This is a genomic window from Corynebacterium glaucum (genome assembly GCF_002287505.1).
Taxonomy (GTDB): Bacteria; Actinomycetota; Actinomycetes; order Mycobacteriales; family Mycobacteriaceae; genus Corynebacterium; species Corynebacterium glaucum.
Genome location: NZ_CP019688.1, coordinates 2263795 through 2319853 on the forward strand (window position 1 = coordinate 2263795; position 56059 = coordinate 2319853).

A 56059-nucleotide genomic window follows, 5' to 3' on the forward strand; every position below is an offset into this window, starting at 1 on the left:
TGGCGCGAAGAACGGCCGTGGGTGGCCGAAGAGATCCTTGGAAATCCAGTACGCGAGGCCCGAGGCGAGGCTGGTTTGCAGGATGGGCAGCAACCGCTGGCGGACGCGCTTGAGACGCGCTTGCAGCGAGACGTCGACAGCTTTGAGGCGTTCGCGCGTGCTCATCCGCTGCGGGCGGCGCCGGCGATTCTTCTGGGCCTTGGGCGGGGTGTCCAGGGGATCAGGCGGGTTCAGCGGGCCGAGCGGGTTCTCCGGACTCGGCATTTGCGGTTTCGGGTGCTCAGGCATGAGAAAAGCGCCGGCCTTGTCGGCGCCGGCGCTTTACAACTCTAGTCGGTTTTACTTCGAAACCGACTTACCCACGGAGTGCAGGTCCTGGCACGCCTCGATGACGCGCTCGGACATGGCCTGCTCTGCCTTCTTCATGTAGGAGCGCGGGTCGTAGACCTTCTTGTTGCCCACCTCGCCGTCGATCTTCAGCACGCCGTCGTAATTCTGGAACATGTGGGTGACAATCGGGCGGGTGAACGCGTACTGGGTGTCGGTGTCCACGTTCATCTTCACCACGCCGTAGCCCAGCGCCTCCTCGATCTTCTCCTTCTCGGAGCCGGAGCCGCCGTGGAAGACGAAGTCGAACGGGTTCGCGCCGGCCTCGAGACCGAGCTTGCGCTCCGCGACCTTCTGACCCATGTCCAGCACCTCCGGGCGCAGCTTCACGTTGCCCGGCTTGTACACGCCGTGGACGTTGCCGAAGGTAGCGGCCAGCAGGTAGCGGCCGTTCTCGCCGGTACCCAGGGCGTCGATAGTCTTCTCAAAGTCCGCTTCGGAGGTGTAGAGGTTCGCGCCGGCCTTCGCCTCGACACCGTCCTCCTCGCCGCCAACGACGCCGATCTCCACCTCGAGGATGATGTTCGCGTTGTGCGCCTTCTGCAACAGTTCCTGCGCGATCTCCAGGTTCTCATCGATCGGCACAGCGGAACCGTCCCACATGTGGGACTGGAACAGCGGCAGCTCGCCGCGGTCAACGCGCTCCTGCGAGATGGCGATCAACGGACGCACGTACTCGTCGAGCACTTCCTTCTGGCAGTGGTCGGTGTGCAGCGCGATGTTGACGTCGTAGTTCTTCGCCACCTCGTGTGCGAACGCAGCGAGCGCCTGTGCGCCGACAACCTTGTTCTTAACGCCCGAGCCGGAACCGAACTCCGCGCCGCCGGTAGAGAACTGGATGATGCCGTCCGACTCCGCCTCGGCGAAGCCCTTGATGGCGGCGTTGATGGTCACGGAGCTGGTGCAGTTGATGGCCGGGAACGCGTAGCCGCCCTGCTTCGCAGCGTCGAACATCTGCGCGTAGACCTCAGGAGTTGCAATTGGCATGTGGTTTCCTCCTCGTGGGAAAACTGCTTGAGAACCGTCTTACGCGTTCCAGTATGCCCCTTTGCGCGCGGCCGTGCAGGAGCCCCAGCGGCTGCTAATCTGCAGCTTCAATCGCCGCGGCAGCCTCGAGCAGCATCCAGCCGGCAAGTTGCACGGAGAGGTCGCGCTCATCGATCCGGAGGAGCCCAATCGTTTCGCTTATCGACGACGGCCCCAAACCGTAGTTGTGTGGCAGCCGGGCATCTTTCGTCCAATCCGCAGGGAAAATCGGCAGGCCATCCACCTCGAGTCGGTGCGACCACAACGATTCGGCCGAGGAGAGGACGAGGCGGGCCGCGATCTTCTTGGTGGCGATGTTTTCGCGCGAATCCTCCGGCAGACGCAGCGCGATGTCGGCGAGATAGCGCGCAAGAATGCCTTTGAACATGCCACCGTCTCCTTCGCCGGACTCCTCCTGCGGGCTGAGGATCACGCCCTGCGGATTGGCGAGGTGGAGCGCGATCGCTTGGATGATCGCGCGGATGTGGGTGATGTAGTACACCGACGCGTCGGCGCGCTCGGAGTACTCGAAGGAGTCAATGGCTTCGTCGTGGTCGAGGCCGACATCCTCGCGCAGCGCAAGCGCGATCTCCAGGGACGCGCCCAGCACTGTGCCCTGGTTGTATGTATAGAGCTTTTCGATGAGCTCTGGGCCGTTCATGCGCATCCGCAGCCCGTCGTAAAGCAAGCCCGTCTCTGTAATGAGGTTGTCGAAGATCCAATCCACGATCTGACGGGATTTGTCCAGGCGGCCGGTGCGCGAGAAGACGATCGCGGACGGCGCGTTAGACGGGACGTTGTAGAAGGTTTCGCCGGTTTTCCACGGCAGGACGCCGGTGATGGGGTCGATGCCGGCGAGGAGGTCGAACTCGAGGCCGTCGAGCGCGCTGGTGCGCTTGAGGCCGTCAAGCTGCAGCGCGCGGTTCCATGCGAGCGCGAGCCACGCCTTGTCGTCGTAGTAGTTGTTGGAGGTGAGCTTGCCTCTGTTGCGCCGCTGGATGCCGCGCAGGGTGTCGGCGATGCGGCGGCGGCGCGTTTTGGTGGGGCGGCGCAGGGCCGCGTCGACCTGGCAGTCGAGGTACTGTGCTTGCCACCAGTAGTGCCAGTGCACGAACGCTTTGTCCTTGGCGCCCGCCGGCCAGGTGACCATCGCGAGGTTGGTCTTGGGAACGCCCCACACGCGCGCGGCATGGCGCTCTTGAATCGCGGATTCAGCCAGGTCAGCTCGGTGCGACCAGGTCTCAGGCACGGACGGCTCCCTCTTTTGTTATCGGTCTGTGACCATCATGCCAGACGCAGACGTTGGGAATGCTTCACCATGCCTGAGAAATGTCTGCATGCTGGCGTACCCACGCGTGCATGGCGATGCCAGCGGCAACCCCGGCGTTGATCGAGCGGGTCGAGCCGAACTGCGCAATCGAGCAGGTCATGGTCGCGGCCCGCTGCGCGTCGTCGGTCACGCCGGGGCCCTCTTGACCGAACAGCAACAGCGCGCGTTTCGGCAGCTTTGCGGTTTCCAGCGGCACGGACCCGGGTGTGTTGTCGATAGCCACAATGGTCAGCCCCGCCCCATGCGCGAACTCCGCGAGATCCGCCACCGTTTTGTGGTGACGGATGTGCTGGTAGCGGTCGGTCACCATCGCCCCGCGCCGGTTCCACCGCTTCTTGCCCACGATGTGCACCTCTTTGGCCAGGAACGCATTCGCGGTGCGCACGACTGTGCCGATGTTCATGTCGTGCTCGAAGTTCTCGATCGCCACGTGGAAATCGTGGCGGCGTTTGTCCAGGTCGGCGACGATCGCGTCCAACGACCAGTAGCGGTACGCGTCGACCACGTTGCGGGTGTCACCCTCGCGCAGCAATGTCTCGTCGAAACGCGGGTTCGAGGGCCACTCCCCCTCCCACGGCCCGGCACCGTGGCGGGCTTCGGTCCACTCGGTCGGCCCGGGAACGGCGTTGGGGTCGGCGTTGGGGTTACTCGAGTCCAAGGTCGGAGAGTCCGAGGAGGTAGCGGTAGTCCAGGCCGGCGTCGGCAAGCACTTGATTAGCCCCGGTCGCACGGTCGACGACGGTGGCGACCGCAACCACCTCGGCCCCTTCCTCGCGGCACGCCTCCACCGCGGTCAGCGGCGAGTTGCCGGTGGTCGTTGTGTCCTCCACCACCAGCACCCGCTTGCCCACAATCGACGGCCCCTCGATCCGGCGCTGCATCCCGTGCTTCTTCGCTTCCTTACGCACCACGAAGGCATCGATCGGGCGACCGTCCGCGTGCATCACGGCGGTAGCGACCGGGTCCGCACCCAGGGTCAGCCCGCCAACGGCATCGAACTCGAGGTCCTCAGTGAGCTCGCGGATCAGCGCACCGATCAGCGGACTCGCCTCGTGGTGCAAGGTGGCACGACGCAGGTCAACGTAGTAATCGGCTTCACGTCCGGACGACAGCGTGACCTTGCCGTGCACCACTGCCAGCTCTTTGACCAGCTCAGCGAGGCGGGCTTTTTTGGCATCATTCATCGGTGGGCTCCTTCGGGCTCGGCATCTCCGTTGCATTCTCCGTGCTTCCGAAGATAGACGGCGGCGCCATCGTGCGGCGCGCCCGGGTCAGATCGCTCGGATTGTGCGCGGTCTCTGCGATGCCATCGGCAATCGCGCTCACCTGGTCACCACCAAGCGCGTGCTCCTGCGCCGGCCCGCGCACCGCGCCGGTCGTGCGCGTCGGCAGCGCAAGCGGTTCCTCGGGACGCTGAACCTTCGGCGTGTTCAGCGGCTCCTCGACCTCGGCCTCAACCGGAGCCACTACCAGCTTCGGCTCGGGCTCCGGCGCGTCCGGAATGTCGCGGGTGGGAAACGGCACCGCCAGCGGCTGTGGGTTCGCGGGCGGGAGGGTCCGCGCGGCGTCGGCGAGCCTGGCCAGCGGCTCAAACGCGGCCTCCCACTCGCCCAGCTGCACGCCCTCGCCCACCTCCGCCAGCACCCACTCGCTCTCAAACCACACCGCAACCACAGTTGCGGGCAGGAGGTCGAGCGCATCGCGCACTCGCTTATCGACGAAGCGTTGCGCCACCCCAGCGTCCGTCCCGAACACAGCGAAATCCCCGGCCTTCGCCACCTCAACGAGGTCTTCCGACGACGCCGCGTCGAAACCGTCGCGGCGCATGTCCACGACCACGTCGCTCACCGCGCCGGTGCTCATGGCGACCACCGTGGTCGGGCCAACATCGGCAACAACCGTCTCGTGTCCACCCCAGTTGCCAGTGGCCACGTTGGTTATGGCCGACCCGGTGGCCGCGGCGCCGCGTTGCCATTCGTCGACAAGCGATGTGTCCTGCTTGACGTAGCTGAAACCATTCGCCTCGGCCCAGGATTTGCGCCCGCGGTTAGGTGCCGACGAGTCGGACACCCACAGCCACACGCCGGCGATGAGCAGGACAATCGCCAGACAGATAATTAAGTATGCCATCAAGACGTGATGTTACTGCTCGGCGCGGCGTTTCCGCCGGTGGCACGGCCGAAAAGCGGCGTGGCTACATGTTGGTTGCGAGCGGGTTCTTCGGGTCTGCCGACCACTGCGACCAGCCGCCCACGAAGTGCGTGAGCACCGGCAGGCCCGCATGCGCCATCGCGGCGAGCATCAGGGAGGAGTGGTTACCGGAACCGGAGTAGACAATCGCGTCCTGCGGGTCGGTCTCAGGGGTGATGCCGAGGCCGGCGAAGATCTCGCGGATCGTGCCCGGGTCCTTCACCTTCACCTGATCGTGCTCGCCGTGCTTGATAAACAGCTCATCCACGGGCAGGTTCTGCGCGCTCGGGATGTGCCCGGCGCGCAGGTCGAAGACTTCGCGGCGGCCGTCGAAACGGTTCTTGGAGCGGGCGTCGATAAGCGTGCCCTCGAAAGCCTTGACTTCCTCGATGCTGGCGACGGGCATGTGCCCCTCTGACACCTCGACCTCGCGCGGCACGACGACATTGCCGGGGCCGGCGACCGTGTCGAAGCCGTCGCCGTCCCAATCGGCGAAGCCGCCGTCCAGGATGAACACGTCTTCAATGCCAGCCCAGCGCAGAATGAACCATGCGCGAGAGGCGAACAAGCCGTTGCCGCGGTCGTAGATGTAGGTCGGGCGGCCCGGCTCGATGCCCCACTCCTTGGTTGCCTTCGCCACAACGTCAATGCTGGGCATTGGGTTGCGGCCTTCGTAGCGGCCCGGCATGCCAGCGAGCTGCGACGCGGGATCGCAAAACACCGCCGTCGGGATGTGCTCGGATTGGAACTTCGACCAAGCTTTGCCATCGGTGCGCTCCCACAGGGCGGCGATGATGGTGTGCTTCTGGCCAGTCTTGATGCGTTCGTTCAGGGCTTCAGCGGAGACAAAGACGCTCATGCGAGCCAGTCTAGCCGTGGTTAGGCCATGTAGCCGGGGGCTTGCTGGATTGCACCGTCGGACTCGAGGCCATCGAGCCACTCCATGATCCCCTCACGCGGGCAGTCCGCCCCAATTGACGCCGCGAGCATCCCGCCGGGGCCCAGTTCTACGCGGCACCCGAACGCGAGCAGCGTCTCCGCGATCTGATTCGGCTCCTCCGTCTCCGGCAGGATCCGAATTGTCGACGCCCCTCCGCGCACCACCACACGGTCCACATGGAACTGCCCGCCGACCAGCACGCATTCGACGATGTCGCCGAGCGCCAGCGCCGTGTCCACAAATGGCACGCTCGCCACCACGAAGTGGTTGCTGGTCAGTTGCTGCGCCGCAAGCTGCTCGTTCTCCACACCCGGAAGCGCGACGCGGGTGGTGATCGTCGTGGTCGGCTCCATGCGTGCAGTCTAGAGCAGTTTGCTTATCGACGGCCCCTTGTACGCGCTCCCGTCGCGTACCGGCTAGTACTTAATCGCCATGCGGCCGCTGATCTTGCCCTTGCGCATGTTCTCGAACACGTCGTTGACGTCGTCGAGTTCGCACGCAGTCACGTGCGGCTTGACCAAACCGCGGGCGTAGAAGTCCAGGGCCTCCGCCATGTCCTGGCGGGTGCCCACGAGGGAGCCGCGGATGGTGATGCCGCGCAGGACGATATCGAAGATCGGTGCCGGGAAGTCTCCCGGCGGCAGGCCGTTGAACACGATTGTGCCGTTGCTACGGGTCATGGCGATGGCCTGGCCGAACGCGTCCGGGTGGACTGCCGTGACCAGCACGCCGTGGGAGCCGCCGTCCGTGAACTCCTGGACTGCCTCGCCCGGGTCGCGGTCTTTTGCGTTGACGGCGAATTCGGCACCGAGCTCACGGGCCAACTCGAGCTTGTCGTCCGCGACGTCGACGGCGATGACGCGCATCCCCATCGCCACGCCGTACTGCACCGCGAGGTGGCCCAAGCCGCCGATGCCGGAGATGGTCATGAACTGGCCAGGCTTGGTCTGAGCTTCCTTGAGGCCCTTGTACACCGTCACGCCTGCGCAGAGGATCGGTGCAACCTCAACCGGGTCAACGCCGTCCGGAATACGTGGCGCGTAGCGGGTATCCACCAGCATGTACTCGCCGAATGATCCGTCGACGGTGTAGCCGCCGTACTGGGCATTGTGGCAGTAGGTTTCGCGGCCGGTGCGACAAAACTCGCACTCGCCGCACGCGGACCAGAGCCAAGCATTGCCCACCATGTCGCCGACGGCTACCGAGCGCTCACCCGGGCCGAGCTCGACGATCTCGCCCACGCCTTCGTGGCCAGGCACAAACGGCGGTTTAGGCTTGACGGGCCAGTCACCTTCGACGGCGTGCAGGTCGGTATGGCAGATACCCGAGGCATGGAGTTTTACCAGCGCTTGGAACGGGCCCGGCTTGGGCAGATCCAAGTCACGAACAGTGACATCGGGGCCGAATTGCTCAGCCACGGCAGCTCGCATGGTGTTTGGGGTGGACATCGCAACGGTACCTTTCCAGTCGGAGAATGAATGTGCCATGAGTCACACTAGGAGTTCCCAAGAGGAAAGTAAATAGAAAGACGACCCGTGTTACCGGGTCGCTTTCTGATCAGTTACCTCGCGTTGACGTCGAGCATCTCGCCGCCGTCGGCTACGTCGACGTGGACCGCGTCGCCGTCGCGGATGTCACCTGCGAGCAGCTTCTTTGCCAGCCGGTCGCCGATCGCTTGCTGGATCAAGCGGCGCAGCGGGCGTGCACCGTACGCCGGGTCATACCCGCGGTCGGCCAGCCAGGACTTGGCGGCATCCGAGACGTCGAGAGTGAGCCGTCGTGCAGCGAGCCGCTCTGCCAGACCCTCGAGCTGGATCTCCACGATGCCCACCAGCTGATCCTGGGTGAGCGGCTCGAAGACCACCACGTCGTCAAGACGGTTGATGAACTCCGGCTTGAAGTGGTGCTTCACCGCCTCCATGATCTGCTCGCGGTTGCCGCCCGCGCCCAGGTTGGACGTCAGGATGATCACCGTGTTGCGGAAATCGACGGTGCGCCCCTGGCCGTCGGTAAGCCGGCCCTCGTCGAGCACCTGAAGCAGCACGTCGAAGACGTCCGGGTGAGCCTTCTCCACTTCGTCGAAGAGCACGAGCGAGTACGGGCGACGGCGCACCGCCTCGGTGAGCTGGCCGCCAGCGTCGTAGCCGACATATCCCGGAGGGGCACCGACCAGGCGGGCGACGGAGTGCTTCTCGCCGTACTCGCTCATGTCGATGCGGACCATGGCGGACTCATCGTCGAAGAGGAATTCCGCGAGCGCCTTCGCCAGCTCCGTCTTACCCACGCCGGTCGGGCCGAGGAAGAGGAACGAACCGATCGGACGGTTGGGGTCCGCCACGCCGGCGCGCGAACGGCGCACCGCATCGGAGACTGCAACGACTGCCTCTTTCTGGCCGACGACGCGGCCCGCCAGCACCGACTCCATGTTGAGCAGCTTCTCGGTCTCGCCCTGCATCATCTTGCCCGCCGGGATGCCGGTCCACGAGGACACAACCTCCGCGATGACATCGGGCGTGACTTCCTCCTCCAGCATGGTCTTGGTGCTGGCCTGGCTTTCGGCAGCTGCGACCTCCGCCTCGAGCTCCGGGATGCGCCCGTAGCGCAGCTCGGAGACCTTGGCGTAGTCGCCTTCGCGCTCCGCGATCTCGGACTCGTTGCGCAGGCGTTCGAGTTCCTCCTTCGCGGACTGGACCTTGTTCACCTCGCCCTTCTCGTTCTCCCAGCGCGCCTTCATCTCGCCGAGCTTTTCACGCTGATCGGCGAGTTCCTGGCGCAGGTCGGACAGGCGCTGCTGCGAAGCCGCGTCGTTCTCCTTCGCCAAAGCGATCTCTTCGATCTCAAGGCGACGGACCACGCGCTCAAGCTCGTCGATCTCCTGCGGGGAGGAGTCGATCTGCATGCGCAGGCGCGAGCCGGCCTCGTCGACCAAGTCGATCGCCTTGTCCGGCAGGAAGCGGTTAGTGATGTAGCGGTTGGACAGCTCGGCGGCAGCGACCAGGGCAGAGTCCTGGATGCGCACACCGTGGTGCACCTCGTAGCGCTCCTTCAAACCACGCAGGATGCCGATCGTGTCCTCAACGGTCGGCTCACCCACGTAGACCTGCTGGAAGCGGCGCTCCAGCGCGGCGTCCTTCTCGATGTACTGGCGGTATTCATCCAGCGTCGTCGCACCGACGAGGCGCAGCTCGCCGCGGGCCAGCATCGGCTTGATCATGTTGCCCGCGTCCATCGCTCCCTCGCCAGACGCGCCAGCGCCGACGATGGTGTGCAGCTCATCGATAAAGGTGATGATTTCGCCGTCCGAGGACTTGATCTCATCCAGCACCGCCTTGAGGCGCTCCTCGAACTCGCCGCGGAACTTCGCGCCTGCGACCATCGAGCCGAGGTCGAGCGAGATCAGCGTCTTGCCCTTCAAGCTCTCCGGCACGTCGCCGGCGACGATGCGGCGGGCGAGGCCCTCGACTACTGCGGTCTTACCGACGCCAGGCTCACCGATCAGCACCGGGTTGTTCTTCGTGCGGCGGGAAAGCACCTGCACAACGCGGCGGATCTCGGCATCACGGCCAATCACCGGGTCGATCTTGCCCTCACGCGCGCGTGCAGTCAGGTCAGTGGAGTACTTCTCCAGTGCCTGGAACTGCTGCTCCGGGTCCTCAGAAGTGACCTTCTTCGAGCCGCGCACGGACGGGAAGGCACCCTTCAGCACCTCGTAAGTCGCACCGCGCTTCTTCAGCAGCTCGGCCGCTTCATCGCCACCCTTCGCGATGGCAGCGAGCAGCACCTCGGTGGACACGAACTCGTCACCGAGCTCACCGGCCAGCTCCTGCGCGGCGTTGATCGCGTTGAGCGCATCACGGTTGAAATTCGGGTTCGCTAAATTCTGGCCCTCAGCCTTGGGGTATCCGTCCGTGATCTGCGCCGCCTCGCGGGCGACGGTGTCCGGATCGACGCCCGTGGCCTTCAACACGGGAGCGGCAATGCCCTCGTCCTGCGTCAAAATCGCCTCAAGCAGGTGCGCTGGGCGGATGTCCGGGTTGCCAGCTGCCGACGCTTTTTGCAGCGCCTGCCGAATCGCCTCCTGCGTCTTCGTGGTGGGGTTAAACGTTCCCATCAGTCGCGTTACTCCTTCGTCTAATTACTTGGTTCTCGCTAGACGTAACGCACACGGAGTTGAGTCTGTTCCTATCAATCCCAAAATTTCTGGAAAAAGTTGCGCGGGGGCCGCTAAGGTTCGCCCTGGGCTTGCGCGACCAAACCACGACAAGATGCGCGACCACGGCGACCCACAGCCACAAACCCGGATAGTTACGCACGCTTACGTATGGAACTGCACACGTAAGGGGCTGCAACTATCCGGGTTTGGGTGTGTTGTCCGGGTTTGGCGGTGCTGCGGGTGGGTGCGGCAGGCGGGAGCGAGAAAGGCGTCAAACAGGCCGTCGAGAAGCGTCCGGCTCCCGCGACTGGCGCGAAACCGGAACCCAACGCAGCACATACGCGACGACGACCACCCCGACCGCGATCGTGAAGGCGGCCCACCCGAAACCGGTAGTGAAACCGGCGATGACCGCGATCGGCGCGAGGATGGTCATGCCGATCTCAAACGGCGCGAAACCGACGTAGGCCACGCCGCACTCATTCAGCGTGCCGGATTTCAGCTTCGGATCGACCATCTTCAGCAGCGCGATACCGGTGGCCACGGCGGCGGTCGCCCAGCCCCAGCCGAAGATGCCGCGCTCGAGCCACTTCTCGCCGAAGAACGTCGGCGCCGCCCACAGCATCCATACGACACAGAACAAGGTGCCCAGCACGAAGATGAGTACGAGCGCCTGCCAGTAGCCGGCAAGCGCGGCGGGGACGATGGAGGCGATGCCGAACGCGATCATGTAGTCGGTCGCCGCGCCCGCGATCGAGCCGACGGTGTCGCGGTCGAGGTAGTTCGGGCGGCGCAGCATGCGTCCAATCAGCCCGATCACAAAGGCCATTTCTGCAGGATGAGCAGCCGGTTTCGCAACACGTTGCCGACAATCAGCAGGATAGACAGCCAGCCAATGTCGGTGAGCAGGGTATATGGCGTGAATTCCACCGGTTCCCACCTTTCGATTCTTCGGTTTTAGCAGCCACCTTAACTGACGCGCGGAGGCCTGCATAAAACCGGATCTGCCGGGTGAGCAGCTAATCTTATGGTCTATGAGTATCCCTGCCGCACTCATACAGAGACCGGGCCTGGTGCGGGCCGCGATGTATAGCCGTTTCATCGACGCATACGGGCAGCAGGGAGCCGCAATCTTGCCGGAAGGCACGCGGGAAGTGCCACAAACACTTGTCGACGCCGCCTTTTGGATCTTGTCCCATTCCCCCAACGCCAAACTACGCCCCGGTGTGATCAAACGTGTGCGGGCATGGGCGCTGGATCTGCGCCGCGTGGGCTTTCCGTCCGCGGAATTCCCGGCGGTCGCGAACATGCTTGCCGACGCCTCCGCCGCCGATTCCCAGTCCCGCGAGATCCTCGTCGCCGTCGCCGAAACGATGCGCACCGCGGTCGAAGAAGCTGACTTAGCCGGGATCCCAGCGGCATCCGCCGCGCAGATCACTGAGGTCGCTCCGGCAGGTGGGACGGACAGCGGGGTGACCATCGTCCAATTGGAAGCCGGCATCCAGGTGGATTACGCGCCCGGCCAGGTCTTGCCAGTCATGCAGGTGGGTCGGCAGGGGGTGTGGCGTGGTTTGGCGCCGGCGCTGCCGTCGAATAGCTTTGGCCAACTCGAGTTCCATGTGGACGGTGAGATTGAACCCGAGGCCGGGACGTACCTGACGCTGGGTGCCGCGCGCGGCCCGAGCCCGGTGCTGGATTGTGAACAGGCGATGATCGCCGCGGTGGGCACCGGCTGGGCGGCGGCCAAAGCCATGCTTTTCGGCATATTGGAGCGTGAGACCCGCCCCGATGTCCACCTGCTGATCGGTGCGGACACGACTGATGAGCTCTACGATCTGCGCACCATCGGCGCGCTGAACCAGGCACATGACTGGCTGACCGTCACCTGCGCCGTGACAGACGGCGAGGACGCCGGCCCCGCAAAGGAGGCGGGGCTGAACCACGTGTGGGCACCGCTGTCTGCCTTCCTCGCCGGTGCGGGCACGTGGTGGGGCCGCGAGGTGGTGCTGTGCGGGACGAAGGCGCGTACCGATGAGCTGGTGCGTTCGCTGCACGCGGCGGGTGCCGAGAGGGCGCAGAACGGGATTACCGTCGTTGCGCACGACGCGCAGTTCGACTGGGCTACCCCGCCCGACGAGGGCTAGCCACGCTGCCGCATTGTTACCGCTTCCTTACCGCATCCCTACCGCATCACCGTGTTTTCGGTGATCGCGACCACCGGCAGCGCCTTGCGGGCCGCGGCGACCTCACTCAGATCGATGTCCACGATGAGCGTCTCTGGCGCGTAGCCCGCTTCAGCGATGCGCTCGCCCTGCGGGTTGACCACGGCTGAGTGGCCAATGCCGGTCGGGCCGGACTCCTCCCCCGCTTTCTCCTCCCAATCGGGCCGGGCTTGTCCGGTCGCTGCGATGAACACGCCCGCATCCAATGCACGCGCCGCGTTTAGCGCCCGCCACTGCTCGAGCTTGCCCGGCCCATCAGCCCAGCTCGTGGGCACCACGATGACCTCAGCGCCGCGTCGCGCAAGCTCCTTGAACTGCTCCGGGAAGCGGATGTCAAAGCAGATCGCCATGCCGACCACCACACTCTCGCCGTCCGCTTCGTGCACGAACGTGACCAGCTCCTCACCGGTTCTCACCGTGTCAGATTCGCGGTAATCAAACGCGTCGTACGCGTGAATCTTGTCGTAGCCCGTGTGCGTCCCGCCGCCGGTCACCAGCGCGGTGTTGCGCACCCGGTTCACCGTCTTTCGCTCACCGTTGCTCTCGAGCACGTTGGTGTCGGCGGGGCGGAACATGCCCGCGACCACGGTTACCCCGAGCTCGTCGGCAAGCGTGCGCACCGCCGTCGAGAACTCCCCGTCGAGTTCTTCCGCCTGCGTGTCTAGTCTGCCCTGGTCAAAGGCCTGACTTGTGGCCTCTGGCAGCACGATCAGGCTGGCACCCGCGGCTGCTGCGTCGCGGATCAGCGGCTCGATGCGCGCAAAATTCTCGCTCTTATCGGCGCCGGTGATCACTTGCAATAAGGCAATCCTCATGTGGATAACTCTAATGCGCGTGGCAGCGGGTTATCCACAGATCGTTCACTCGCTCTTGATTTTGTTTATTTCGCTTTGGCATGGTTGTCGGCATGAACTTTCTCGCCCTTTCCGACACCACTGCCCCCACCGCCCGCGCACACCTCCCCGACACCTCCACCCTCCCTACAGCACAGCTTTCCCCATCGCTCGCAGCCACAGCCCTCGCCGCAGTGCAGCACAAGGAGCATTTGCTTATCGACGGCACACTGCGCCGCCTAAGCAACCACCTCGACTCCATCGCCACTTTTGCCCAGACAGCCGCCGACATCGACGCTGCTCTTGACACTGCACTCGACACTGCCCTCGCGAGGTCGCTGCGCAATGGCTAGCCCCGCGACCCTTCCTGCATATGCGCCCCGCCTCGACCCCAATGAGTTGCGCGCGGCTGCGTCCCTCGTGTCAAGCGCAGGGGCGACCGTATCGGCCCGCGCACGCGCCACGCGTGAGGCGGCTACTGCTATCAGTGCGACCGGGTTCGCAGGCCCCGCTCCCGATCTTGCGCTTGTTCGGCTGGCCGATTTCTCAACTGAGCTGGATGGCCACGCGCAGAGTTTGCGCCGCATCGCTGAGCTGCTCATCTGGGCCGCCCGTGCACAATCGGCGCTGGATGCCGCCGCCCACGCCGCCCAGGCGGCTGGCCATTACCGGATCATCGTCTGGCTCAACGCACTGTCGATGCAGCTTGATACGGAGCTTGCCCGCGAGATCAACCGCACCCGCGGCGCAGGGTTCGACGCGTTGGTGAACCACCCGGACACCGCGGTCCACGAGCTCCACGCGCACCACATGTCCACCCTGCCTGCGAGCACACAAGCGGTGATCGACGCTGCAGGCGGCATAGTGCTTGAGGCTGGTCCCAGCGGGAGCACAGTCCTTGTCGGTGACTCCATCGACCCGGCGCGCGTGATCACCATGGTCGCTGGCGCAACGACAGGCCACCCCGACTCCCTCGGCCACGAACTGCAGAAGGCACAGTTGATCGCCCAACGCACCAGGGCGACGGTGGTTGTGTGGCAGGGTTACCAGCCGCCGAAGACACTGCCGCGGGCGCTATCGCCGGCGTCGGCAAGCGAAGGCGCAGTAAACCTCGCGATGTTCCAGGCCGCGCTGGAGGAACGCTACCCCGATGCCCAGAAAACCGTGGTCGCCCACTCCTACGGAACGGTAGTGGCCACTCGTGCGGCACAGCGCAGCGGTCTTCTCGCAGACGAGTTGTGGCTGCTCGGCAGCCCGGGCGTGTACGGAGAATCCGTTAATGACCTCACCCTTGCTGGGCCAGATTCTCAAGTATTTGTGGTCGACGCTGATCGAGACCCTATTCTGGCCCTCCGACGAGGAAATCAAGGTGTGCTCGGGGGGTCGTCGCCAAGCACTGCGAGCTATGGCGCAACTGTTGTGGAGGGGGTAACGGGCGACCATTCCTCGTATTTCACAGACGAGGCGTTCCTGACTGCTCTGTCACAGCCCCCGGGGTCCAAGCTGCAGAAATCGGTAGGCTCGGCGGTCGAGCGGTGAGAGCGCGCCAACAAATAGATGAACCAAAGGAGCACACCATGACTAACTTTGCCACCCAGCTTGTGGCCCACTTGGAGGAGTTGGGCGTCAAGCGCATTTACGGTCTTGTCGGCGACTCGCTGAACCCGCTTTCGGACGCGGTGCGCAAGCACGGTCTCGAGTGGGTGCACGTGCGCAACGAGGAGGCTGCCGCCTTCGCTGCGGGTGCCGATGCCCTTGCAAGCGATGAGCTCGCTGTCTGCGGTGGATCCTGCGGCCCGGGCAACACCCACTTTGTACAGGGACTCTTCGAGGCGCACCGGAACGGCTCAAAGCTGCTTGCAATCGCCTCCCATATCCCGTCTGCGGAGATTGGTTCCTCCTTCTTCCAGGAAACTCACCCGGAACTGCTCTTCCAAGAGTGCTCCGGTTACTTGGAAATGGTGCACTCGGCCGAACAGGGCATGCGCGTGCTGCACAACGCGATTCAGTCGACGCTGGCTGGCAACGGCGTCTCCGTGCTGGTTGTGCCGGGCGACGTGTTCGCTGATGATGTGGCCGACGATGCCTACACCGCCAGCGGCAACTACGCAGTGGGTAAGGAACGTCGCGTGTATCCGGACCCGCATGAGGCGGCGCGTCTCGTCGAGGCGATTAATAAGGCCGACACGGTCACCATCTTCGCCGGTTACGGCGCACGCAACGCCCGCGAGGAGCTATTCGCCCTTGCCGAGAAGATCAAGGCACCGGTTGGCCACTCCTTCCGAGGCAAGATGTACATCGAGCACGACAACCCATTCGACGTGGGTATGTCCGGTCTACTCGGTTACGGCGCCTGCCACGAAGCGTCGAAGGAAGCTGACCTCTTCCTCATGATCGGCACGGACTTCCCGTACGTCGATTGGCTGCCGAGCAAGAACGTCGGCCAGATCGACATCGACGGCTCCCACATCGGCCGTCGCACCCCGGTTGCGTACCCGGTGGTGGGCGATGTCGCGAGCGTGATCGACAACATCCTGCCGCACATCGAAGAAAAGAAGAACCGCAAGTTCCTGGATAAAATGCTCAAGCGCCACGCCGAGCTGCTTGAAGACGTGGTGGACAAGTACACCCACAAGGCCGCTGAAGCGAAGAAGCCGATTCACCCGGAGCTTGCTGCTTCGGTGCTTGATGAGCTTGCCGATGACGACGCGTACTTCACCGTGGACACCGGCATGTGCAACGTGTGGTCCTCTCGCTACCTCACCCCGAACGGCAAGCGCGACGAGCAAGCGTCGTTCCTCCACGGCACCATGGCCAACGCGCTGCCGATGGCGATTGGTATCCAGTGCGCGTTCCCGGATCGCCAGGTCATCTCCTGGCACGGTGACGGCGGCTTGAGCATGCTGCTCGGCGAGCTGCTCACCGTGCGCCTGCACAACCTGCCATTGAAGATGATCGTGTTCAACAACTCCTCGCTTGGCATGGTCAAGCTGGAGATGCTCGTTGCCGGCTTCCCCGACTTCGAAACCGACCACGAGCACGTGAATTTCGCGGCGATCGCCGAGGGTGCGGGCATCAAGTCCTTCCGCATCGAAGAAGCGGAAGACCTCAAGCCGGTCCTTACCGAGGCGCTCGCGTTCGACGGTCCAGTACTGGTGGACATTGTCACTGACCCCGACGCGCTTTCCCTGCCGCCGGACATCACCTGGGACATGCTGAAGGGCTTCACCACTGCGGGTGTAAAGACCTTGACGCTCGAGGGTGGCGTGGGCCGCATGATCGACTTGGCCCGATCGAACCTGCGTCACATTGGTGCCGCGGCATCGATCGAGTTCAAGTAGCTCCGGCTTCGCCCTCCCCGCGTGGATCGTTCGCCAGTGTGATTGAACCTAGGAAAACGGGATGCCTTTCAGCCGGGGCCAATTCGACTGAGGCAGAGTCATGGTTCCGAGGGCAACTATCACATTGCCGTCGCCTAACCCCAGTGTTGCCAGGTTGTTATCTATCCAGCGCTCGAAACTTGGGTTGAGTCGATAACATAAGTGAGGCCGCTACCGGGTCCCCTTTCCCGGTAGCGGCCTCACTGTCTCCATCACCATGACGCAATTCGCCGGGGTGCCGGGTCTAGCGGTTGCGCGACCGTCGTGAAGCGAATGGCTCCCAAGCCACCACCGCAGTGGAGCGCGGCACGTGAACCAGCTCGGCACCGCGACGGCGCGTTGACAACTGCGAGCGCAACTCTGACGCAGCCGCACGCTCAGCCTGCAGTTCTTCCTCAAGCACCTCGATCTGCTCGGTCAGCTCGATGATCGTCTTGATGCCGGCGAGGTTCACACCCTCCTCCTGGGAGAGATACTGCACGCGACGCAAGAGCTCAATGTCGCGCGCGGAGTAGCGGCGCCCGCCCCCGCGGGTACGCATCGGAGAGACGAGACCGAGTCGATCGTAGGTGCGCAGCGTTTGCGCGTGCATGCCTGTCAGCTCGGCGGCAACGGAGATGACGTAGTACTGCTCGTCATCACGCACCTTGTTGGTTGATGAGTTTGAGTCAGCCACTTCTTCTCACCTCCTTGGGAGTTAGCGGGCTCCGGCCCACCCGGCGCGCGGGTTGAAACCGGAGTCCTTTTCCGCCTGCGCGTAGGTGCGCAAGGCGCTCATGGCGTTGGCGTCCAGCGCACCATCGCTCGGCACTGTCACCTCGACGGTGACCAAAAGGTCACCTGCAGCACCGGATTTGCGCTCGATGCCGCGCCCCTTCACGCGCAGGGTTCGCCCGTTCGGCGTACCCGCGGGCACCTTGACCTTGACCGCCTTGTCCAGGGTCGGAACCGTCACAGTGCCGCCGAGCGCCAGGTCACCGAACGACACCGGCACGGTGATCTCCAGATCGTCACCGGAGCGAGTGAACACCGGGTCAGGGCGTACCTGAACATGCACGAACAGGTCGCCGGATGGCGTGCCGTTCGGCCCCGCTTCGCCTTGTCCCGCGAGCCGCACTTTCTGTCCGTCGACGACCCCAGCGGGGATCCGCACGGTGATCGAACGGGTGCGACGCACGGTGCCGGTACCGTCACACGTCGGGCACGGGTCCTCGATGACCTCACCGGATCCGCCGCAGTTCGTACACGGCCGGGCCATGCCGAACGCGCCGGAGCTTTCACGGATGAAGCCGGAGCCGGCGCACACCTCACAGGCGTGCGTCTTGCCGGTGCGGGACCCAGATCCGTGGCATGTCGTGCACGGCGCTTCGCCGGTGAGTTCCACAGGGAACGTCGTACCCTTCGCGGCCTCGCGGAAGTCCAGGGCTATTTCGGTTTCGACATCCGCCCCCCGCGACGGCCGAGCGCTCCTGCTAGCACTGCTGCCGCGGTTAAAGAAGCCACCGAGGATATCACCAAGGCCGCCGTCTCCAGCTTGTCCGCCAGCGCCCCCTCCGAAGAGGTCGTCGAAGTCGGCGGCGTCGAAGTCGGTTTGCGTCGTCGTGCGAAACCCGCCCGGAAATCCGGCGCCTCCTCCCCCTCCGAAGCGGCCACCGAATCCTCCGAAGCCGCCGGAGCCGATCATCGACTTGAACTGGTCGTACTCTTTCCGCTTTTCCTCATCGCCGACTACGTCGTACGCCTCGGCCACACGCTTGAACTTCTCCTCGGCCGCTTTGTTGCCAGGGTTGGAGTCCGGGTGGTTTTCGCGTGCGAGCTTGCGGTACGCCTTTTTAATGTCGGCGGCAGAGGCGCTTGAGGATACTCCGAGGTCACCGTAGTAATCCTTGTTGGCCCATTCTTGCTGCATCGCCATCTCGCACCCTCCTTTCGCAATCGTTCAATATGGTTTTAGCAAGAAAGCCGGGGCGAGCGGTGTGTAGCTCGCGCCCGGCCGTCGGGGATTTTTGCAGGCACTAGTTGCTTGTCGACGCTTCGCCGCCAGCCGCGTTAGCAGCATCCCCAATGATCACCATTGCGTTACGGATCAGACGGTCGCCCATCTTGTAGCCCTTCCGCAATACAGTGCCGACGACTTTTTCGTCGCCTTCCGACAGGTCCTGCACTGCCTCGTGGATCTCCGGGTCGAAGGCTTCGCCCTCGGCACCGAAAGCCTGCAACTTCTGGCCTTCCAGGATGCTGTGGAACTTGTCGCTGAAGGACTTCAGCGGGCCCTCGTTGAGGTCACCGTGCTGGGCCGCGAGGTCGAGGTCGTCGAGCAGCGGTAGCAGCTTCTCAGCGAACTTCGCCTTCGACTGCTCCGCCACCGCGGCACGCTCGCGTTCAGAGCGGCGCCGGTAGTTGGCGTACTCTGCGCTAACGCGCTGCAGATCTTCAGTGCGCTCGGCGAGCTGGAGCTCAATGTCGGTCACTGTGCCGTCGCCGTCCGCATCGGGGTTGACCTCCCCGAGTTCAGCCTCGACCGCGTCGGCGATTTCCGCGTCCGAGACCTCCGTAAGGGGATCCTCTGCGTCCGGATCGGCCATGGTCTCGAAAGCTTCTGCCTCCGCGGCCTCGTCCGCCATGGTCTCCGCCTGATCCGGCGAGACGTACTGCTCGTCGGTGTTATCCGGTGCACCCGGGTTATCTGCCATCTCGCGGGCGGAGTTGGGGTTCACGTTTGGGTTCGTCATATCCCGCTCGCTCCTTAGTTTTTCTCGTCAGGGTTGCCGGCGGTGCCGGTGGTGTCGGTGCCAGCCTCAGTGTCATCCTCGACAACCTCGGCGTCGACGACGTTGTCCTCAGGCGCGGTGGCGAAGTCCGCACCGTCTGCAGCGGTGGCACCAGCGTTGGCCTCAGCCTCGTAGAGCACCTTGCCCAGCTCCTGCGCCTCAGAGTTCAGCTTTTCAACTGCGGACTTGATCTCGTCCAGATTGTCGCCCTTGAGCGCCTCGTCCACAGCGTCTGCAGCCTCGGTGACACGGGTCTTCAGGTCTTCCGGCAGCTTGTCGGAGTTCTCTTCCATGAACTTGCGGGTCTGGTAAGCACCGGTCTCCGCGTTGTTGCGGGTCTCTTGCTCTTCACGACGCTTGCGGTCCTCGTCGGCGTGGGTCTCCGCATCCTTGATCATGCGGTCAATCTCCTCCTGGGAGAGGCCGGAGCCCTCCTGGATCTTGATCGTGTTCTCCTTGCCGGTGGCCTTGTCCTTAGCGGACACGCTCACGATGCCGTTAGCGTCGATGTCGAAGGTGACCTCGATCTGCGGAACTCCGCGCGGTGCCGGTGCGATACCTGCCAGCTCGAAGGAACCGAGCAGCTTGTTGGCCGCAGCCATCTCGCGCTCGCCCTGGAAGACCTGGATCTGCACAGAAGGCTGGTTGTCCTCAGCGGTGGTGAAGGTTTCAGAACGCTTCGTCGGAATGGTGGTGTTGCGCTCGATGAGCTTGGTCATCACGCCACCCTTGGTCTCAATACCCAGGGACAGCGGGGTGACGTCGAGCAGCAGCACGTCCTTCACGTCACCGCGCAGGACACCTGCCTGCAGAGCAGCGCCGAGGGCCACGACCTCGTCCGGGTTCACGGACTTGTTCGGCTCCTTGCCGGTGAGGTCCTTGACCAAGTCGGTCACGGCCGGCATACGGGTGGAGCCACCGACCAAGACGACGTGGTCAATGTCGGAGACGGAAAGACCAGCGTCCTTGATCACCTGGTTGAACGGCGCCTTGGTGCGGTCAAGCAGATCAGAGGTGATCTTCTGGAACTCGGTGCGAGACAGGGTCTCATCCAAGAAGAGCGGGTTCTTCTCTGCGTCGACGGTGATGTACGGCAGGTTGATGTTGGCCTGCTGCTGGGAGGACAGCTCAATCTTGGCCTTCTCCGCAGCCTCACGCAGGCGCTGCATGGCCATCTTGTCCTTGGTCAGGTCAACGCCGTTCTGGGACTTGAACTTGTCCGTCAGCCACTCAACGATGCGCTGGTCCCAGTCGTCGCCGCCGAGCTCGTTGTCGCCGGCGGTAGCCAGCACCTCGACGACACCGTCGCCGATCTCAAGCAGGGAGACGTCGAAAGTACCGCCACCGAGGTCGAAGACCAGGATGGTCTGCTCGCTGTCGGCCTTCTCCAGGCCGTATGCAAGCGCAGCCGCGGTCGGCTCGTTCACGATACGGAGCACGTTCAGGCCCGCAATCTGGCCAGCTTCCTTGGTGGCCTGACGCTGCGCGTCCTCGAAGTACGCCGGGACGGTAATCACGGCATCGGTAACCTCATCGCCCAGGTAGGCCTCAGCGTCGCGCTTCAGCTTCTGCAGGGTACGAGCGGAGATTTCCTGCGGGGTGTAGCTCTTGCCGTCGATGTCTACGGTCCAGTCCGAGCCCATGTGACGCTTCACGGAGCGCACGGTGCGATCAACGTTGGTCACAGCCTGGTTCTTCGCGGACTGGCCGACAAGCACCTCGCCGTTCTTCGCAAACGCGACGATGGACGGGGTGGTGCGGGAGCCTTCAGCGTTGGCGATAACAACCGGCTCGCCGCCCTCCAAGACGGAGACGACGGAGTTGGTGGTACCGAGGTCAATGCCTACTGCTTGTGCCATGGTGGTTGTTTCCTCCTGATTGGAAGTCGTTTTTCATTAAGTTGCAGCGCTTCCGCTCAACTTCACCGGGCCTACTGTACCAGTGGTTGAGCCGAGCGCGCTCAATGGTTACAACGCGCTTGCTGCAAAGTTGTTCCCAACACGCTCAACTTTTTTCTGGGCAGATGGCAGAACCCCGTTTGACCTTGCCGAAGGCTGGGTCAAACGGGGCGTCGATAAGCGAAAAGCTCTTAGAAGAGACCGGTCTCCTGCTCGGAGTAGGACCAGAGGAGGTTCTTGGTGTTCTGGTAGTGAGCGAGCATCATGAGATGGTTCTCGCGGCCGATGCCGGACTGCTTGTAGCCACCGAACGCGGCGTGGGCCGGGTAGGAGTGGTACTGGTTCACCCACACGCGACCCGCCTGGATCGCGCGGCCGGCGCGGTACGCGGTATTGCCGTCGCGGGACCACACGCCGGCACCGAGGCCGAAGATCGTGTCGTTGGCAATCTTGATCGCTTCGTCGAAGTCCTTGAACGTGGTCACGCTCATGACCGGGCCGAAGATCTCTTCCTGGAAGATGCGCATGTCGTTGGTGCCCTTGAACACGGTCGGCTCGATGTACAGGCCCTCTTCGAGGCCCTCAATCTTGTTCACCTTGCCGCCGGTGAGCACCTCTGCACCCTCCTGCGGGCCGAGTTCCAGGTAGGACTGGATCTTGTTCATCTGCTCGACGGAGGCCTGCGCACCCATCTGCACGTCGGTATCCAGCGGGTTACCGGTGGTGATCTGCTGCACTCGCTTCACACCGAGTTCCAGGAACTCGTCCGCGATGGACTCGTGTACCAGCGCACGCGACGGGCAGGTGCAGACCTCGCCCTGGTTGAGCGCGAACATCGCGAAGCCCTCAATGGCCTTCTTACGGAAGTCGTCGTCCTTAGCAAGCACGTCCGGGAAGAAGATCGACGGGCTCTTGCCGCCAAGCTCAAGGGTGACCGGGATGATCTTCTCCGCGACTGCCTTGTTGATGATCTTGCCCACGTCGGTCGAGCCGGTGAACGCGATCTTGGCAATGCGGTCCGAGCTGGTCAGAGCCACACCGGCCTCATCACCCATACCGTTAACAATGTTCAGCACGCCCGGCGGGATCAGGTCCCCGATAAGGTCCATCAGGTAGAGGATCGAGGCAGGAGTTTGCTCCGCAGGCTTGAGGACGATTGCGTTACCGGCGGCGAGCGCCGGGGCCAGCTTCCACGCGGCCATCAGGAGCGGGAAGTTCCACGGAATGATCTGGCCGACAACGCCGAGAGGCTCGTTGAAGTGGTAGGCCACGGTGTCCTCATCGAGCTGGGAAAGGCGGCCCTCCTGAGCGCGGATCACGCCGGCGAAGTAGCGGAAGTGGTCGATGGCCAGCGGGATGTCGGCGGCGAGGGTCTCGCGCACAGCCTTGCCGTTCTCCCAGGTCTCGGCGACGGCGATTTCCTCGAGGTGCTCCTCCATGCGGTCCGCAATGCGAAGCAGGACGAGGGAGCGTTCGGCTGCTGAGGTCGCGCCCCAGCCCGGTGCGGCTTTCTCCGCAGCGTCGATCGCCTTCTCAATGTCAGCTTCTTTGCCTCGCGCAACCTGGCAGAAGATCTCGCCGGTGACCGGGGTGATGTTGTCGAAATACTCACCGTCAGCAGGGGCGACCCACTCGCCGCCGATGTAGTTGTCGTAGCGCTTGCGGTAGTTGACAATCGAGCCTTCGGTGCCGGGGTTGGCGTACACGGTCATGGTTCGGGTCCTTTCCATCAGGAACATAAATCAAGGTGTGCGCCAGATTACACCGTTTGAGCGTTGTGGGCTAGGGCATAACGATTCCAATGGCGTACCAAAAGCTTTGGACGCTGCGAGTGAGGAAATACCAACACTTCTGGCACAATGACGCGCGTGACTGATAACGACAATTCGGATTATGTGGGCGCACTCGACACTGCTGTCGAAGACGTGCACATGATGCCCACCCCGGCCGACGCAGCCCAAGAGCTCTCAGGCGAACCAATCGACCGCGGCGATGTGATCGCGGCCGACGCCAGAACCGCAGCCGCCTGGGCGCTGCGGTTCATCATTGTGGTCATCGCGACCGGCATCATGCTCTACCTCCTTCGCTACGTCTGGATGGCACTCCTGCCGATCCTGCTAGCGCTGATTTTCTGCACTGTGCTCTGGCCCCCTGTGCGGTGGCTCCGGAACAAGAAGGTGCCCGCAGCGCTCGCCGTTTTCATCGTGTTGTTGGGTTTCTTCGGCGCGATCATCGGCATCTTTTCTGCGATGGCGCCGACGGTGCGCACACAAGGCGTGCAACTCTACGAGCAGGCGCAGCAGGGCATCCAGCAGATCCTGGACTTTGTCGAGCAGCGGGTCGACCCACAGCTGATCGACCCGGACAAGATCCAAGATGGTCTGCAGCAGGTCACGAACGCGCTGCGCGGCAACGCCTCGAACATCGCCTCCGGCGTGTTCTCCGGCATCGGCACCATCGCTTCGCTCGGCACCACGCTGGTACTCACGCTGATCCTTTCCTTCTTCTTCTTGAAAGACGGCGACCGCTTCTTGCCGTGGCTGCGCAAGTACACCGGCGTGAAGACCGGTTGGCACCTCACTGAGGTGCTCATGCGTTCCTGGAACACGCTGTCCGGCTTCATCCGCACCCAGGCAATCGTTTCCATGGTGGACGCAATCTTTATCGGCGTGGGCCTGCTGCTGCTGGGTGTGCCGCTGTGGCCGGTGCTGGCCGTGATCACCTTCTTCGCCGGCTTCATCCCGATTGTTGGTGCGTTCACCGCAGGCGCCTTGGCCGTGATCATCGCATTGGTGTCCAACGGTTTCTGGAACGCAATCTTCGTGCTGATCCTCATCATCGCGGTGCAGCAGATTGAGGGCAACGTCCTCCAGCCGATCCTGCAGTCGCGCGCAATGGGTCTGCACGCTGCGATCGTGCTGCTTGCGGTTGCCCTCGGCGGCACCATCTTCGGCATCGTGGGAGCGTTCTTGGCGGTGCCAATCGCTGCGGTCCTCGCCGTGTGGTTCCGCTACTGGGCCGAGATGGTCTCCCTGCGCGCGGGGCAGATCACTGCCGACGACATCCAAATCGCGACCCAGCAATCGCAAGCGCTTGATTCCAAGGAAGCGTTCCTCGCGGTACGTAACCACATGATGCGGATGGCCCGCCGCGAAAGCCCAGACTTGGACGAGCCAGTGAAGACTTCACTGGGCTCCACCCGCGTACCGGCGGGCAAGGAAGCCCCGAAGAAGACCTACGACCGGGAGGTGCCGGGCAAGGCCCGCAGCATTGATCCCGACGGGGAGAACACATCCGACAAGGAGCGACAGCGCAAGCTCGAAGACGACGAGGCGTAGTTGCCGTCGTCAAGCTATGGTCCCGACACGATTTCCAGACTTTCCGTACCGTGGAGAGACACAACGGAAAAATCTTACGAAAGGAACCCACCATGGCTGACTTGAGCTCCAAGAAGATCGCGATCATTTCTACCGACGGCTTCGAAGATTCCGAGCTGACTTCGCCGAAGGAAGCTGTCGAGGCTGCGGGCGCGACCGCGCACGTGATCGCACCGGAGGCAGGCGAAATTGAGGGCAAAAAGGGCACCAAGGTGTCCGTGGATGTAACCACCTCGGAGGCCAACGCCGCTGATTACGACGCATTGATCCTGCCGGGTGGCACTGTGAACGCGGACGCAATCCGCATCAACGCGGATGCTGTGAACTTGGTCAAGGAGATCCAGGGCGCAGGCAAGCCAATCGGTGTGATCTGCCACGGCGGCTGGATCCTCACCGATGCGGACCTGATCAAGGGTGTCAAGCTCACTTCTGTAGAGAACGTGAAGACCGACCTGATCAACGCTGGTGCGAACTGGGTCGACGAAGAAGTTGTGGTCGATTCCGGCTTCATCTCTTCCCGCACTCCGGACGACCTGCCGGCGTTCAACGCGGCACTCGTTGAGGAGTTTGCGAAGTAAACGCGTTCTCGCTTCCAGTACAAACCCGCGCCAATGGCGCGGGTTTTGTCATTTCCGATTCCCTGGCGTTTACCTTCTAGCCCGAGCTTGTGCCTGGCGGCGCTCTTCCTCGATGATCGCGACGATCGATTCCCGAACGGCCTGCACCGTGTCCGACAGCAGGGTGCCAGTGCGCTCGAGCTCCGGTGATATCAAGGAGTACGCGATCTCACCGAGGGTCTCGCGCCGATCGCGGCGCTTGGTTCCCTTCGTCTCTTGCTTGAGCACAGGGCCGATCGCCTCAATCGCGTCCAACAGGGTGAGTACCACGGCTTCGTCCCAGGACTCCTGGCCTTGACCGTGCAGCGTCTGCTGAAGACGCGCCCGCAGGTTCGCTTCAACGCTCGGGTCCAACGTCGGGTACTTGTTCCAATTCACAAAAAGGAAGCCCTTTTGCTCCTCAGCAAGCACACCATTTGCGACGAACCGCTGCGCCACCACACTCGGCTGTGCAAACTTCCCCGATTCGAGCAGGGAGGTAAGCCGCCGTTCGCCCTTGCGTTCCAGCTCCGCAACGCCGTGTCGCAGCAGCGGGTCTTGCACCGACTTCGACGGCACCGTCGCGCTCACACGCAGGCTGAGCCGCTTGCGCTCCAACGCGATGTAATTGTGCGCGGCCAAATCGCACAGCAGCGCACCGTTGAGGGCGAGGTTGCGGTGGGACACCCACGCTTCGCCGCCGCCTTTGTCGTTGGTCAGCAGCAGGAAGACTTGCTCCGCGATCAGCATGGCCACGATCCTAGCGACCCTAGCCGGAGGCCACCGAGGCGTTCGCCGCTGCAACGGTGGCGATCAGCGCTGTGGTCGCGCCTTGGACTGCCATTGCCACGCTTTCCACGGTGCGGTTCAGTGCCGGGTCGGTGAGCGAATGGCGGATCTCTTCAATCGTCCCTTTCACCTGCTTGCGCTCAAGCCCCCTGATCTCTTCCTTGAACACATTCCGCGTCCCGTTGACCGCATCCACGATGAGCAGGGTGACGCCTTCGTCGATAGTCTCTTGTGCCTGGCCGTGGAAGACCTGCTGCAACCGGGCGCGCAACCGCTGCTCAATAGAGGCGTCGCGGGTGGGATACTGCGCCCACTGGATGAAGAGGAAGCCTCGCGAGTGCTCCTCGAGTACGCCCTGTTGGACGAGGTTCGCTGCCGAAAGGTCGATGCGCCCGAAGTCACTGTGACCAATCCAGCGCTGCGCACGCCGGTTCGGCTTCTCCCGGATCATCTGATGCGCGTTCACCAGCGCCGGGTGCGCATCCGGCGGCAGATCGCCTGTCACACTCACGCGCGGGCGCTTCTCATCGGTGAACGCAACCACATCGTGCAGCGCAAGATCCGCGAGGATCGCGGCACCAAGACCGAACCTGCGGTACCCCACCCATGGCTCGCCGCTGCCCTTGTCGGTGGTAAGCAGCAGGAACACCTGCTCCGTGATCAGCATGATCCCGATGCTACAAAAACGCGCAGCGTTACGCGGACGCTCCGTGGTTATTCTGCGCCTGGCGCAACGATTTCATGCACGCCTTGAGCGAGTGCCCCAGCAGCGGATCAACCCACCCGTACGCGGGATCCGTCGCCTTCTCTCGAAGTTCCCGGATTCGCGCCCGACTCTCGCCTCTCGGCATCCCGGTCAGCTCAGCTTTCAGAATCCCTCGCACAGACCACAGCGCATCAAGCGCCAGCAGGACAACCGCCTCATCGAGCGCCGCCTGCTTGTGCCCGAACATCACCGCTTGCAGCCGCGCGCGCAATTGCTTTTCGACGGAGGCGTCGCGGGTGCGGTAGTAGGTCGAAGAGAGGAAGATGCCCTTGCTGAACTCTGGTATCAACACGCCGCGGTGCACGAGCCCTACAGTCACATCCTCGCGCTTGCCAATGTTGCCGCGGCTCATCCAATCCTCCGCGCGGCGATCAGGCTTCTCGAGGATCTTTGAATGCGCGGCTACGAGCGCGGGGTGCGCATTGGGAGGCAGGCCCGCTATGACGCGAACCCGCCGGGCGCGGTTGTCTGAGTACTGCAGTGCACCGTAACCCAGAGAGAGGTCCGCCATCACGCCAGCGGCGACACCAGCATCGTTGAAGCGACCGTAGCCTGTGCCGAACCCATGATCGTCATACAGCAGCAGATAGAGCTGCTCGGCAATCAACATGCCGTTAAACCTACGCGGTCTTAGGCGCGTTGGGGTTCCACGACGATTTCAGTGGCGGTCGCACCCTCAAGTTCGGACGCAGCCTTCGAGTTTGCGCGTGCTTTCATCACACCCCGCCACGACAGCACCGCACCGATTGCCAGGATGAGGACTCGCACGATCCACAGGTGTTGGTCCAAACCGAGTGCCGCGAGCACCACAGGCAGGTTGAGCATGGTGATCACGGTGCCCACGAGTCCGCCAAGCAGGATCGGGTTGAGGCGGGAGACCAGCCAGGCCGCGATCGGCGCGGCGATGACGCCGCCGACCAAGAGTGCGCCCACCGCCGCGAGGTTGGCCAGCAGGTCATGCCACATGCCGACGACGAAGCCTGTGGTGGCAGCGGCGGTGACTAAGAACTCGGCGGTGTTGACGGTGCCGACGATGCGGCGCGGCTCAGAACGGCCTGCGGAAAGCAGCGCGGTGGTGGTCACCGGCCCCCAGCCTCCGCCGCCGGTGGCGTCGACGAAGCCGCCGAACAAGCCAAGCCCGCCGAGGAAGCGCTTCGAGTGCGGTTTCGGCGAAAGCTTGCGCCGGGTCAGCCCGCGCGCGAAGCGCAGCATGAGGTTCGCGCCGATGATGGCGAGGATCGCCGACATGATGGGGCGCGCGTGCTCCATCGGCAGCTGGGTGAGCACGACGGCGCCGGTGAACGCGCCGATCGCGCCCGGAATGCCGACGGCGAAGGCGGTGCGCCAATCCACGTTGCCGAAGCGCCAGTGCGCCACACCGGATACCAAGGTGGTACCCAACTCGGCGGTGTGCACCACAGCAGAGGCGGTAGCGGGGGTTAAGCCCGCGAGCATGATCAGGATGGTGGTGGAGGTGACGCCGAAGCCCATCCCCAGCCCGCCGTCGACAAGCTGTGCGGCGAAGCCGGCGACCGAAATCAGCAGCAGCGCGGTCAGGTTACGCATGGCAAACCTCCAATGCGGTGGTGTAGCGGCTGGCGACGATGCCGGCCAGATCGGTGGTGAGCGGACCGGAGCACGACATTCGCGCGCCGGTTTCCGCCTCGATGCGCGGTATGGCCTCCCGCGCTTTATCCAGCAGCAGCCCATCGGCGACGAAGAGGGGCAGCACGTGAACGTTCCCGCGCTCGCGGGCAAGTTCGGTGAGCGCAGTGATGCCGCCGCGTGTTGCCGCGACCACGCTCACGCTGTGACCACTGCGCTCCCCCACGTTGACGGCGAGCGCCTCGTATCCCTGCGTCTGCTGCGCGTTCGATGTTCCCACTGGGTACAGCGCGATGTGGGCGCTAGGTGGTGCGTCAAGCGCTACACGCTCGGCAAGGACCTCGGCAATATCTTCGCCCATCCCAAGGCCGGGCGTCAGCTTCAGCGGCGCGTGCGCGGAAGCCGCCTTGAGGTGCTCCGGCACGTCGTGCGTGGCGTGGAACGCCTCGGTGAACAGCAGCGGTACGACTATCGCGGGTTCGCCGAGTTCGCGTGCCGCCGCCTCGAGGTTGGGCGCGATGAACTCGAGGTGGGCGTCAATGCTGTTCACCCCGAGCCGCTCTGCAGCCGCGTGGGTGAGCGCCTGAACGCCGGCGCGGGCATTCGGGTGGCGAGACCCGTGCGAGAGCGTGATCAGCGCAGTCATGGCCAGTCCTTAGCGTCCTTAGCGTCCTTAGCGCAGGCGCGTGCCCACAAACCCGGCGGCGAGCGTGTTCCCGCTTGCCTGGTCAATCAACAGGAAACTACCGACGGCACCGCGGGCGGCGTAGTCCTCCACCGGAAGCTCGTCAGCGACCTGGATCGTCACGTGCGCGATGTCGTTCAAACCCACTCCCGCAGGATCGATGACGTCGCTATCAGCGGAGTCGATGTCCAAGATCCGGTCCACGCTGGCCAGGCGAGCGCGCACGAGCGAAGTACCGTAGCGCAGCTTCACTGGCTTGCCCGGCGCGAGGTCCTTCTCGGTTAGGCCCACCACGGTGGCGGCGAACTCGGTGACGTCCTCGGGGCGCGGCTGCGCCGCCAGCAGGTCACCACGGGTGAGGTCGATCTCGTCTGCCAGGCGAAGTGCCACGGAGTCACCTGCCTCTGCGTGCTCGACTTCGCCGTCGGCGGAGTCGATGCCAACGACTCGGGTTTCGCGCCCGTTGGGGGCAGACACCACGTCGTTAAGCGAAATGCTCCCTGCGGTGACCTTGCCTGCATAGGCGCGGTAGTCGGAGGCGTGCTCGCGAAGGACGTACTGGATGGGGAAACGGAACGGCAGCTCGAGCGCGCGACCGGAGTTGACGGGGATGGTTTCGAGAAGCTCGAGCACGGTGGGGCCGGTGTACCAGTCCATGTTGGAAGAGCGCTCGGCGACATTGTCTCCCTTGAGCGCAGAGATCGGCACCGCGATCGGTTCCTCGATACCCAACTCCTGCGCCTTCGCCTCGAACGCAGCGCGGATGTCCTCGAAGACTTCCTGCGAGTAGTCAACCAGGTCGATCTTGTTCACGCCGAGGATGACCGTTTTCACGCCCAGCAGCTTGGACACGGTGAGGTGACGGATGGTTTGTTCGACGACGCCGTTGCGGGCGTCGACAAGCAAGACCACCACCTGGGAGTTCGACATGCCGGTGACCGTGTTACGGGTGTACTGGACGTGCCCCGGGGTGTCGGCGAGGATGAAGGTGCGCTTGTCCGTAGCGAAGTAGCGGTAGGCAACGTCGATGGTGATGCCCTGCTCGCGTTCGGCCCGAAGGCCGTCGACAAGCAAGCTCAAGTCGAGCCCCTCGAAACCGCGATCTGCGCTGGTGCGCTCGACCGAGGCGAGCTGGTCAGCGAGCACCGACTTGGTGTCGTGCAAAAGACGGCCGACAAAGGTGGACTTGCCATCGTCGACGCTGCCGGCGGTGCAGAGACGCAGGGTGGCGCGGTCGGCCAACGCCTCGCTCGCCAGAGTGGTATTCGACATCAGAAGTAGCCCTCCTTCTTGCGGTCCTCCATGGCGGACTCGCTCAAACGGTCATCCGCGCGGGTGGCGCCGCGCTCTGTCAAGGTGGAGGTGGCAATCTCCGCCAGCACCTGGTCAATGGTGGTGGCATCCGAATCCACGGCACCCGTGCAGGACATGTCGCCCACGGTGCGGTAGCGCACGCGACGAGTCTGAATCTCCTCGCCGTCGCGCGGGCCGCCCCACTCTCCAGCCGTCAGCCACATACCGCCACGGTTGAACACCTCACGGTCGTGCGCGAAGTAGATGCTGGGAAGCTCGATGCCGCGCGCGCCGATGTACTCCCACACGTCCGACTCGGTCCAGTTCGAGATCGGGAACACGCGGATGTTCTCGCCCGGCAACTTGCCGCCGTTGTACAGATCCCACAGCTCAGGGCGCTGGCGGCGGGGATCCCAGCCGCCGAAAGAATCGCGCACGGAGAACACGCGCTCCTTCGCGCGGGCCCGCTCCTCGTCGCGCCGGGCACCGCCCAGCACCGCGTCATAGCCAACCTCGGCGATAGTCTCCACCAGTGGCACGGTCTGCAGCGGGTTGCGCGTGCCATCAGGCCGCTCCACCAGGTCGCCCCGGTCAATCCAGTCCTGCACGTGCGCCACCCGCAGCCGGGCATTGTGCTTATCGACGAGCGCGTCCCGGAACTCAATCACCTCGGGGAAGTTGTGGCCCGTATCCACATGCAACAGCTCAATCGGCATGGCGGCGGGATGGAAGGCTCGCCTGGCGAGTTCGAAGACCACGCAGGAGTCCTTGCCGCCGGAAAACAGCAGGCCAATCTTGTCGAACTGCCCGGCCACCTCACGCAGGATGTGGATGGACTCGTTCTCTAAATCTTTCAGGTGCGGCGAAAGCGCGTTCACTGTTGTACCCATGTACTCAGTCCTTCAATACTTACTGGTGACTTACTCGTGACTTACTCGTGCAAGCCGCACTCGGTCTTGTTGGCAAATGCCCATCGCCCGGCGCGCGGGTCCTCGCCCTCGGCCACCGGCATGGTGCAGGTGGCGCAGCCAATGGAGGGATAACCCTGGCGCGTGAGCGGGTGGATGATCAGGTTCTCGTCGCGCTCGAAGGCCTCGGTGTCTTCCAGCGACCAGGTGACCAGCGGGGAGATCTTGAGGCGTCCGGTGTTGTCCAGCGATAGCGCCGGCGCTTCCGCGCGGGTCGGGCCGTCGGCGCGCCGCAGACCGGTCACCCAGCCCACGTAAGGGCTCATGTGCACGGCGAGCGGCTCCACCTTGCGCATCCGGCAGCAGGCGGACGGCTCGCGCAGGAACAGGTTCGGCCCGTAGACCTTGTCCTGCTCGGCACGGCTCAATACCGCCGTCGCACGCACCAGGCGGTGTTCCGGGTAGCGCTGCTCCACCTCAGCGGCCACATCCAGGGTCTCCGGGAAGTGGTACTCGGTGTCCAGGAACAGGAAGTCGGCGCCGGGCAGGTGACGCTCGGCGAGCTCCGCCAGCACCGTGTTTTCCATCGACAGCGTCACCGCCACCGGCCCCGGGGCGTGCTCGTGGGCCCATGCAAGGATTGCGTCAGCCGGAGCGTCGTAAAGCGAATCGGCGAACTCCTCAACCAGCGCGGCATTGCGCTCGGCGATCTCGGGCGGGAGGGGCTCCGTCGTGGTGGGCCCATCGGGGCTGATGGCAGGGTCGCGGTAACCTGAGTCGCCGCTGCCGCCAGTGTGCAGCAAGTTGATCATGTTAGTACTCATCCTTGCCAGTATCTCCGGTTGCGCGCAGGACCGCAGTATGCCCGCTGCGCTTCAGTGACGCTTGCAGCGCGTCGGGGGTGGACAGCGCAGGCGCAGGAGCGTTTGCGGGCGCGTCCTGGCCATAGAACTTGACCTCGTAGATCCGCAGGCATTCGCCGCATTTCCACGCAAAATCGGTCTCCTCGTTCGGCCACAGCTCCTCGCCGCCGCAGTAGGGGCAAAACGTCGGGTGGTTGCGATTCGGGTTCGGCTCCCGGCGGAAATTCATCGCAGGTCATCCTCTTCTGCGCGCTGCACCCAGTCGCGGAACGTCTCGCCGTCAACGCGCTGGTCCACGTAGTGCTGCACCACGCGCGTGACGTATTCCGTCAGCTCGGATGAAAGCACCTTGTGCCCGCGCAGCTTGCGGCCGAAGTTCGCACCCTCGCCGATCGTGCCGCCGAGGTGCACCTGGAAACCCTCCACCTTCTCCCCGTCGGGTCCGGCCACCATCTGGCCCTTCAATCCGATGTCGGAGACGTGGTGGCGCGCGCAGGCATTCGGGCAGCCGTTCAGCGAGATCGAGATCGGCGAGTCCAAGTCGCCGAAGCGCTCCTCCAGTTCGTCGGCAAGCTCAATCGCCCGCGACTTGGTGGTGACGTGCGCGAGCTTGCAGTACTCCAGCCCCGTGCACGAAATCAGACCGCGGCGGAACTCGCTCGGCTCGCTGCTCAGGCCCAGCTGGTCCAGCTCGAGCTTCAGCTTATCGACATCTGCGGGATCGACTCCCAACAACAGGAGCTCCTTGAACGGGGTAAACCGCAGCTGCGAAACACCGAAGTGCTCAGCCAAGTCTGCAATCGCGATGAGCTGCTCACCGGACATGTGGCCGAGCGTGGGCTTCACGCCGATGTAGACGTTGCCGTCCTTTTGCTCGTGCACGCCAATGTGGTCACGGTCGACGAGGTTGTTCGGCGCGTGCGGCCCGTCCGGCAGCGCGTAGCCGAGGTAGTCCTCCTCGAGGATCTGGCGGAACTTTTCCACGCCCCACTCGGCGACCAGGAACTTCAGGCGTGCGCGGTTGCGTAGGCGGCGGTAACCGTAGTCGCGGAAGATGCGCACGACGTTCGCCCACACCTCCGGCACCTGCTCAAGGGTGACAAACGCACCGAGCGACTGCGCGAGCATCGGGTTGGTGGACAAGCCGCCGCCAACGTAGCACTCGAAGCCGGGCCCGAGCTCTGGGTGTTCGACGCCGATGAAGGCGAGGTCATTGATCTCGTGCACCACGTCCTGGCGTGCGTTGCCAGAAATCGCCGACTTGAACTTGCGCGGCAGGTTCTGGAACTCGGCATCGGTGAAGATCTCCTGGATGCGCTCGATGGCCGGGGTCGCGTCTATGATCTCGTCCTTCGCGATGCCGGCAACCGGGCTACCGAGCACCACGCGCGGCACGTCGCCGCAGGCGTCCCAGGTATTCAAGCCGTGAGCTTCGAGCTTTTCCCAGATCGCCGGCACGTCTTCCACACGCACCCAGTGCAGCTGGATGTTCTGACGGTCGGTGAGGTCCACCGTGGAGCGGGCGTAGTCCCGAGAAATCTCACCGACGGCGCGAGCTTGGGCGGTGGTGCAGCGACCCCCGTCGAAGCGCACGCGCATCATGAAAAACTTGTCCTCCAGCACCGAGTTGTCCTCGCCCGTGTACTCACCGCCGAGGTTCTGCTTGCGCTGGGTGTACAGGCCTAGCCACTTGAACCGCGGGTACAAGTCCTCGCGCGCGATGGAGTCGAACCCCTCCTTGGAGTAGGTGTCGATAACGCGTTGCTTCACGTCCCAAATCTCGGAGGCCTGCTTGAGCTCCTCGTCGTGGTTCAGGGGGGCGGTGCCGTCGACAAGCCATTGCCCCTCCGGCTTGCGGACACGCTCGCGCTTCACCGTTGGTGCACTCACGGGCAGCTCCTTTACTAGACCGATCTGTCTTATGTCGCCATTGCCTGACGACGTTTACGGGAAGCTTGCCGTACCATGTTGTCTACCGCAACGTAGCTTCGTTGAAAACGCTACAGAGCTTGGGGTTTCAGCATGAATAGAATCCTCAAGTGCACAATCTCGGCGGCAAGTCAGGCACTGTAGGGGCTGGATAAAATTTTCCGACCGGTTTACAGACCGCATTGTCTATCGTCTATATTGTCCTGGAGAAAACGCCACAACGCGAAAGGAACGTGTGAACTATGAGTCTGCGAGTCGCCGTGATCGGTGCCGGACCCGCCGGGATTTACGCCTCTGATCTGCTCATCCGCAACCAGGAGTTGGACATCCACGTGGATCTGTTCGAGCAGATGCCCGCGCCGTTCGGCCTGATCCGCTACGGCGTCGCGCCGGATCACCCGCGCATTAAGGGCATTGTGAAGAGCCTGCACAACGTGCTGGACAAGCCGAAGTTGCGCCTGATCGGCAACGTCACCGTGGGCCGCGACATCACCGTGGAAGAGCTCCGCGAGTACTACGACGCCGTAGTCTTCTCCACCGGTGCTGTGCGCGACCGCGACCTGCTTATTCCAGGCGGCGACAAGTCCATCGGCGCTGGCGAATTCGTGGGCTTTTACGACGGCAACCCGCGCTTTGAGCGCAACTGGGATCTCTCCGCAAAGGAAGTCGCAGTGGTCGGCGTGGGCAACGTCGCGCTCGACATCTCGCGCGTGCTGGCAAAGACTGGCGACGAGCTCTTAGTCACCGAGATCCCGGACAACGTCTATGAGTCGCTCAAGGGCAACCAAGCACAAACGGTGCACATGTTCGGCCGCCGCGGCCCCGCACAAGCGAAGTTCACCCCGAAGGAACTGCGTGAACTCGACGAGTCCGAGACCATCCAGGTGCTCGTTGACCCCGAGGACATCGACTACGACCAGCTCAGCGAAGAGGTGCGCCGGGCCGACAAGTCCGTCGACCTCGTCTGCCAGGTGCTGGAGCAGTACGCCATGCGCGAGCCGGACGATTCGCCGCACAAAATCTACATTCACTTCTTCGAGGCACCCGTAGAGGTGCTCACCGAGGGCGACGCAATTGTGGGCATCCGCACGGAACGCCAGGAACTTGACGGCGAAGGCGGCATCCGCGGCACCGGCAAGTTCACCGATTGGCCGGTGCAGCAGGTCTACCACGCGGTGGGCTACCGCTCCGAGCCGGTCGAGGGCGTGCCCTTCGACACCGAGCGCCACGTCATCCCGAACGACGGCGGCCACGTCCTCACAGACCCAGACGGCGAGATCGTCCCAGACCTCTACACCACCGGCTGGATCAAGCGTGGCCCGATCGGCCTGATCGGCAACACCAAGTCCGACGCCAAGGAAACGACGGACATGCTGGTCAGCGATGCCCTTGCCGGCCGCCTCACCGCTCCGGCGCACGAGGATCCGGATGCGATTCTGGGGCTGCTGCAGTCGCGCGACATCGAATACACCACCTGGGATGGCTGGTACCGCCTGGATGAGGCCGAGCGCGCCGCAGGTGCAGACTGCGGAACCAACGCCCGCGAGCGCAAGAAGATCGTCGAGTGGGAGGACATGCTCGCACACTCCACCCACAAGCGCGAGGGTTAGCGCTTCACGCGGTTGATGTTAAGTTTTGCCTCTCTGGTCGACATCAGAGGGGCAAAATGCTTATCGTCTTAACATGACGCGCATGTTCGACTCAGAGGCGCCTTTCAACCAACTGCCCCCATTGCCACCGAGCCAGGTACTCGAAACACCCAAGGTGCTTAAGGCGGTAATCGAGGCTCGAGTCGCCCTAGCTGCGCTGAACACAGCATGCCGGCTTATTCCAAACCCCGACATCATCACGAGCACGATACCTCTTAGAGAAGCACAAGCTTCAACGGAGATTGAAAACATTGTCACGACAAACGACGAACTTTTTCGTGCCGAGTACAACGTTAACCCCGCCCCCGACCCTGCGACTAAGGAAGCCCTTCGATATCGAGACGCTCTTCGACACGGCGTGAAGCTTCTTGGAAACCGCCCAGTGTCAGAAAAGGTCGCAATTGAGATCGCTTCAACACTTACCGGTAATCCCGCCACGGTGAGATCAACCCCCGGAACCTACATCGGCGATCCCGTGACCGGAACTCGTAGATACACACCGCCGGAGGGTCGAGATGTTATCGAGCGGCATCTCACCGAATGGGAAAGATTCATCTATTCGGATCACGGGTTGGATCCCCTCGTACTTATGGCGGCAACACACTATCAGTTCGAGGCAATCCACCCGTTCTACGACGGAAATGGCCGCACTGGAAGAATCCTCAATATCCTCCTCTTGCTGCAAGAAGACGTGCTCGATCTTCCTGTTCTTTACCTTTCCGGCTACATCGTTCAGAACAAATCCAGCTACTACCGTCTGCTTCGAGCCGTCACAGCTGACAACGCCTGGGAAGATTGGATTCTTTTCATGGTTGATGCAGTGGCTTCATCGGCTCGCGCCACAGCAGACCTCATCGATGAACTCACGAGGGCGCAGGCAGAGACGAGGGATCACATTCGCGAGTTGGGCATCCAGCCTGCGGCAGAGCTTTCCGAACTTCTTTACATGCAGCCGTACGTGCGAATCGCTGACCTGCCAGCGAAAGGCCTTGCTACGCGGCAGACCGCCTCGATCTGGTTGAGTTCACTTGCGCAAGCCGGGATCCTTGAGGAACAAAAGGCCGGTCGCACGAAAATCTTCCTCAACACTGCAGCTTTGGAAATACTCACCGGCGCTGGCACCACAACCAGACCTTAATGTTAAGAGATCCGCCTACAATTAACGTCAATCTAGTCATGTGTTAAACCGCTTAACATTCCGGCCAGGAATGTCCGCAAACTCAGACGTGCGTTGTCGATGATGGCGGGTCTACGATTGCCCGGTGGATCTTCTCCGAATCATCGGCACATACGGCAAGCGCTACTCCGGCGCGATTCTTGCCGTGATGGTGCTCCAGCTCGTCACCACCCTGGCTACGCTCTACCTACCGGACCTCAACGCAGACATTATTGATAACGGTGTCGCGCGCGCGGATGTGCCCTACATTTGGAACGTGGGTCTGCGCATGCTCATTGTCGCGCTCATCCAGGTCGCAGCGGCGGTTGCTGCCGTATGGTTCGCCTCGCAAGCCGCGATGAAGACAGGCCGCGACGTGCGCGCAGACGTCTTCGACAACGTCACGGGCTTCAGTAAAGAGGACATGAGCCAATTCGGCACCCCGACGCTGATCACCCGCGGCACCAACGACGTGCAGCAGATCCAGATGACGATGCTGCTTGCCCTTAATTTCATGATCGCAGCGCCCATCATGGCGATCGGCGGCATCATCATGGCCCTGCGCCAGGATGCGGGCATGTCCTGGCTGGTGGTCCTCGCCGTGGTCGCACTCGCGATCGTGGTGAGCATCCTCGCAGGGGTGCTCATGCCCATGTTCCGCAAGATGCAGGAACGCCTCGACGCCATCAATGGCCTGCTCCGCGAGCAGATCGCCGGTATCCGCGTCGTGCGCGCTTTTGGCCGCGAAGCACACGAGATGGACCGCTTCACCGACGCGAACACCGCGATTAGCAAACTCAGCCTCAACATCGGACGTCTCTTTGTCACGATGTTCCCGGTCATCATGCTCATCCTGAACTTGGCTACGGCCGCAGTGCTGTGGTTTGGCGGCCACCGCGTGGATCAAGGCTTGGTTGAGGTCGGTGCGCTCACCGCGTTCATGCAGTACCTCATGCAAATCCTCATGGCGGTGATGATGGGCGTGTTCATGCTCATGATGCTGCCGCGCGCGATTGTGTGCGCTCGGCGCGTGGCCGAGGTACTTGACCATGAGGTTTCCGACCACGGGGTGGACAGCGCCACGGAGGCGTCGATAAGCAATAGCTCCGGCGAGGTCGAGTTCGACCGGGTGAGCTACACCTACCCTGGCGCAGAGCACCCTGTGCTGAACAATGTGAGCTTTACTGCGAAGCCTGGCACGACCACCGCGATTATCGGTTCGACCGGCGCCGGCAAATCGACGCTGCTCGGGCTGATTCCGCGGCTGTACACGGCGAGCGAGGGCGAGGTGCGCGTGTCCGGCACCGATGTCCGCGCGATTCCCCGTGCCGAGCTGGTGCGCTTAGTCAGCATGGTGCCGCAGAAACCCTGGCTGTACTCAGGCACAGTGGCATCGAACCTGCGCATCGCAAACCCGGAGGCGAGCGACGAGGAGCTGTGGCAAGCACTGGGGATCGCGCAAGCCAGCTTCGTCGAAGACCTCGAGATGCCGATCGCTCAAGGCGGCACAAACGTCTCGGGCGGTCAGCGGCAGCGGTTGTGCATCGCTCGCATGCTCGTGGCTCGCCCAAGCATTTTGCTTTTCGACGACTCCTTCTCAGCGCTCGATGCAGTCACCGAGGCGAATTTGCAGGCAGCGCTGCGTGAGCACGCAGCGGGGATGACACAGATTGTGGTGGCGCAACGGGTGGCGTCGATACGCGATGCCGACCAGATCCTGGTGATGGAGGCCGGTGAGATTGTCGCGCGCGGCACGCACGAAGAGCTGATGGCCTCGAGCGAGACCTACCGGGAGATTGAACGCAGCCAACAGGTGGTGGACGCATGAGTGCGCCGACGGGACAAAACGCTGAACTGACCGATGAGCAGCTGGCCGAATACGAAGAGAAGATGGCCGGCGACAACTTCTCCCAAAACGCGCCGCGCAAGGCAAAGCACTTCTGGCCGTCCGCGAAGCGGCTTTTAGGTCTGCTGGCCCCCTACAAGGTGGCGCTGACATTCGTGTTCTTGATGAATGCCGGCTCGGTGATCCTGGGCGTGTACGCGCCGCGGGTGATGGGCCATGCAATGGACGTGATCTTCTCCGGCGTGGTGTCGAAGCAGCTGCCCGAGGGAATGGACAAAACGCAAGCGGTAGAGGCGATGCGCGCCGCGGGCCAGGACCAGTTCGCGGACATGGCTGAGGCGATGACACTCACGCCTGGTTCCGGCATCGACTTCGGTCGCCTCGGCGAGCTGATCATTGTGGTGCTGACGCTCTTTTTCCTGGCCTCGCTGCTGATGTGGGCGCAGGGTGCGATCTTGAACCGGCTGGCTGTGCGCGCCGTGTTTGAACTGCGCCAGAAGGTGGAAGCGAAGCTGCACCGGCTGCCGCTGAGCTACTTCGACGCCCGACAGCGCGGCGACGTGATGAGCCGCACCACCAACGACGTGGACAACGTCCAGCAGGCATTGCAGCAGTCCTTGTCTTCGCTGTTCAACGCTCTCCTAACCTTGGTGGGCATCATCGCGATGATGTTCTCCATCTCATGGCAGCTTGCGCTGGTCGCGCTGTTGGCCATTCCGTTGACCGGCGTGGTGATGGCCCTTGTGGGCACCCGCTCCCAGAAGCAGTTTGTCACCCAGTGGAAGGCGACCGGCGATGTCAACGGGCACGTGGAGGAGGCGTTCTCCGGCCACGACGTGGCAATGATCTTCGGGCGCACCGAGGAGCTGCGCGAGGAGTTCGACCGGCGCAATAACGAGCTTGCTGGCGCCGCGCAGAAGGCGCAGTTCATGGCCAACTCGATGCACCCGATCATGCAGTTCATCTCATATTTGAGCTACGTGGCCATCGCGGTGCTCGGCGGCGTGCGCGTGGCCAATGGGCATATGACGCTCGGCGACGCTACCGCGTTCATCCAGTACTCGCGCCAGTTCAACCAGCCGCTCGGTGAGATCGCGGGCATGATGCAGATGCTGCAGTCCGGTGTGGCGTCTGCGGAGCGCGTCTTCGAGCTGCTCGACGCGGAGGAAGAATCGGAGGACGCGGCGGACGCGCACCTGGGTGGCCGCGCACGCGGCCTTGTGGAGTTCCGCGATGTCGAGTTCTCTTATGACAAGGAGGCAGCAGCCGAGGGCGAGCCGCTGATCCGCGACCTGAGCCTGCGCGTCGAGCCCGGCCAGACCGCGGCCATTGTCGGCCCCACCGGCGCGGGCAAGACTACGCTGGTGAACCTGATCATGCGCTTCTACGAGATCGACGCGGGCCAAATCACGCTCGACGGCGTGGATATCCGCGACCTCTCACGCGCCGAGCTGCGCGAGCAGATCGGTATGGTGCTCCAGGACGCGGTGCTGTACAAGGGCACGATCATGGACAACATCCGCTACGGTCGCCTCGATGCCACCGACGAAGAGGTTATCGCGGCTGCCAAGGCGACCTATGTCGACCGTTTCGTGCGCGCGCTGCCCGACGGATACAACACCGAGGTGGATCAGGATGGCGGTTCCATTTCCCAGGGCGAGCGCCAGCTGATCACCATTGCGCGTGCCTTCCTCGCGCAGCCGGCGTTGCTCATTCTCGACGAAGCGACGTCCTCCGTCGACACCAGAACGGAAGTGTTGGTGCAGCAGGCGATGAACGCCCTGCGCGCCGACCGCACCTCCTTCGTCATTGCCCACCGCTTGTCGACGATCCGGGACGCCGACTTGATCTTGGTCATGCGAGATGGGCAGATCGTGGAGCAGGGATCGCATGCGGAGCTCGTCGATAAGCAAGGCTTCTACTACGAGCTAAGCCAGTCGCAGTTCGCCGACGACGACTAGCTGGGAGCTACGCTCCGCGAGCGGAGGAGATGAGTCTGCGCAGCTCCCTGACAGGGATGACGGCGTCATCGCTCATTGAGTCTGCAACACCCTGCTCGATGATCGCCCGCATCGCCGCCCCCGTGGAGCAATTCTCCTGCTCTGCTATCGCGCGGACCCGGTTGAGCACGTGGGTTGGAAGGCGAACCGTAAACGCGCTCATTGCCTCGGGCGTTACATGATCGCCAAAATCCACCTCCTCGGCGGAGTCGATGAGCTCGGCGACATCCGTGTTGTCGTAGTGATCCCTCAGTTCTTCGATCTTTGTCATTGTTTTCAACGTACACGTTTCGTACACGATCTTGAACCAGTTAGCAGCAGGGATTCTCATCTCGCTCTCAGTTTTCCCAAAATTCACCTCGGGGCCACCCGCCGACAACCCTGCCGCCGTACGGTCGGGCATGCACGTGTGTGTTCACGGCGTGAGACGACCAACCAAACGATTGGGTGAGCATGAGTAGAGACAAAGAAGTGTCCCAAAAGCACGACACTGACCGCAGCGCCGAAGCCAGCGGAAGCACGGCAGTGAGCTTTGCTGATGACGACTCGACCAAGACCGATGACGAAAATCGAAACCTCGACGACAACGAGGTCGACGAGGATGACGAAAAGAAGGACCCGCTAGCCTGGCTCCCACTCGAAGGCACCGCCAAGCAGGTTGCCAACTGGATCGCAGTCCTCCTCGGCATCTGGCTGCTGCTCAACGGCGTGGGCATGATCGGCGACGGCTTCAAGATGATCGCCGGCGATCAAGCACAGGAGCTGTTCTCCTTCGCTGAGAACCCGTTCGTGGGTCTGGCGATCGGTATCGTCACCACGGCGATTATTCAGTCCTCCTCCACCACCACCTCCATCGTGGTGGGCATGATCGCTGGTGGCCTGCCGCTGAACATCGCGATTCCGATGCTCTTCGGTGCGAACATGGGTACCTCGGTCACCTCGACCCTGGTGGCCCTGGGTCTGGCAGGTAACAAGCAGCAGTTCCAGCGCGGTTTCTCCATGGCAACCGTGCACGACTTCTTCAACCTCATCGCCATCCTGATCTTCTTCCCGCTGGAGATGTTCACCGGCTTCCTGGGCAAGACCGCGACCGCGATCGCACCGTCGCTGTCTGGCCAGGGCGAGGGCGTTGTTTCCGGCATCTTCGAGGCGATTGGCGACTTCATCGACCTGATCACCGAGCCGCTGGTAGAGCTGGTGAGCGGCTTGGTTGAGCCGCTTGGCGACATCTGGGGCGGCATCCTGCTTTCCGTCATCGGTATTGCTCTGATCCTGTTCTCCATTAGCTTCATCGGCAAGATCCTGAACCTGCTCCTCGTGGGCAAGGCACAGGAGATCCTCTACGCCGCGTTGGGCAAGAACGCGTTTGTCGGTGTGCTCTCCGGCGCCCTGATCACCGCCCTGGTGCAGTCTTCTTCCACCACCACCGCACTGACCGTTCCGCTGGCAGCGTCGGGCAAGTTCGAGGTACGCACCCTCTTCCCGTTCGTGGTGGGCGCAAACATCGGTACCACCGTCACCGGCCTGATCGCGGCGTTCTCCGCTTCCGGCGCCGAGGCCGAGGCCGCCATGTCCGGTGCGCTCGTGCACACCCTGTTCAACACCTTCGCCGCCCTGCTGATCCTGGGCATCCCGTTCCTGCGCAAGCTGCCGCCGGCCGGTTCCGACTGGCTCGCCGGTATGGCGACGAAGAACAAGCTCTACGTCTTCCTCTGGATTGGTGGCGTGTTCTTCGCCCTGCCGATCCTGGCCGTGTTCATCTCCAACGCCCTGTCCTAAGGAGCCCACAATGACGAACCCGAACGAGAACAACCAAACCCCGGACCTGTCCCCGCTCGCCCAGGACCTGATTCAGACCGAGGCCCCGGATGATGCACTCGAAGCGCTGCTCGCAGAGCTCGAGGAGACTGCGGCTGAGGTTCGCACCGAACTCGAAGCCCGCCGCCGCAATGCACAGCAGCTGATCAGCGACGACGCTGCTGCGCGCGCTGAGGTCGAGACCGAGGCTCAGGAGCCGGTTACGGAGCGCACCGAGACCGTTGTGAAGCCGGCATACGCGAAGAAGCTCAACCCGAACGTGACCCCGGAGCAGGCCGAGGAGCTGGAGAACTTCCCGGACTACTTCGGCACCCCGAAAGGCACCTGGGCGAACCTGTTCAAGATGCTGCGCGATTTCCGCGCCGAGATGAGGGAGAGCAAGCACGATGCGTAAGCAACTCACTGCCGCAGCGCTGGCCGCTGTAACTCTGTTCGCAGCTGGCTGCTCGAACGACAACACCCCGAGCGAGGACGCGATCAAGGTCACCGGTTCCTCCACTGTGGAACCGATCACCAGCTACATCGCGAACCGCTACGACTTCGACGTGAGCATCGACGCCATCGGCTCCACCGACGGTTTCGAGTTGTTCTGCAACGGCGAGGCGGACATCAACGACGCCTCTGTGGTCATCCCGGGCGCGGATGCTCCGACCGACTTCCAGAAGCAGTGCGCCGACAACGATGTTGAGTACGTTGAGCTGCCGATCGGCCTCGACGCGATCACCATCGTGAAGCACCGCGACAACGACTGGGCCACTGATCTGAGCATCGAGCAGCTCGCCGAGATCTGGTCGAGCGACTCTGAGGTGACCAAGTGGTCCGACATCGATCCGTCCTGGCCGGACGAGGAGATCAACCTCTACGGCCGCCCGGAGGGCTCCGGCACCCTGGGCGTGTTCCAGTCGCTGGTGCTGGACGACATGGAGCTGCGCGACGACTACGAGGCAACCGACGACATCCAGGAACTTTCCGGTTGGGTGGCTGAGGACGTCAACGCGCTGAGCTTCATGGGTATTGGTAACTACCTGGCGACCGAGGACCCGACCCGTAACAAGATTGACAATGTGCTTGTCGACGGCATCGCACCAACCGCCGAGGAAGCCCGCAACGGTAACTACCCGCTGGCGCGTCCGCTGTTCATTTACGTGAACACGAAGTCGGCAGACCGCGAAGATGTTGACGGCTTCGTCAACACCTACCTCGAGCATGTGGAGGGTGTCTTGCCGCGCGTGTACTTCTACCAGCTCCCGGAGCAGGAGTACATCGACGCGAAGCAGCGCTACGAGGACCGCAAGACCGGTACCGACGAGCGCTGGCACGCATAACCCTTCGCCGCCGTACAGGGTAAAATCGGCGACGTGAGCACCCCTTACGGCAACTACAGAATCAGTGACGCCGAGCGCATCGACGCAATGGATGCGCTCGGTCGCGCGCTTGGCGAGGGCCGTCTGAACATGGACGAGTTCGACCAACGCTGCAGCCAGGTCGCCGATGCGCAGTATCACGACGACCTTGCAACGGTGTTGCGTGACTTGCCACCGATGGCGGTTGAAAGAGCCGTCGATAAGCAAGTGCCCAATGAAGCGGTGCTGTACTCCCAAGCTGAAATCGTGCAAGCGCGACGCGCGAGCCAACGGATGCGCGCGGGCGTGTTCTGGCTGGGCACGGTCGGGTCGCTAGCAGGAACGGTGCTGTTTACGGAACTGGGCCTGGATATTCTCACTGGCGTGGCGCTACTCATGATCCCGACTTTGTTCATCCTGCTGTACGTGATGAAGATCGGCCCAGACAGCTGGTACACCCCGAGCCTGCGGCAGCTGGAAATTCAGCGCCGCCAGCAGCTCAAGGCGCGTCAGCTGGAGATTGAGGCGGCGAAGGTACACCAACAGGCGCTCATGCGACAGCAGCGCAGCGACCAGCTGAACCAGCTGACTTCCGACGCGCTGGATGTTGCGCAACAGACTGTGAAGCGGTTTAAAAGGCAGTAGTCTCATGGTGCATGAGTGACAAGCACCGGCATTTCGATCAGGCGAACAAACTCAAGGATGTGTTCTACGACATCCGCGGGCCCGTGTCCGCCACGGCCGAGCAAATGGAGCGCGACGGCCACACGATCTTGAAACTGAACACCGGTAACCCGGCCGTGTTCGGCTTCGAAGCGCCGGACGTGATCATGCGCGACATGATCGCAAACCTGCCCACCTCCCAGGGCTACACCACCTCCAAAGGCATTATCTCGGCCCGCCGCGCAGTGGTCACCCGCTACGAGATGATCGACGACTTCCCCGCGTTCGACGTCGACGATGTCTACCTGGGCAACGGGGTCAGCGAGCTGATCACCATGGTCACCCAGGCCCTGCTGAACGACGGCGACGAGATCCTCATCCCCGCCCCCGACTACCCGCTGTGGACCGCCGCGTCCACGCTCGCCGGCGGCAAGGTCGTCCACTACATGTGCGATGAGGACAACGACTGGAACCCGGATCTTGAGGACATCCGCGCGAAGGTCACCGATAAGACCAAAGCCATCGTGGTGATCAACCCCAACAACCCGACTGGCGCGGTCTACTCGCGGGAAGTACTGGAGGGCATCGCCAACATTGCGCGCGAGCATGAGCTCATGGTGCTTGCCGACGAAATCTACGACCGCGTTCTCTACGACGACGCCCAGCACGTCTCCATGGCTGAGGTCGCCCCGGACTTGATCACTGTCACGTTCAACGGCTTGTCTAAGGCGTACCGTGTCTGCGGGTACCGCGCTGGGTGGATGATCATCACCGGTCCCCGCCGCCGCGCCGCAGGCTTTATCGAGGGCCTGGATCTGCTGAGCGGCACGCGCCTGTGCTCAAACGTGCCCGGCCAGCACGCGATCCAGGTGGCGCTCGGGGGCCGCCAGTCGATCTACGAACTGACCGGGCGAGGCGGCAGGTTGCGGAAGCAGCGTGACGTCGCCGTCGCTAAGCTTCGCGAGATCCCTGGCGTTTCGGTGGTCGAGCCGAAGGGCGCGATGTACTGCTTCCCGAAGATCGACACTGAGATGTACGAAATCCACGACGACGAACGCTTCATGCTCGACCTGCTCAAGAGCGAGAAGATCCTCATGGTCCAAGGAACCGGCTTCAACTACCCCACCCCGGACCACTTCCGCGTGGTGTTTTTGCCGTGGGCATCACAGCTGGAAAACGCGATCGAGCGCCTCGGCAACTTCCTCTCTGATTACCACCAGCACTAACGCGACTGCTCGCGCGCCGTCTGCCTGTACGCGCTAGGTGAGATCCCGACGGTGCGAGCGAACGCTTTGGAGAAGGCAGATTCGGAAGAATACGACACCGAAGAACCAACTACTGCGATCGGCTCGTTGGTCTCAATCAATCGGGTTTTCGCCACCTCCATGCGCCAGTTCGTCACATACGCTGCCGGTGCCACTCCAACGACCTCGCGAAATCGCTCGATAAACGAGGTGCGTGACATGGCAGAAAGTCTTGCCATGTCTGCGATCGCCCACGGTTTTTCTGGTTCATCGTGAATCGCGTGCAGGACCCGCCCAATCGCAGGATCAGCTAATCCCGCGATGAGCCCAGGTTCGAAGGAGCTTTCCTCGGAGAGCCATTCTCGAATGATCTGCACCACGATGATGTCGGCCAATCGCACCGCTACGGCCTCCCCGCCCAACCTGTCTTCGGACAGTTCGTCGGCCAAGAGACCGACCAGCTTCACGACGGACGAATCGTTGTTCAGGTTCATGCCACTCGCAGAGACCACAGGCGGTAGGGACTGCACGATGTTGTGAACATCTGGAGCGTCAAAGCTCAGCATTCCGCAGAGCAACCGCGTGAATAAGCCGTCGCAACCTACGTTGACGATTGAGTAGTTCTCGCTGAGATACCTCTGGGGCAATTGATCGACCCGAGGAGCTACCGTTCTATCCGGATTGGCTGCAAGCATGTGCTCCCTTCCGAGCTGAACGAGAGCAACATCTCCTTCCTGGAGTTGAAGCTTCGGCATGCCGTCTGAGATCAACCAGCATGAGCCCTCGGTGACCACGTGAAAGCTCAGGCATTGGGGATCAACGGGCATCTGCAGGCCCCAGTCACCGCGCGCAGTCGTATTGCAGTAGAACACCCCGCTCATACGAAGCTGTCTGAGAAAGTGCGCCACCTCCGGTTTCACATGCATAGAACGATGATCGCACTCTCTGAGCTGTGGGTTCCACATACCCGAACGATCGGCAAAGAAAGATGAACTGACGGGCCTACTGGCGGTCGCTGGCGATTCCTACGGTGAATTGAGCCAGTCCCCGTAACCATCCCTACTCCACGAAAGAGGCCCCGATGTTTGTCATTTCTGGTTCGACGGGACGCGTTGGATCCAACGTTGTCGCCGAACTTCTCAAGCACGATCAACCCGTTCGAGCTCTCGCTAGATCAGAAGAAGCCCTGAAAACTTGGTCAGCACAAGGCGCAGAGACAGTCGCTGTTGACCTGCTCGACAGCGCAAAACTGACAGGGGCACTGAAAGGTGCGGAGGGATTCTTCGCGTTGCTCCCATTCCATTTCGGTGCAGAAGACCTCGACGGATACGCAGATGCAGTCATCGCATCCGTGTGCACTGCGGTTGAATCCGCGAACGTCCCTCACGTCGTCATGCTCTCGTCGGGAGGCGCCCAACTCGAGCATTCAACGGGCCCAATCACAGGACTACACCGAATGGAGCAGGCGCTCCTGTCCGCTACTCCCCTGGTCACCGCCCTTCGACCGGGGCACTTTCAGGAGAAGCTTCAGGACGTGTTGCCGGTAGTACTCGAAGAGGGGGTTTACCCCGTTTTCGGCGCAGCGGATGAGCCGAAGCCGATGGTAGCGACCAAGGATATCGGTGTCTTCGCTGCGCGTAATCTGATGATCCCTCCCGCGTCTTCGGAGCCAGTTGACATCATCGGTCCGAGCTACACCGAACGGGACGTGGCCGGTGTGATTGCGGAGCAGCTTCACGAAGAAGTGGCGGTCATTGAGATCCCCGAGGAGGCGTGGGAGGCCGAACTTGAACGGGCTGGCTTTTCGACCGGTGTCGCCCACAGCCTTGCCCAGATGTACCGGGCGGACAGCGATGGCTTGCTCGCACCCTGCGCCTCGAAATCGATCTCGGCCACGACGGCGCTGCCTGAGACGGTTGGCACCGTTCTTCAAAAGTGGAAGGACGCGTAGATGAATCTTCCCGTCGTCACCGGTGCAGTGGCGCTTTGCGCAACCGTCACCGGCGGGCTGCTCAGCGGCCTGTACTTTGCATTCGATGTCAGTACTCGAAAGAGCTTCGCGTACTTACCCGATGATCAATACGTCGAGGTCTTCGCAGGCATCAACCAGGCGATCCTCAACCCCCGTTTCCTGTCAGTTTTCGCGCTTGCACCGCTGGCCTCGGTGTTACTGGCCATCCTCGTCCCGACCAGATGGACGCTTCTCGCTGCAACAGCCTCTCTCGTCGCACTAGGTATCACCGTTGCCGGGAACGTCCCACTGAACAACTACCTTGACAATGCGCTCAGAAGCCAGGTTGCGGTGTCCGAGATACGCGCGAACTTTGAGTCCCGGTGGAACTCGCTCAACGCAGCCAGATGCTTAGCGCAGACGGTCGCTGTTGGAGCGACGCTGCTCTCTGCGCTGAACACGAAGGGATGAAATCCCCTTACAGGCTGCGCCCCAAAGCACGAATCTCCCAGCCTGCGGACTGCCACGCGTCGACGGGCAGGACGTTGCGGCCGTCGATAATGCGCTGCTCTGCGACCAGCTCGGCAGCGTGCTTCGGGTCGAGCTCCTTGAACTCGGCCCACTCGGTGGCGAGGATGACAAGTTCCGCGCCGCGGAGTGCATCGTCGAGCGAGGTTGCGTAATCCAGCGTCGGGAAGACCTTCTTCGCGTTCTCCATCGCCTGCGGGTCGAAGATGCGTACCGAAGCGCCGGCGAGGGACAGCTGGCCCGCCACCGCAAGTGCCGGCGAATCGCGGACGTCATCGGAGTTCGGTTTGAATGCCGCTCCGAGGACGGTGATGCGCTTGCCGATGAGGCTGCCCAGCATCTCCCGGGAGAGGTCCACGATCCGCTGGCGACGGCGCATGTTGATCGCGTCCACCTCGCGGAGGAAAGTCAAGGCTTGGTCAGCACCGACCTCACCGGCGCGCGCCATGAACGCGCGGATGTCCTTCGGCAGGCAGCCACCGCCAAAACCGAGACCGGCTCCGAGGAACTTGCGGCCAATGCGGTCGTCGTAGCCAATGGCATCGGCGAGCTGGGTGACGTCGGCCCCCACGATCTCGCAAACTTCCGAGACGGCGTTGATGAAGGAAATTTTGGTGGCCAAGAAGGCGTTTGCAGAGACCTTGACCAGCTCGGCTGTCTGCAGATCCGTGACGATGAACGGGGTCTCGTTCTCAAGTGCTTGGGCGTAGACTTCGCGAGCCGCCTGCTCAGCGTTGGTGTCCTTGCCGCGCACGCCAACTACGATGCGGTCCGGCTCGATGGTGTCCTTCACCGCGTAGCCCTCGCGCAAGAACTCGGGGTTCCACGCGATTTCTACGCTCGCTTTGTTGCCAGCCTCGGCCGCGAGCTCGTCGGCACGCTCCTGCAGCGCGGCTGCGGTGCCAACCGGCACAGTCGATTTACCAAAGATGATGTGATTGCCCTCGAGCTTGGGCACGAGGTCCTCGATCACGGCCTCGACGTAGCGGGTATCGGCAGCGTAGGATCCGCGCTGCTGCGGGGTGCCAACACCGATGAAGTGGACGTTGGCAAACTCCGCGACGCGCTCGTAGTCGGTGGTGAAGTCGAGGCGGCCGGCCTCAAGATTGCGCTCAAGCACCTCGGGCAGACCCGGCTCGTAGAACGGCACGCGGCCGTTCTTCAGCGCTTCGATTTTTGCCTCGTCCACATCCACGCCGAGCACTTCGTGTCCCAGTTCAGCCATGCAGGCTGCGTGGGTGGCACCGAGGTAACCCGTTCCAATCACCGTCATACGCATAAGTCACCATTATGCCGATGATCGAACGGGCGCGCGCCGTCTAGTTGATCTGATCCTTGTCGTTGTCGCTTGCACCGCTTGCGGCGGCGTCGCCGCCCTCGGTGGGACGGATGCCGTCGTTCCAACCGGCGTTCGGGTTGTGGCCTTCGCCCTCGTCGACGGTGCGCACTGCCGGGTTGGTGCCATCTGCGCGGGTCACGTCCGGATCGGAGAAGTCCTTGTCGGCGTCCTCATCGTGGGCCCCGTGGTTGTGGCCGCACTGGCAGCTGCTCGGCTCGCAGCCGCAGGAGTGCATGCCTTCGGCCTTCTTCGCGTGGTGGCCACAACCGCAGCCGCCCTTGGCGTGCTTATCGCCAGCAGCAGAAATGTGAAGCTCGTTCGGGTTAGTCATGGGGAACACCTTTCGTCGTCAAGCGAAACTGCCTTGACCCCCACGCTACCGAAAGTTGAGGTAGGCCTTCGACGGTGTTGGCCCGCGCTGACCCTGATACTTCGAGCCAAGCTGCGACGAGCCGTAAGGAGTTTCTGCCGCCGAAGTCATGGCGAACAGTGCGAGCTGGCCCACCTTCATGCCCGGCCACAGTGTGATCGGGAGGTTGGCCACATTCGACAGCTCCAGGGTGATGTGCCCGGAGAAACCCGGATCGATAAATCCTGCGGTGGAGTGCGTGAGCAGGCCGAGACGGCCGAGCGAGGACTTGCCTTCAAGGCGACCCGCGAGGTCAGCGGGCAGCGTGAACCGCTCCAGCGTTGCAGCAAGGACGAATTCGCCGGGGTGGAGGACGAAGGATTCGTCCTCGGGCACCTCGACGAGCTCGGTGAGATCCGGCATCTCCAGCTTCGGATCGATGTGGGTGTACTTCGAGTTTTTGAACACGCGGAAGAGGTTGTCCATCCGCACGTCGATCGAGCTCGGCTGGATCAGAGATGCATCGAACGGGTCGATGCCGAGGCGGCCGGAGTCAATCGCGTCGCGGATGTCATGATCAGAGAGCAGCACAGTTGTGATTGTAACTGCCACTTTTTGGGCTCCGGTGGCGCGGTGCTAGAGTGAGCCAAAGGTCCGCGTGACCAGTGCCGGCGTAGTTTAGTGGTAGAACATCAGCTTCCCAAGCTGAGAGTGCGAGTTCGATTCTCGTCGCCGGCTCAAATTTTCTTCGCAGTGCAGTCACTCAGGGGGTGCAGGGACACGCTGTTCATCTCGTAGCTTTGGTGGCCATGCTCGTTGCGTTTCAATGGCCCTTTAAGGAGCTTCCAGTCCGGGAGGTACTCGATCGCGCGGCTGCAGCGTTCGGGGTCATGGTTATAGACGGTCAGCTTCCCATCGGGAGTGGCGAAGGTGAGCTTCTTTCCCTCCACGCTGATCAGAGTGACCGGCACCTTCTCGCCGGGCTCGCGGAATGAGCGCAGAGCGGGCACCCAGTGCGGTTTGTGCCCCGGCGAAAGACTTTGGCATTCGTCCTTGTCCACCACCCTGCGTGGAGCAGGAGGAGCCGGGAACTCCCATTCTTCGCCGTCCGCCGTTCGCACCGCATTCCGCGCCGCGGAAAATTCAAACGGCTTGTTCAGAGTGCACACGTAAAACACCGCCGAGATGAGTGATGGCAGCTCCCTCACAACCGTGGCTCCTGCCGCACTGAATGTCACGGTGGTGTCGGCGACGTTGATGAGCGTCGCTGGCACCCAGTCGTCGGGCATGAACATGTCATCAGACATGTGTTCTCCTTATGGAATTCGCACTTCCGGTGCGCAGGTTTGCAAGTCACCGGCCGATCTTCTCCCGGGGGCACCGTGCGCGAATCGCGCGGTTGCCAGTCGACGTGCCGGGAGGCATTCGTCGAGCTTCTGGATCGTGGAAGCGAGAATAACAGACCGCTTGGTCTAGCGCAACCGTCGTCAAGCAAAATGCTCTGTATGAGACTTGTGATTGCCCTGCTGTGGCTGGTCGGCGCCTCGCTGGGGCTCAAGCGGCGCCCCGCCTCGCCGTTCAACGACCCGGATTTTGTGCCCGCGCACGAGACTCCGGTGCTGTACGTACACGGGATCAATAGCCGGACGATGGCGTTTCGGCAGAACGCGGAGCACCTGCGCGACCACGGGTTTTGGGTGTGGGGCTACGACTACGGCGACATGATTGCGCCGGGGTTCTTCGGCATCGGCGACCTAGACGAGATTGTCGGAGACGTTGCAGAAAACGTCGACCACGTGCTGGCCGAGACGGGCGCTGAGCAGGTGGACATTGTGGCGCACTCGCAAGGCGGACTGATGGTGAAGCTTTACATCGGCGACGGAGGGGCGGACAAGGTGCGGCGCGTCGTGGCGCTCGGCGGCAACTTCCACGGCACCGACTTTCACGGCCGAGTGAGCTGGCTGCATCCGCTGCTCACGCGCTGGCCGTGGCTGGGCATGCTGTTTGCCACCCGCGGCGCTTCGCAGCAACTCGCAGGTTCGCCGTGGTCCACCGAGCGCTCGAACGTGCCGGACACCGATCCGCGCGTCATGTACACCTCGCTGTACTCGCCGGCGGATACGGTGGTCACCCCGACTTCAGCATCGGAGCTTTTGCCTATCGACGGCGCAGACGTAGCGAACATCAACGTCGCCGATTTCTACGACGGCTACGCACCTTTGCACCCGCTGATGCCGCGCGATCCTCTCTTGGCGGAGTTGACCCGGTGGGGCCTGGAGCGGGCTCCCGGTGAGCACGAGCCGCCGGAATCAGCCGCCCGCGCGTAGCCTGACGGCATGATCTCTTTCATCATTCTTGGAGGCACGAGCGACCTGGCGATGCGGCTGCTGCTGCCAGGACTTGGCGAGTACATCGCAGCCAGCGGCGCGGAGATGGAAGTCATCGGCTCCGGGCGTCAGGACGTGGACGATTACCAGACACAGGTCGATGATGCTGTGCAGGCCAATGTGGATCAGGACCTGCGCGTGCCCGCCACCTACCTTGCCGGGTGTCGACCCGGCCCGCGAGACGGAAACCCTGGTGCAGCTCGAGATCGCTTCGTCGCTGCCAGGTTGGGAGCGCACCCGCATCCTGCTGCGCACCGGCAAGGGGTTCCGGCGGGACCGGAAGGAAGTCATGGGCATTTCGCTTTTCGACGGCCCGTTGTCCCCGTACGGCGCAGTAATCCAAGCCCTCGCCCGCCGCGATCACACCGCCTTCGTCCCGGAGGGTGCGCCGCAGCTCGGCTGGCGCATCATGGACGCGCTTGCCGACGAAATGGCGAACGCCCCACTGGACGAGTACTAACTGTTACTCGCCTTCCGGCGGTTCCGGTGCAGGTGCTGGACCGGAATCGCCACCATCGCCGCAGCGGACGATCGGCTGCGGGCTGTACACCGTGGTCTGGGTTTCGCGCTTGATTTCGTTGCCACTCAGGTCACTGATGATGCGGGTGTCGGACGTGGTGAAGCCCGGGATGCCCGAAGACGGGATACAGCTCGACCCGGTGACCACCTGTTCCTGGGGAGAAGTGTGCGCCCAGCGACCGCCGTTGACGGATTCGACGTTCACCGTCTTCACGCCCATGAGGTTGACGGTGACCTCTCCCCCACCGACCGAGGTCTCGATCTTCACCGGGTGCGGCGAATCGTTGCGGAACTGCAGGTCGATCGCACCCTCGTAGACCGTCGCCTCGCGCCCTGCCGGGTAGCGGGAGATGTAGTACGAGTGCGCGGTGTGCGCGATGTCCGTCATGCCGGCGAAGTAAGACGCGTTGTAGAGCGTGGTCGCGAATTGCGAGATGCCGCCGCCGACCGCGGTGTCCGCGCGGCCGTTCAGGATGATGCCGGACTCCACGTACCCCTGTGCGGCGCCGCGCGGACCGGTGTGGCCGTTCAGCGAGAAGGTCTCACCCGGGTTCACGATCGCACCGTTGACCGCCCGGGCGACGATGCCGATGTTAGTGCCGGAAGCACCCGAGTATCCGCCCGTGGTGAAGGAACCTACCACCTGGTCGAAGGTCGCGTTCTGCGCCATATCCGTGGTGAAGTTCGCAGGTTCCTCCTTGTAGGTGGCCTCCCAGTCTCGCGGGGAGTCTCCGAGGAGGCGGTCTTCGAAACGCTCCAGTGTCTTGCCCCAGTCGACCACGATGCCGTCGACCGACGGCTCCACCCCGCCGCTGGCAAGGACCCGGGCGTTTTGCTTCTCGGTTTCGGTTTCTTTGAGCTGCTCAGCGAAAATCGCCTCCGCCGCCTCGGGATGGACCAGTGGTGTTATCTTGCCGTCCACCACGGGGAACTCCACGATCTCGCCGAGTCGCTCCTGCGGAATGGACGCCGCCACTTCGCCCTCGCCGTCGCCGTGCCGCTTGCCGCGGACCGTCAGGGGACCGTCTAGGGCTGAACGAACCGGGCCTTGCATGGCATCCTTCAACACGCTTTCATCAATCGCGGGGGTCAGCGTCTCAAGCTTGGTGATCTCCACACCCTCAGGCCGCAGCCACTGACCGGTCACGTATTCGCGAAGCACCTCGTTAGTCACGTCCTGGCCGTTCTCGGGCGCGTGTTCGACTGCGCGGCCGTTTTCGACTGCAATCGAGCCGTCGATGGGCTCCACCCGAAGTTCACCGTTCACGCGGTCGATCTCGGGCGCGAACCGCGCCTCATCCACGGTGGTCACCACGTCGACCTCACGGGTGGAGATCAGGTTGCGCAGTCGAATGAACGGGTTCATCGGTTCCACCCCGGCAGCCTCTACTGTGGCTGGCCAGTCCACCGCAAGGCCTGCCGCCTCCGGCACCAGCGTCGAACGCTGGCTCCCTGCGCGAATCTCCACTGCGTTCTTCTCAACGCCGCCAAGCTCCTGCTCGAGCTTGGCCTCCGCCTCAGCCGGACTCATCCCCCCGATAGCCACGCCGCCAACCTCAGTCCCGCGAGGCACATTGCCTCGGTTAAACGCCAGGTCGGCTACGTAGATGGCAAGGAGCACCGCAAGCGCGCCCAGCACCACGCCGAGCGCGATCTTGCCGCCGCGCCCTAAGCGCTGCGTTGTCGCATTTACCGTACTCACCCATATCAGGGTAATCGAGAGCCGTTCGATTTACTGTGTTCGCGCTACAACCCACCGTCGATAAGCTGCTGCTGCACGCGCGTGGCAGCCTCGTCAACGCGCGCCATCGGGATCTCTCCAGACATCACCGCGCCAGTTACCAGGTCGATGATGTACGGCAGGTCGGTGCCGGATGACCAGAGCGCTTGATCTGCGCCGGCGACGATTGCCCGCTTTACTGCTTCCGGTGTTGGGGTGTAGTCCAAAAGCCCCCGCATTCCGGAGAGATCGTCGGTGACCACCACCCCGTTGAAAGGCACGCCACCCGGATAGTCCCCCTCGCGCAGCACGCGGTACGCCTCGGGGTTCAGCGAACTCGGCACACCGTCTTCACCCATCCCGGGCACGATCATGTGGCCCATCATCACACTCGCGTGTGGGAAGCGCTCCAGCAGCGGGCCGTAAGGAACCATGTCCAAACCGCGCACATCTTCCAGAGGCGGGGTGATCGCGAGCTGATGGTGCGTGTCGCCTGAGGCGCGCCCATGGCCGGGAAAGTGCTTGAACGTAGGTGTCACACCGGCGTCGAAAAGCCCTTGCGAAAACAGGCCACCGATCCGGACAACCTCATCGGGAGCTCCGTGGAACGAACGGTCGCCGACAATGTCCAAATTAGTCACGTCGAGGTCCAACAGCGGCGCGTAATCCACGTTGATGCCGTGAGCGCGCAGCGAGACCCCGATGTCGTACCCGGTGCCCTGAATCACCTCAGGCGGCATGCCAGCCAGCACCCGCGGCGGCATGAAGTCCCCGAGCACGCCGCTGTGGCGCTGCACGCGCCCGCCCTCGAAGTCGATCGCCACCGAGAAGGGCCGGTCGTACTCGGCACGCAAAGCGTTGATGTTGCGCCCCTCGTCGGTGAGCAGACCCGGATCCGCCCAGCTGGGAATGATCAACCCACCCGCGCCCTGATCGAGCGCAAACCGGGCCTGGTCGTAGTTCGACACCCCAACCACCATCAGCGACGCCACCTTCGCTCGCAGGTCCTGCGGCACCCGATCCTCTGCGGTCGGAGATGGCTGTGGCGGTGGCGGCGGGGGCTCACTCGTGGGAGAAGCTTCAGAGGTGGCAGGAGCTGGCGTGTCGTCGTCAAGCGAGCATGCGCTTATCGACGCCACCGTGAGCGCGCAGGCAAGCGCAACTGCTGCTGAGCTTTGCAAACGCAACTTGTCGCTCCTTTCCTGCCGCATACCTGAAGCCACTCTACGCAGGGATTCGCACGATCCGCTGGTAGGCTCCTACGCATGTCTTACCGAGTCACCATCGACCTCGACAACGCCGACGAAGCTGGTAGCGTCGCGGTGTCCTCGGTGTCCTCGGTGTCCTCGGTGCTCGCCAGCGCCGTTGTAGGCGTGGTGCTGGGCGTAGTGGGGGTGCTCGGCATCGCCGCGTTTTCCGGCCAGACCACGGTGCCTACCGGCGGCGCGGTGCCCGCTGACGAAGCTGTCCTCGGCGGCCCGGAGTACGGCTCGCGGGACTAGATGCGCACACACTGGCTCGGGTGGCTGGCGCTGACCCTGCTCGCGTTGTTGCAACCCCCGGGCCAGATCGCCGCTGACACCAAGTTCGACCTCACCGCCAACCC

Annotated in this window: 55 protein-coding genes, 1 tRNA gene, 1 pseudogene and 1 riboswitch (2 of these 58 running past the window's edge); of the genes and pseudogenes, 22 read left to right on the forward strand and 35 right to left on the reverse strand. The window is 63.1% G+C overall.

Annotated elements, in window-relative coordinates:
* The 11 genes and pseudogenes from CGLAU_RS11000 to CGLAU_RS11050 form a co-directional block, all read right to left on the reverse strand.
* Positions 1-288 carry the 5' portion of an FUSC family protein gene (locus tag CGLAU_RS11000; RefSeq protein ID WP_332461813.1) on the reverse strand. It extends 1014 nt beyond the left edge of the window, so 288 of the gene's 1302 nt are visible here — the first part of the coding sequence; the start codon lies at positions 286-288; the stop codon falls past the left edge of the window.
* 51 nt (positions 289-339) lie between these two features.
* A complete protein-coding gene (gene fbaA, locus CGLAU_RS11005; RefSeq protein ID WP_095660740.1) occupies positions 340-1374 on the reverse strand; it encodes a class II fructose-bisphosphate aldolase in 1035 nt (344 codons plus the stop codon).
* A 94-nt stretch (positions 1375-1468) separates the two neighbouring features.
* A complete protein-coding gene (locus tag CGLAU_RS11010) occupies positions 1469-2662 on the reverse strand; it encodes a glycoside hydrolase family 76 protein (RefSeq protein WP_095660741.1) in 1194 nt (397 codons plus the stop codon).
* 64 nt (positions 2663-2726) lie between these two features.
* Complete coding sequence (locus tag CGLAU_RS11015) at positions 2727-3401, reverse strand: TrmH family RNA methyltransferase (RefSeq protein WP_095660742.1); 675 nt, start codon at positions 3399-3401, stop codon at positions 2727-2729.
* Complete coding sequence (pyrE, locus tag CGLAU_RS11020) at positions 3388-3927, reverse strand: orotate phosphoribosyltransferase (protein ID WP_095660743.1); 540 nt, start codon at positions 3925-3927, stop codon at positions 3388-3390. Before pyrE ends, CGLAU_RS11015 begins: the two co-directional genes overlap by 14 nt.
* A complete protein-coding gene (locus tag CGLAU_RS11025; RefSeq protein ID WP_095660744.1) occupies positions 3920-4873 on the reverse strand; it encodes a type III secretion system chaperone family protein in 954 nt (317 codons plus the stop codon). The genes pyrE and CGLAU_RS11025 overlap by 8 nt, the downstream gene beginning before the upstream one ends.
* A 64-nt stretch (positions 4874-4937) precedes the next feature.
* Positions 4938-5792: a sulfurtransferase gene (locus CGLAU_RS11030; RefSeq protein ID WP_095660745.1), complete on the reverse strand. Its 855-nt coding sequence runs from the start codon at positions 5790-5792 to the stop codon at positions 4938-4940.
* Positions 5793-5812: 20 nt separating this feature from the next.
* Entirely contained in the window at positions 5813-6226 is a 414-nt protein-coding gene (locus tag CGLAU_RS11035) for a DUF4265 domain-containing protein (protein WP_095660746.1), read from the reverse strand.
* A 63-nt stretch (positions 6227-6289) separates the two neighbouring features.
* On the reverse strand, positions 6290-7321 hold the full coding sequence (gene adhP / locus CGLAU_RS11040; RefSeq protein ID WP_095660747.1) for an alcohol dehydrogenase AdhP: 1032 nt from the start codon (positions 7319-7321) through the stop codon (positions 6290-6292).
* Between the two features lie 113 nt (positions 7322-7434).
* Positions 7435-9984 (reverse strand): ATP-dependent chaperone ClpB, encoded by a 2550-nt coding sequence (gene clpB, locus CGLAU_RS11045; RefSeq protein WP_095660748.1) that lies wholly within the window; start codon positions 9982-9984, stop codon positions 7435-7437.
* Between the two features lie 313 nt (positions 9985-10297).
* A pseudogene (locus tag CGLAU_RS11050) lies at positions 10298-10855 on the reverse strand (sodium:glutamate symporter); the annotation flags it as partial.
* Between the two features lie 205 nt (positions 10856-11060).
* Between CGLAU_RS11050 and CGLAU_RS11055 the strand changes: the two are divergent.
* Positions 11061-12170 carry a ferredoxin reductase domain-containing protein gene (locus tag CGLAU_RS11055; protein WP_157731372.1) on the forward strand — a complete coding sequence of 370 codons (1110 nt, stop codon included), beginning with the start codon at positions 11061-11063 and terminating at the stop codon, positions 12168-12170.
* 38 nt (positions 12171-12208) lie between these two features.
* Here CGLAU_RS11055 and CGLAU_RS11060 read toward each other — a convergent pair whose 3' ends face one another.
* Positions 12209-13063: a carbon-nitrogen hydrolase family protein gene (locus tag CGLAU_RS11060; RefSeq protein ID WP_095660750.1), complete on the reverse strand. Its 855-nt coding sequence runs from the start codon at positions 13061-13063 to the stop codon at positions 12209-12211.
* Positions 13064-13155: 92 nt separating this feature from the next.
* Between CGLAU_RS11060 and CGLAU_RS11065 the strand changes: the two genes are divergently transcribed.
* The 3 genes from CGLAU_RS11065 to CGLAU_RS11075 are packed head-to-tail and all read left to right on the forward strand — an operon-like array spanning position 13156 to position 16422.
* Positions 13156-13434, forward strand: a complete 279-nt coding sequence (locus CGLAU_RS11065) for a hypothetical protein (RefSeq protein WP_095660751.1) — start codon at positions 13156-13158, stop codon at positions 13432-13434.
* Positions 13427-14620, forward strand: a complete 1194-nt coding sequence (locus CGLAU_RS11070) for an alpha/beta hydrolase (RefSeq protein WP_095660752.1) — start codon at positions 13427-13429, stop codon at positions 14618-14620. Before CGLAU_RS11065 ends, CGLAU_RS11070 begins: the two co-directional genes overlap by 8 nt.
* Before the next feature lie 38 nt (positions 14621-14658).
* Positions 14659-16422, forward strand: a complete 1764-nt coding sequence (locus CGLAU_RS11075; protein WP_095660753.1) for a pyruvate dehydrogenase — start codon at positions 14659-14661, stop codon at positions 16420-16422.
* A 283-nt stretch (positions 16423-16705) separates the two neighbouring features.
* On the opposite strand, the gene CGLAU_RS11080 is transcribed toward CGLAU_RS11075, so the two are convergent.
* The 5 genes from CGLAU_RS11080 to exaC form a co-directional block, all read right to left on the reverse strand.
* A complete protein-coding gene (locus tag CGLAU_RS11080; RefSeq protein WP_095661188.1) occupies positions 16706-17053 on the reverse strand; it encodes a heat shock protein transcriptional repressor HspR in 348 nt (115 codons plus the stop codon).
* Between the two features lie 105 nt (positions 17054-17158).
* Positions 17159-18376: a molecular chaperone DnaJ gene (dnaJ, locus tag CGLAU_RS11085; RefSeq protein WP_095660754.1), complete on the reverse strand. Its 1218-nt coding sequence runs from the start codon at positions 18374-18376 to the stop codon at positions 17159-17161.
* Positions 18377-18476: 100 nt separating this feature from the next.
* The gene (grpE, locus tag CGLAU_RS11090) at positions 18477-19193 is read right to left on the reverse strand and encodes a nucleotide exchange factor GrpE (RefSeq protein ID WP_095660755.1); all 717 of its coding nucleotides are present in this window, start codon (positions 19191-19193) and stop codon (positions 18477-18479) included.
* A 14-nt stretch (positions 19194-19207) separates the two neighbouring features.
* The gene (gene dnaK / locus CGLAU_RS11095; RefSeq protein WP_095660756.1) at positions 19208-21091 is read right to left on the reverse strand and encodes a molecular chaperone DnaK; all 1884 of its coding nucleotides are present in this window, start codon (positions 21089-21091) and stop codon (positions 19208-19210) included.
* A gap of 230 nt (positions 21092-21321) precedes the next feature.
* Positions 21322-22842 carry an acetaldehyde dehydrogenase ExaC gene (exaC, locus tag CGLAU_RS11100; protein WP_095660757.1) on the reverse strand — a complete coding sequence of 507 codons (1521 nt, stop codon included), beginning with the start codon at positions 22840-22842 and terminating at the stop codon, positions 21322-21324.
* Between the two features lie 147 nt (positions 22843-22989).
* On the opposite strand from exaC, the gene CGLAU_RS11105 reads away from it, so the two are divergent.
* Both CGLAU_RS11105 and CGLAU_RS11110 read left to right on the forward strand, forming a co-directional pair.
* Positions 22990-24468, forward strand: coding sequence for an AI-2E family transporter (locus tag CGLAU_RS11105; protein ID WP_095660758.1), 1479 nt, complete (start codon positions 22990-22992; stop codon positions 24466-24468).
* 92 nt (positions 24469-24560) lie between these two features.
* Positions 24561-25085 carry a type 1 glutamine amidotransferase domain-containing protein gene (locus tag CGLAU_RS11110; RefSeq protein ID WP_095660759.1) on the forward strand — a complete coding sequence of 175 codons (525 nt, stop codon included), beginning with the start codon at positions 24561-24563 and terminating at the stop codon, positions 25083-25085.
* 69 nt (positions 25086-25154) lie between these two features.
* Here CGLAU_RS11110 and CGLAU_RS11115 read toward each other — a convergent pair whose 3' ends face one another.
* From CGLAU_RS11115 to CGLAU_RS11160, 10 genes are read right to left on the reverse strand one after another with little or no spacing between them, the layout of a single operon-like run.
* Entirely contained in the window at positions 25155-25853 is a 699-nt protein-coding gene (locus tag CGLAU_RS11115) for a GOLPH3/VPS74 family protein (RefSeq protein WP_095660760.1), read from the reverse strand.
* A 19-nt stretch (positions 25854-25872) separates the two neighbouring features.
* A complete protein-coding gene (locus tag CGLAU_RS11120) occupies positions 25873-26559 on the reverse strand; it encodes a GOLPH3/VPS74 family protein (RefSeq protein ID WP_095660761.1) in 687 nt (228 codons plus the stop codon).
* 28 nt (positions 26560-26587) lie between these two features.
* On the reverse strand, positions 26588-27268 hold the full coding sequence (locus CGLAU_RS11125; RefSeq protein WP_095660762.1) for a GOLPH3/VPS74 family protein: 681 nt from the start codon (positions 27266-27268) through the stop codon (positions 26588-26590).
* A gap of 20 nt (positions 27269-27288) precedes the next feature.
* Positions 27289-28215 (reverse strand): sulfite exporter TauE/SafE family protein, encoded by a 927-nt coding sequence (locus tag CGLAU_RS11130; RefSeq protein ID WP_095661189.1) that lies wholly within the window; start codon positions 28213-28215, stop codon positions 27289-27291.
* Between the two features lies 1 nt (position 28216).
* The gene (locus CGLAU_RS11135; protein ID WP_095660763.1) at positions 28217-28909 is read right to left on the reverse strand and encodes a sirohydrochlorin chelatase; all 693 of its coding nucleotides are present in this window, start codon (positions 28907-28909) and stop codon (positions 28217-28219) included.
* Positions 28910-28936: 27 nt separating this feature from the next.
* A complete protein-coding gene (locus CGLAU_RS11140) occupies positions 28937-30220 on the reverse strand; it encodes a sulfate adenylyltransferase subunit 1 (RefSeq protein WP_095660764.1) in 1284 nt (427 codons plus the stop codon).
* On the reverse strand, positions 30220-31131 hold the full coding sequence (gene cysD / locus CGLAU_RS11145; RefSeq protein ID WP_095660765.1) for a sulfate adenylyltransferase subunit CysD: 912 nt from the start codon (positions 31129-31131) through the stop codon (positions 30220-30222). The genes CGLAU_RS11140 and cysD overlap by 1 nt, the downstream gene beginning before the upstream one ends.
* Positions 31132-31172: 41 nt before the next feature.
* Positions 31173-31973 (reverse strand): phosphoadenylyl-sulfate reductase, encoded by an 801-nt coding sequence (locus CGLAU_RS11150; RefSeq protein ID WP_095660766.1) that lies wholly within the window; start codon positions 31971-31973, stop codon positions 31173-31175.
* Positions 31963-32241, reverse strand: a complete 279-nt coding sequence (locus CGLAU_RS11155; protein WP_095660767.1) for a hypothetical protein — start codon at positions 32239-32241, stop codon at positions 31963-31965. The genes CGLAU_RS11150 and CGLAU_RS11155 overlap by 11 nt, the downstream gene beginning before the upstream one ends.
* On the reverse strand, positions 32238-33902 hold the full coding sequence (locus CGLAU_RS11160) for a nitrite/sulfite reductase (protein WP_095660768.1): 1665 nt from the start codon (positions 33900-33902) through the stop codon (positions 32238-32240). Before CGLAU_RS11160 ends, CGLAU_RS11155 begins: the two co-directional genes overlap by 4 nt.
* A 281-nt stretch (positions 33903-34183) precedes the next feature.
* Between CGLAU_RS11160 and CGLAU_RS11165 the strand changes: the two genes are divergently transcribed.
* The 4 genes from CGLAU_RS11165 to CGLAU_RS11180 all read left to right on the forward strand — a co-directional run bounded on the left by CGLAU_RS11165 (position 34184) and on the right by CGLAU_RS11180 (position 40553).
* Positions 34184-35551 carry an FAD-dependent oxidoreductase gene (locus CGLAU_RS11165; RefSeq protein WP_095660769.1) on the forward strand — a complete coding sequence of 456 codons (1368 nt, stop codon included), beginning with the start codon at positions 34184-34186 and terminating at the stop codon, positions 35549-35551.
* Between the two features lie 82 nt (positions 35552-35633).
* A complete protein-coding gene (locus CGLAU_RS11170) occupies positions 35634-36728 on the forward strand; it encodes a Fic family protein (RefSeq protein WP_232507114.1) in 1095 nt (364 codons plus the stop codon).
* Positions 36729-36852: 124 nt separating this feature from the next.
* Positions 36853-38574 carry an ABC transporter ATP-binding protein gene (locus tag CGLAU_RS11175; RefSeq protein ID WP_095660770.1) on the forward strand — a complete coding sequence of 574 codons (1722 nt, stop codon included), beginning with the start codon at positions 36853-36855 and terminating at the stop codon, positions 38572-38574.
* Entirely contained in the window at positions 38571-40553 is a 1983-nt protein-coding gene (locus CGLAU_RS11180; RefSeq protein WP_095660771.1) for an ABC transporter ATP-binding protein, read from the forward strand. The genes CGLAU_RS11175 and CGLAU_RS11180 overlap by 4 nt, the downstream gene beginning before the upstream one ends.
* A 7-nt stretch (positions 40554-40560) precedes the next feature.
* On the opposite strand, the gene CGLAU_RS11185 is transcribed toward CGLAU_RS11180, so the two are convergent.
* Positions 40561-40863, reverse strand: a complete 303-nt coding sequence (locus CGLAU_RS11185) for a hypothetical protein (RefSeq protein WP_157731374.1) — start codon at positions 40861-40863, stop codon at positions 40561-40563.
* Positions 40864-41045: 182 nt separating this feature from the next.
* On the opposite strand from CGLAU_RS11185, the gene CGLAU_RS11190 reads away from it, so the two are divergent.
* The 5 genes from CGLAU_RS11190 to CGLAU_RS11210 are packed head-to-tail and all read left to right on the forward strand — an operon-like array spanning position 41046 to position 45642.
* Positions 41046-42371 (forward strand): Na/Pi symporter, encoded by a 1326-nt coding sequence (locus CGLAU_RS11190; RefSeq protein WP_095660773.1) that lies wholly within the window; start codon positions 41046-41048, stop codon positions 42369-42371.
* 10 nt (positions 42372-42381) lie between these two features.
* Positions 42382-42804, forward strand: coding sequence for a hypothetical protein (locus CGLAU_RS11195; RefSeq protein ID WP_095660774.1), 423 nt, complete (start codon positions 42382-42384; stop codon positions 42802-42804).
* The gene (locus CGLAU_RS11200) at positions 42797-43735 is read left to right on the forward strand and encodes a substrate-binding domain-containing protein (RefSeq protein ID WP_095660775.1); all 939 of its coding nucleotides are present in this window, start codon (positions 42797-42799) and stop codon (positions 43733-43735) included. Before CGLAU_RS11195 ends, CGLAU_RS11200 begins: the two co-directional genes overlap by 8 nt.
* A 33-nt stretch (positions 43736-43768) precedes the next feature.
* A complete protein-coding gene (locus CGLAU_RS11205; protein WP_095660776.1) occupies positions 43769-44398 on the forward strand; it encodes a DUF1707 SHOCT-like domain-containing protein in 630 nt (209 codons plus the stop codon).
* An 11-nt stretch (positions 44399-44409) separates the two neighbouring features.
* Positions 44410-45642 carry a pyridoxal phosphate-dependent aminotransferase gene (locus CGLAU_RS11210; RefSeq protein WP_095660777.1) on the forward strand — a complete coding sequence of 411 codons (1233 nt, stop codon included), beginning with the start codon at positions 44410-44412 and terminating at the stop codon, positions 45640-45642.
* Here CGLAU_RS11210 and CGLAU_RS11215 read toward each other — a convergent pair.
* Positions 45639-46625, reverse strand: coding sequence for an AraC family transcriptional regulator (locus CGLAU_RS11215; protein WP_095660778.1), 987 nt, complete (start codon positions 46623-46625; stop codon positions 45639-45641). The two genes, CGLAU_RS11210 and CGLAU_RS11215, sit on opposite strands and share 4 nt — an antisense overlap.
* 116 nt (positions 46626-46741) lie before the next feature.
* Here CGLAU_RS11215 and CGLAU_RS11220 point away from each other — a divergent pair, with 116 nt between their 5' ends.
* Together CGLAU_RS11220 and CGLAU_RS11225 are read left to right on the forward strand one after the other, a co-directional pair.
* On the forward strand, positions 46742-47611 hold the full coding sequence (locus tag CGLAU_RS11220; protein WP_095660779.1) for an NAD(P)H-binding protein: 870 nt from the start codon (positions 46742-46744) through the stop codon (positions 47609-47611).
* Complete coding sequence (locus CGLAU_RS11225) at positions 47612-48082, forward strand: anthrone oxygenase family protein (RefSeq protein ID WP_095660780.1); 471 nt, start codon at positions 47612-47614, stop codon at positions 48080-48082.
* Between the two features lie 7 nt (positions 48083-48089).
* Here CGLAU_RS11225 and CGLAU_RS11230 read toward each other — a convergent pair whose 3' ends face one another.
* The 3 genes from CGLAU_RS11230 to dcd are packed head-to-tail and all read right to left on the reverse strand — an operon-like array spanning position 48090 to position 50418.
* The gene (locus tag CGLAU_RS11230; RefSeq protein ID WP_095660781.1) at positions 48090-49418 is read right to left on the reverse strand and encodes a UDP-glucose dehydrogenase family protein; all 1329 of its coding nucleotides are present in this window, start codon (positions 49416-49418) and stop codon (positions 48090-48092) included.
* Between the two features lie 40 nt (positions 49419-49458).
* Positions 49459-49809 carry a hypothetical protein gene (locus CGLAU_RS11235; RefSeq protein ID WP_095660782.1) on the reverse strand — a complete coding sequence of 117 codons (351 nt, stop codon included), beginning with the start codon at positions 49807-49809 and terminating at the stop codon, positions 49459-49461.
* A gap of 45 nt (positions 49810-49854) precedes the next feature.
* Complete coding sequence (gene dcd, locus CGLAU_RS11240; protein ID WP_095660783.1) at positions 49855-50418, reverse strand: dCTP deaminase; 564 nt, start codon at positions 50416-50418, stop codon at positions 49855-49857.
* Positions 50419-50494: 76 nt separating this feature from the next.
* Here dcd and CGLAU_RS11245 point away from each other — a divergent pair.
* Positions 50495-50565 (forward strand) — tRNA-Gly (locus CGLAU_RS11245).
* Here CGLAU_RS11245 and CGLAU_RS11250 read toward each other — a convergent pair.
* Entirely contained in the window at positions 50565-51134 is a 570-nt protein-coding gene (locus tag CGLAU_RS11250) for a hypothetical protein (RefSeq protein ID WP_095660784.1), read from the reverse strand. The genes CGLAU_RS11245 and CGLAU_RS11250 overlap by 1 nt on opposite strands.
* Positions 51135-51149: 15 nt before the next feature.
* Positions 51150-51270: riboswitch (SAM riboswitch) on the reverse strand.
* A 62-nt stretch (positions 51271-51332) separates the two neighbouring features.
* Here CGLAU_RS11250 and CGLAU_RS11255 point away from each other — a divergent pair.
* Positions 51333-52154, forward strand: a complete 822-nt coding sequence (locus CGLAU_RS11255; RefSeq protein ID WP_095660785.1) for an esterase/lipase family protein — start codon at positions 51333-51335, stop codon at positions 52152-52154.
* Positions 52155-52332: 178 nt separating this feature from the next.
* On the forward strand, positions 52333-52674 hold the full coding sequence (locus tag CGLAU_RS11260) for a hypothetical protein (RefSeq protein WP_157731376.1): 342 nt from the start codon (positions 52333-52335) through the stop codon (positions 52672-52674).
* A 3-nt stretch (positions 52675-52677) separates the two neighbouring features.
* Here CGLAU_RS11260 and CGLAU_RS11265 read toward each other — a convergent pair whose 3' ends face one another.
* Both CGLAU_RS11265 and CGLAU_RS11270 read right to left on the reverse strand, forming a co-directional pair.
* The gene (locus CGLAU_RS11265) at positions 52678-54435 is read right to left on the reverse strand and encodes a VanW family protein (protein ID WP_232507115.1); all 1758 of its coding nucleotides are present in this window, start codon (positions 54433-54435) and stop codon (positions 52678-52680) included.
* A gap of 44 nt (positions 54436-54479) precedes the next feature.
* On the reverse strand, positions 54480-55640 hold the full coding sequence (locus tag CGLAU_RS11270; protein WP_232507116.1) for a glycoside hydrolase family 3 N-terminal domain-containing protein: 1161 nt from the start codon (positions 55638-55640) through the stop codon (positions 54480-54482).
* A gap of 78 nt (positions 55641-55718) precedes the next feature.
* Here CGLAU_RS11270 and CGLAU_RS11275 point away from each other — a divergent pair, with 78 nt between their 5' ends.
* Positions 55719-55955, forward strand: a complete 237-nt coding sequence (locus CGLAU_RS11275; RefSeq protein ID WP_095660789.1) for a DUF2613 family protein — start codon at positions 55719-55721, stop codon at positions 55953-55955.
* A protein-coding gene (locus tag CGLAU_RS11280; RefSeq protein ID WP_157731378.1) for an alpha-(1->3)-arabinofuranosyltransferase domain-containing protein crosses the window boundary here: on the forward strand, positions 55956-56059 show its start. It continues 2857 nt past the right edge of the window; 104 of the gene's 2961 nt are visible here — the first part of the coding sequence; its start codon is at positions 55956-55958; its stop codon lies beyond the right edge, outside the window.

Coding starts and splice junctions, on each gene's coding strand:
- CGLAU_RS11225 (WP_095660780.1), top strand. CDS start 47,612: ATGAATCTTCCCGTCGTCACCGGTGCAGTGGCGCTTTGCGCAACCGTC.
- CGLAU_RS11120 (WP_095660761.1), bottom strand. CDS start 26,559: ATGCTGATCACGGAGCAGGTGTTCCTGCTGCTTACCACCGACAAGGGC.
- CGLAU_RS11185 (WP_157731374.1), bottom strand. CDS start 40,863: ATGACAAAGATCGAAGAACTGAGGGATCACTACGACAACACGGATGTC.
- CGLAU_RS11190 (WP_095660773.1), top strand. CDS start 41,046: ATGAGTAGAGACAAAGAAGTGTCCCAAAAGCACGACACTGACCGCAGC.
- CGLAU_RS11075 (WP_095660753.1), top strand. CDS start 14,659: ATGACTAACTTTGCCACCCAGCTTGTGGCCCACTTGGAGGAGTTGGGC.
- CGLAU_RS11135 (WP_095660763.1), bottom strand. CDS start 28,909: ATGACTGCGCTGATCACGCTCTCGCACGGGTCTCGCCACCCGAATGCC.
- CGLAU_RS11275 (WP_095660789.1), top strand. CDS start 55,719: ATGTCTTACCGAGTCACCATCGACCTCGACAACGCCGACGAAGCTGGT.
- fbaA (WP_095660740.1), bottom strand. CDS start 1,374: ATGCCAATTGCAACTCCTGAGGTCTACGCGCAGATGTTCGACGCTGCG.
- pyrE (WP_095660743.1), bottom strand. CDS start 3,927: ATGAATGATGCCAAAAAAGCCCGCCTCGCTGAGCTGGTCAAAGAGCTG.
- CGLAU_RS11150 (WP_095660766.1), bottom strand. CDS start 31,973: ATGAGTACTAACATGATCAACTTGCTGCACACTGGCGGCAGCGGCGAC.
- CGLAU_RS11210 (WP_095660777.1), top strand. CDS start 44,410: ATGAGTGACAAGCACCGGCATTTCGATCAGGCGAACAAACTCAAGGAT.
- CGLAU_RS11140 (WP_095660764.1), bottom strand. CDS start 30,220: ATGTCGAATACCACTCTGGCGAGCGAGGCGTTGGCCGACCGCGCCACC.
- CGLAU_RS11125 (WP_095660762.1), bottom strand. CDS start 27,268: ATGTTGATTGCCGAGCAGCTCTATCTGCTGCTGTATGACGATCATGGG.
- CGLAU_RS11235 (WP_095660782.1), bottom strand. CDS start 49,809: ATGACTAACCCGAACGAGCTTCACATTTCTGCTGCTGGCGATAAGCAC.
- CGLAU_RS11180 (WP_095660771.1), top strand. CDS start 38,571: ATGAGTGCGCCGACGGGACAAAACGCTGAACTGACCGATGAGCAGCTG.
- CGLAU_RS11255 (WP_095660785.1), top strand. CDS start 51,333: ATGAGACTTGTGATTGCCCTGCTGTGGCTGGTCGGCGCCTCGCTGGGG.
- CGLAU_RS11195 (WP_095660774.1), top strand. CDS start 42,382: ATGACGAACCCGAACGAGAACAACCAAACCCCGGACCTGTCCCCGCTC.
- CGLAU_RS11035 (WP_095660746.1), bottom strand. CDS start 6,226: ATGGAGCCGACCACGACGATCACCACCCGCGTCGCGCTTCCGGGTGTG.
- CGLAU_RS11110 (WP_095660759.1), top strand. CDS start 24,561: ATGGCTGACTTGAGCTCCAAGAAGATCGCGATCATTTCTACCGACGGC.
- CGLAU_RS11155 (WP_095660767.1), bottom strand. CDS start 32,241: ATGAATTTCCGCCGGGAGCCGAACCCGAATCGCAACCACCCGACGTTT.
- CGLAU_RS11030 (WP_095660745.1), bottom strand. CDS start 5,792: ATGAGCGTCTTTGTCTCCGCTGAAGCCCTGAACGAACGCATCAAGACT.
- CGLAU_RS11115 (WP_095660760.1), bottom strand. CDS start 25,853: ATGCTGATCGCGGAGCAAGTCTTCCTGCTGCTGACCAACGACAAAGGC.
- CGLAU_RS11055 (WP_157731372.1), top strand. CDS start 11,061: ATGAGTATCCCTGCCGCACTCATACAGAGACCGGGCCTGGTGCGGGCC.
- CGLAU_RS11250 (WP_095660784.1), bottom strand. CDS start 51,134: ATGTCTGATGACATGTTCATGCCCGACGACTGGGTGCCAGCGACGCTC.
- CGLAU_RS11170 (WP_232507114.1), top strand. CDS start 35,634: ATGTTCGACTCAGAGGCGCCTTTCAACCAACTGCCCCCATTGCCACCG.
- CGLAU_RS11165 (WP_095660769.1), top strand. CDS start 34,184: ATGAGTCTGCGAGTCGCCGTGATCGGTGCCGGACCCGCCGGGATTTAC.
- CGLAU_RS11220 (WP_095660779.1), top strand. CDS start 46,742: ATGTTTGTCATTTCTGGTTCGACGGGACGCGTTGGATCCAACGTTGTC.
- CGLAU_RS11260 (WP_157731376.1), top strand. CDS start 52,333: ATGTGGATCAGGACCTGCGCGTGCCCGCCACCTACCTTGCCGGGTGTC.
- exaC (WP_095660757.1), bottom strand. CDS start 22,842: ATGACCGTGTACGCCAACCCCGGCACCGAAGGCTCGATTGTCAACTAC.
- CGLAU_RS11230 (WP_095660781.1), bottom strand. CDS start 49,418: ATGCGTATGACGGTGATTGGAACGGGTTACCTCGGTGCCACCCACGCA.
- CGLAU_RS11105 (WP_095660758.1), top strand. CDS start 22,990: ATGACGCGCGTGACTGATAACGACAATTCGGATTATGTGGGCGCACTC.
- CGLAU_RS11215 (WP_095660778.1), bottom strand. CDS start 46,625: ATGTGGAACCCACAGCTCAGAGAGTGCGATCATCGTTCTATGCATGTG.
- CGLAU_RS11070 (WP_095660752.1), top strand. CDS start 13,427: ATGGCTAGCCCCGCGACCCTTCCTGCATATGCGCCCCGCCTCGACCCC.
- CGLAU_RS11200 (WP_095660775.1), top strand. CDS start 42,797: ATGCGTAAGCAACTCACTGCCGCAGCGCTGGCCGCTGTAACTCTGTTC.
- CGLAU_RS11060 (WP_095660750.1), bottom strand. CDS start 13,063: ATGAGGATTGCCTTATTGCAAGTGATCACCGGCGCCGATAAGAGCGAG.
- dnaK (WP_095660756.1), bottom strand. CDS start 21,091: ATGGCACAAGCAGTAGGCATTGACCTCGGTACCACCAACTCCGTCGTC.
- CGLAU_RS11025 (WP_095660744.1), bottom strand. CDS start 4,873: ATGGCATACTTAATTATCTGTCTGGCGATTGTCCTGCTCATCGCCGGC.
- CGLAU_RS11065 (WP_095660751.1), top strand. CDS start 13,156: ATGAACTTTCTCGCCCTTTCCGACACCACTGCCCCCACCGCCCGCGCA.
- clpB (WP_095660748.1), bottom strand. CDS start 9,984: ATGGGAACGTTTAACCCCACCACGAAGACGCAGGAGGCGATTCGGCAG.
- adhP (WP_095660747.1), bottom strand. CDS start 7,321: ATGTCCACCCCAAACACCATGCGAGCTGCCGTGGCTGAGCAATTCGGC.
- grpE (WP_095660755.1), bottom strand. CDS start 19,193: ATGACGAACCCAAACGTGAACCCCAACTCCGCCCGCGAGATGGCAGAT.
- cysD (WP_095660765.1), bottom strand. CDS start 31,131: ATGGGTACAACAGTGAACGCGCTTTCGCCGCACCTGAAAGATTTAGAG.
- CGLAU_RS11080 (WP_095661188.1), bottom strand. CDS start 17,053: ATGCACGCGCAAACGCTGCGCACCTACGATCGACTCGGTCTCGTCTCT.
- dnaJ (WP_095660754.1), bottom strand. CDS start 18,376: ATGGCGATGCAGCAAGAATGGGCCAACAAGGATTACTACGGTGACCTC.